Annotated in this window: 45 protein-coding genes and 1 riboswitch (1 of these 46 running past the window's edge); of the genes, 17 read left to right on the top strand and 28 right to left on the bottom strand. The window is 48.4% G+C overall.

From position 1 onward, the window contains the following. Positions 1 to 205: 205 nt before the first annotated feature. Together Q7V32_RS07275 and Q7V32_RS07280 are read left to right on the top strand one after the other, a co-directional pair. Complete coding sequence (locus tag Q7V32_RS07275) at positions 206 to 1,009, top strand: spermine synthase (protein WP_304896315.1); 804 nt, start codon at positions 206 to 208, stop codon at positions 1,007 to 1,009. After that, positions 1,006 to 3,153 (top strand): YgiQ family radical SAM protein, encoded by a 2,148-nt coding sequence (locus Q7V32_RS07280; protein ID WP_304896316.1) that lies wholly within the window; start codon positions 1,006 to 1,008, stop codon positions 3,151 to 3,153. The genes Q7V32_RS07275 and Q7V32_RS07280 overlap by 4 nt, the downstream gene beginning before the upstream one ends. A 192-nt stretch (positions 3,154 to 3,345) precedes the next feature. Here Q7V32_RS07280 and Q7V32_RS07285 read toward each other — a convergent pair whose 3' ends face one another. The 18 genes from Q7V32_RS07285 to Q7V32_RS07370 form a co-directional block, all read right to left on the bottom strand. Next, the gene (locus tag Q7V32_RS07285) at positions 3,346 to 4,671 is read right to left on the bottom strand and encodes an ATP-binding protein (RefSeq protein ID WP_304896317.1); all 1,326 of its coding nucleotides are present in this window, start codon (positions 4,669 to 4,671) and stop codon (positions 3,346 to 3,348) included. Continuing rightward, complete coding sequence (locus tag Q7V32_RS07290) at positions 4,668 to 4,919, bottom strand: hypothetical protein (protein ID WP_304896318.1); 252 nt, start codon at positions 4,917 to 4,919, stop codon at positions 4,668 to 4,670. Before Q7V32_RS07290 ends, Q7V32_RS07285 begins: the two co-directional genes overlap by 4 nt. Positions 4,920 to 4,961: 42 nt before the next feature. Then, positions 4,962 to 8,366, bottom strand: a complete 3,405-nt coding sequence (locus tag Q7V32_RS07295; protein ID WP_304896319.1) for a DUF4157 domain-containing protein — start codon at positions 8,364 to 8,366, stop codon at positions 4,962 to 4,964. Next, the gene (locus Q7V32_RS07300; protein ID WP_304896320.1) at positions 8,363 to 9,766 is read right to left on the bottom strand and encodes a contractile injection system tape measure protein; all 1,404 of its coding nucleotides are present in this window, start codon (positions 9,764 to 9,766) and stop codon (positions 8,363 to 8,365) included. Before Q7V32_RS07300 ends, Q7V32_RS07295 begins: the two co-directional genes overlap by 4 nt. Then, entirely contained in the window at positions 9,763 to 13,392 is a 3,630-nt protein-coding gene (locus tag Q7V32_RS07305; protein WP_304896321.1) for a hypothetical protein, read from the bottom strand. Before Q7V32_RS07305 ends, Q7V32_RS07300 begins: the two co-directional genes overlap by 4 nt. Before the next feature lie 15 nt (positions 13,393 to 13,407). After that, positions 13,408 to 17,106, bottom strand: coding sequence for a hypothetical protein (locus Q7V32_RS07310; RefSeq protein WP_304896322.1), 3,699 nt, complete (start codon positions 17,104 to 17,106; stop codon positions 13,408 to 13,410). Then, on the bottom strand, positions 17,103 to 20,873 hold the full coding sequence (locus tag Q7V32_RS07315; RefSeq protein ID WP_304896323.1) for a baseplate J/gp47 family protein: 3,771 nt from the start codon (positions 20,871 to 20,873) through the stop codon (positions 17,103 to 17,105). The genes Q7V32_RS07310 and Q7V32_RS07315 overlap by 4 nt, the downstream gene beginning before the upstream one ends. 3 nt (positions 20,874 to 20,876) lie before the next feature. Continuing rightward, positions 20,877 to 21,314 (bottom strand): GPW/gp25 family protein, encoded by a 438-nt coding sequence (locus tag Q7V32_RS07320; protein WP_304896324.1) that lies wholly within the window; start codon positions 21,312 to 21,314, stop codon positions 20,877 to 20,879. 2 nt (positions 21,315 to 21,316) lie between these two features. Beyond that, the gene (locus Q7V32_RS07325; protein ID WP_304896325.1) at positions 21,317 to 21,586 is read right to left on the bottom strand and encodes a PAAR domain-containing protein; all 270 of its coding nucleotides are present in this window, start codon (positions 21,584 to 21,586) and stop codon (positions 21,317 to 21,319) included. A 10-nt stretch (positions 21,587 to 21,596) separates the two neighbouring features. Beyond that, positions 21,597 to 23,360: a type VI secretion system tip protein VgrG gene (gene vgrG, locus Q7V32_RS07330; RefSeq protein WP_304896326.1), complete on the bottom strand. Its 1,764-nt coding sequence runs from the start codon at positions 23,358 to 23,360 to the stop codon at positions 21,597 to 21,599. Further along, complete coding sequence (locus Q7V32_RS07335; RefSeq protein ID WP_304896327.1) at positions 23,357 to 24,064, bottom strand: LysM peptidoglycan-binding domain-containing protein; 708 nt, start codon at positions 24,062 to 24,064, stop codon at positions 23,357 to 23,359. The genes vgrG and Q7V32_RS07335 overlap by 4 nt, the downstream gene beginning before the upstream one ends. Then, complete coding sequence (locus Q7V32_RS07340; RefSeq protein ID WP_304896328.1) at positions 24,064 to 24,252, bottom strand: DUF5908 family protein; 189 nt, start codon at positions 24,250 to 24,252, stop codon at positions 24,064 to 24,066. The genes Q7V32_RS07335 and Q7V32_RS07340 overlap by 1 nt, the downstream gene beginning before the upstream one ends. Positions 24,253 to 24,283: 31 nt before the next feature. Then, positions 24,284 to 24,724, bottom strand: coding sequence for a phage tail protein (locus Q7V32_RS07345; RefSeq protein WP_304896329.1), 441 nt, complete (start codon positions 24,722 to 24,724; stop codon positions 24,284 to 24,286). A 5-nt stretch (positions 24,725 to 24,729) separates the two neighbouring features. After that, on the bottom strand, positions 24,730 to 25,167 hold the full coding sequence (locus Q7V32_RS07350; protein WP_159651946.1) for a phage tail protein: 438 nt from the start codon (positions 25,165 to 25,167) through the stop codon (positions 24,730 to 24,732). A 42-nt stretch (positions 25,168 to 25,209) separates the two neighbouring features. After that, positions 25,210 to 27,192 (bottom strand): phage tail sheath C-terminal domain-containing protein, encoded by a 1,983-nt coding sequence (locus Q7V32_RS07355; protein ID WP_304896330.1) that lies wholly within the window; start codon positions 27,190 to 27,192, stop codon positions 25,210 to 25,212. A gap of 25 nt (positions 27,193 to 27,217) precedes the next feature. Further along, on the bottom strand, positions 27,218 to 28,225 hold the full coding sequence (locus tag Q7V32_RS07360) for a hypothetical protein (RefSeq protein ID WP_304896331.1): 1,008 nt from the start codon (positions 28,223 to 28,225) through the stop codon (positions 27,218 to 27,220). Next, positions 28,222 to 28,857: a DUF4255 domain-containing protein gene (locus tag Q7V32_RS07365; RefSeq protein WP_304896332.1), complete on the bottom strand. Its 636-nt coding sequence runs from the start codon at positions 28,855 to 28,857 to the stop codon at positions 28,222 to 28,224. The genes Q7V32_RS07360 and Q7V32_RS07365 overlap by 4 nt, the downstream gene beginning before the upstream one ends. A 478-nt stretch (positions 28,858 to 29,335) precedes the next feature. Next, on the bottom strand, positions 29,336 to 30,661 hold the full coding sequence (locus tag Q7V32_RS07370; protein ID WP_304896333.1) for a sigma 54-interacting transcriptional regulator: 1,326 nt from the start codon (positions 30,659 to 30,661) through the stop codon (positions 29,336 to 29,338). Positions 30,662 to 30,802: 141 nt separating this feature from the next. On the opposite strand from Q7V32_RS07370, the gene Q7V32_RS07375 reads away from it, so the two are divergent. Together Q7V32_RS07375 and Q7V32_RS07380 are read left to right on the top strand one after the other, a co-directional pair. Beyond that, positions 30,803 to 31,069 (top strand): BrnT family toxin, encoded by a 267-nt coding sequence (locus tag Q7V32_RS07375; protein ID WP_304896334.1) that lies wholly within the window; start codon positions 30,803 to 30,805, stop codon positions 31,067 to 31,069. 3 nt (positions 31,070 to 31,072) lie between these two features. Then, the gene (locus tag Q7V32_RS07380) at positions 31,073 to 31,321 is read left to right on the top strand and encodes a BrnA antitoxin family protein (protein WP_304896335.1); all 249 of its coding nucleotides are present in this window, start codon (positions 31,073 to 31,075) and stop codon (positions 31,319 to 31,321) included. A gap of 263 nt (positions 31,322 to 31,584) precedes the next feature. Here the strand turns inward: Q7V32_RS07380 and Q7V32_RS07385 are convergent, their stop codons facing one another. Both Q7V32_RS07385 and Q7V32_RS07390 read right to left on the bottom strand, forming a co-directional pair. Beyond that, a complete protein-coding gene (locus tag Q7V32_RS07385) occupies positions 31,585 to 32,619 on the bottom strand; it encodes a M14 family metallopeptidase (protein WP_304896336.1) in 1,035 nt (344 codons plus the stop codon). Continuing rightward, positions 32,604 to 34,043 carry a glutamate--cysteine ligase gene (locus Q7V32_RS07390; protein ID WP_370691432.1) on the bottom strand — a complete coding sequence of 480 codons (1,440 nt, stop codon included), beginning with the start codon at positions 34,041 to 34,043 and terminating at the stop codon, positions 32,604 to 32,606. Before Q7V32_RS07390 ends, Q7V32_RS07385 begins: the two co-directional genes overlap by 16 nt. An 845-nt stretch (positions 34,044 to 34,888) precedes the next feature. Here Q7V32_RS07390 and Q7V32_RS07395 point away from each other — a divergent pair. Next, positions 34,889 to 35,533 (top strand): PEP-CTERM sorting domain-containing protein, encoded by a 645-nt coding sequence (locus Q7V32_RS07395; protein WP_304896337.1) that lies wholly within the window; start codon positions 34,889 to 34,891, stop codon positions 35,531 to 35,533. A 64-nt stretch (positions 35,534 to 35,597) separates the two neighbouring features. On the opposite strand, the gene Q7V32_RS07400 is transcribed toward Q7V32_RS07395, so the two are convergent. Continuing rightward, on the bottom strand, positions 35,598 to 37,391 hold the full coding sequence (locus tag Q7V32_RS07400) for a S8 family serine peptidase (RefSeq protein ID WP_304896338.1): 1,794 nt from the start codon (positions 37,389 to 37,391) through the stop codon (positions 35,598 to 35,600). A 79-nt stretch (positions 37,392 to 37,470) separates the two neighbouring features. Further along, a riboswitch (cyclic di-GMP riboswitch) is annotated at positions 37,471 to 37,556 on the bottom strand. A gap of 402 nt (positions 37,557 to 37,958) precedes the next feature. Between Q7V32_RS07400 and Q7V32_RS07405 the strand changes: the two genes are divergently transcribed. Next, positions 37,959 to 38,555, top strand: coding sequence for a hypothetical protein (locus Q7V32_RS07405; RefSeq protein ID WP_304896339.1), 597 nt, complete (start codon positions 37,959 to 37,961; stop codon positions 38,553 to 38,555). A gap of 366 nt (positions 38,556 to 38,921) precedes the next feature. Here the strand turns inward: Q7V32_RS07405 and Q7V32_RS07410 are convergent, their stop codons facing one another. After that, entirely contained in the window at positions 38,922 to 39,635 is a 714-nt protein-coding gene (locus Q7V32_RS07410) for a response regulator transcription factor (protein WP_304896340.1), read from the bottom strand. A gap of 131 nt (positions 39,636 to 39,766) precedes the next feature. Next, positions 39,767 to 40,735 (bottom strand): Tim44 domain-containing protein, encoded by a 969-nt coding sequence (locus Q7V32_RS07415; RefSeq protein WP_304896341.1) that lies wholly within the window; start codon positions 40,733 to 40,735, stop codon positions 39,767 to 39,769. A 386-nt stretch (positions 40,736 to 41,121) separates the two neighbouring features. Here Q7V32_RS07415 and Q7V32_RS07420 point away from each other — a divergent pair, with 386 nt between their 5' ends. Next, positions 41,122 to 41,355 carry a hypothetical protein gene (locus Q7V32_RS07420; RefSeq protein ID WP_304896342.1) on the top strand — a complete coding sequence of 78 codons (234 nt, stop codon included), beginning with the start codon at positions 41,122 to 41,124 and terminating at the stop codon, positions 41,353 to 41,355. A 211-nt stretch (positions 41,356 to 41,566) separates the two neighbouring features. Here Q7V32_RS07420 and hxlAB read toward each other — a convergent pair whose 3' ends face one another. The 3 genes from hxlAB to Q7V32_RS07435 form a co-directional block, all read right to left on the bottom strand. Further along, positions 41,567 to 42,742: a bifunctional 3-hexulose-6-phosphate synthase/6-phospho-3-hexuloisomerase gene (gene hxlAB / locus Q7V32_RS07425; protein WP_304896343.1), complete on the bottom strand. Its 1,176-nt coding sequence runs from the start codon at positions 42,740 to 42,742 to the stop codon at positions 41,567 to 41,569. A 269-nt stretch (positions 42,743 to 43,011) separates the two neighbouring features. After that, a complete protein-coding gene (locus tag Q7V32_RS07430) occupies positions 43,012 to 44,700 on the bottom strand; it encodes a hypothetical protein (protein WP_304896344.1) in 1,689 nt (562 codons plus the stop codon). 568 nt (positions 44,701 to 45,268) lie between these two features. Beyond that, positions 45,269 to 45,481, bottom strand: coding sequence for a cold-shock protein (locus tag Q7V32_RS07435; protein WP_304896345.1), 213 nt, complete (start codon positions 45,479 to 45,481; stop codon positions 45,269 to 45,271). A gap of 357 nt (positions 45,482 to 45,838) precedes the next feature. On the opposite strand from Q7V32_RS07435, the gene Q7V32_RS07440 reads away from it, so the two are divergent. Genes Q7V32_RS07440 through Q7V32_RS07465 form a run of 6 tightly spaced genes read left to right on the top strand, consistent with a single transcriptional unit; the run spans position 45,839 to position 51,441 of the window. After that, positions 45,839 to 46,963 (top strand): ABC transporter permease, encoded by a 1,125-nt coding sequence (locus tag Q7V32_RS07440; protein ID WP_304896346.1) that lies wholly within the window; start codon positions 45,839 to 45,841, stop codon positions 46,961 to 46,963. Next, complete coding sequence (locus tag Q7V32_RS07445; RefSeq protein ID WP_304896347.1) at positions 46,960 to 47,727, top strand: ABC transporter ATP-binding protein; 768 nt, start codon at positions 46,960 to 46,962, stop codon at positions 47,725 to 47,727. Before Q7V32_RS07440 ends, Q7V32_RS07445 begins: the two co-directional genes overlap by 4 nt. A gap of 8 nt (positions 47,728 to 47,735) precedes the next feature. Beyond that, complete coding sequence (locus tag Q7V32_RS07450; protein WP_304896348.1) at positions 47,736 to 48,653, top strand: MlaD family protein; 918 nt, start codon at positions 47,736 to 47,738, stop codon at positions 48,651 to 48,653. Then, on the top strand, positions 48,650 to 49,228 hold the full coding sequence (locus Q7V32_RS07455) for a hypothetical protein (protein ID WP_304896349.1): 579 nt from the start codon (positions 48,650 to 48,652) through the stop codon (positions 49,226 to 49,228). The genes Q7V32_RS07450 and Q7V32_RS07455 overlap by 4 nt, the downstream gene beginning before the upstream one ends. Positions 49,229 to 49,240: 12 nt before the next feature. Further along, positions 49,241 to 50,158 (top strand): ABC transporter ATP-binding protein, encoded by a 918-nt coding sequence (locus Q7V32_RS07460; protein ID WP_304896350.1) that lies wholly within the window; start codon positions 49,241 to 49,243, stop codon positions 50,156 to 50,158. Continuing rightward, on the top strand, positions 50,155 to 51,441 hold the full coding sequence (locus Q7V32_RS07465) for an ABC transporter permease (protein WP_304896351.1): 1,287 nt from the start codon (positions 50,155 to 50,157) through the stop codon (positions 51,439 to 51,441). The genes Q7V32_RS07460 and Q7V32_RS07465 overlap by 4 nt, the downstream gene beginning before the upstream one ends. 50 nt (positions 51,442 to 51,491) lie before the next feature. On the opposite strand, the gene Q7V32_RS07470 is transcribed toward Q7V32_RS07465, so the two are convergent. Next, positions 51,492 to 52,820, bottom strand: coding sequence for an MFS transporter (locus Q7V32_RS07470; RefSeq protein WP_304896352.1), 1,329 nt, complete (start codon positions 52,818 to 52,820; stop codon positions 51,492 to 51,494). Positions 52,821 to 52,990: 170 nt separating this feature from the next. Then, entirely contained in the window at positions 52,991 to 54,421 is a 1,431-nt protein-coding gene (gene dbpA / locus Q7V32_RS07475) for an ATP-dependent RNA helicase DbpA (RefSeq protein WP_304896353.1), read from the bottom strand. 578 nt (positions 54,422 to 54,999) lie between these two features. Between dbpA and Q7V32_RS07480 the strand changes: the two genes are divergently transcribed. The 4 genes from Q7V32_RS07480 to Q7V32_RS07495 form a co-directional block, all read left to right on the top strand. After that, complete coding sequence (locus Q7V32_RS07480) at positions 55,000 to 56,076, top strand: ChuX/HutX family heme-like substrate-binding protein (protein ID WP_304896354.1); 1,077 nt, start codon at positions 55,000 to 55,002, stop codon at positions 56,074 to 56,076. 113 nt (positions 56,077 to 56,189) lie between these two features. Next, complete coding sequence (locus tag Q7V32_RS07485; protein ID WP_304896355.1) at positions 56,190 to 56,732, top strand: HugZ family protein; 543 nt, start codon at positions 56,190 to 56,192, stop codon at positions 56,730 to 56,732. A 5-nt stretch (positions 56,733 to 56,737) separates the two neighbouring features. Further along, complete coding sequence (locus Q7V32_RS07490; protein WP_304896356.1) at positions 56,738 to 57,670, top strand: hemin ABC transporter substrate-binding protein; 933 nt, start codon at positions 56,738 to 56,740, stop codon at positions 57,668 to 57,670. Then, positions 57,667 to 57,671, top strand: partial view of an iron ABC transporter permease gene (locus Q7V32_RS07495; protein WP_304896357.1) — the start only. 1,093 nt of this gene lie beyond the right edge of the window; the window shows 5 of its 1,098 coding nt (coding positions 1-5); its start codon is at positions 57,667 to 57,669; its stop codon lies off the right edge, out of view. Before Q7V32_RS07490 ends, Q7V32_RS07495 begins: the two co-directional genes overlap by 4 nt.

A 57,671-nucleotide genomic window follows, 5' to 3' on the forward strand; every position in this document is an offset into this window, starting at 1 on the left:
GTGGTTTTAGCCACTGACAAGCCTATTTTAGGCGGATAAGTGGTAAAATCGGTGCCAGCACGATAGATCTTGGTGCTTCGTATTAATTATAACATATTGTATTATATGGCATATTTTGATTTTCTTTCAGGCACTATTTAATTTTCTTCAAGACATACCGGCTAATTTCAGACAAAATAGCTGGGTTTTTACCGTCATTAACTTTATGTACAAATACGAAGGCCTGCTCGTCTTTCAAAGCCATGACGATGAGGGCATCATTGAAATTGTCGAAACAATGGGAGTCCGTTCACTTCATTTCGGCACCTCGGCCAGACAAAGCAGCATGCTCATTAACAATCCTGATTTTCTGCATTCAATGTATGCCAGAGCGATGATGGGTTGGATGTTGTTTAAAGACGCCCCCGGCGAGGTACTTATGATAGGTCTGGGCGGCGGTTCTCTGGCAAAATATATGCTGCATCAATTTGACGATTGTAAAATCAAAGTGATTGAGTACCGCCGCAGTGTGGTCAAAATTGCCCGAAGCCATTTCGATCTGCCGCTGGATCCTCGCTTAAAAATCATTATTGGTGATGGCGGGCACTTTATCCGTCAACGCAGTCTAACGCACCGAGGTCAGTATGGCCTGCTGATGATCGATGCGTTCGATCACAAAGGCATGGCGGATTCGGTCAGTGGCGAGGCTTTCTTTGACGATTGCAAGGCCTTACTCAAGGAAGACGGCATTTTAGCCATTAACTTATGGGGTACCGATAAACCTTTGTTCCAGCAGGTAAGCTGGCAATTAGGCAAAATTTTTGATTGGCGGGTTCTGTATTTACCGGTACGCGGCCGCGGCAACATCATCGGCTTTGCATTTAATCCCGGCATTGCCAAGATTTCTATAAAAAACTTAAGAGATCGAGCGGACCTTCTGCAACAACGTTTTGAATTGGAATTTCCTTTTTTTGTTCACGATCTTAAACGCAATAACACCAGCCTTTTTTCACGAGTAGTAAAATCATGACGTCTCTCGCTTTATCACCCACTTCACCTTATTTGTTCGGTTATCGCAAATACTGGGCTCACCGTTACGGTATAGCACCCGAATTCCCGATGACACGCGAAGAAATGGATCAACTGGGCTGGGATTCCTGCGATGTGATTCTGGTCACCGGTGACGCCTACATCGATCACCCCAGTTTCGGCATGGCGCTGATCGGACGCTTATTGGAAGCGCAGGGATTTCGTGTGGGCATTATTTCTCAGCCGGACTGGACCCGTGTTGAAGACTTCAGGCGTTTAGGAGCACCCAACCTGTTTTTCGGCGTAACGGGCGGCAACATGGACTCCATGGTCAACCGTTACACCTCGGATAAGAAAATTCGCTCCAACGATGCCTACACGCCAAACGGCGAAGCGGGAAAACGTCCTGACCGGGCCGTTAATGTCTATTCGCACCGCTGCCGGGAAGCTTATAAAAATGTGCCCGTCATCATCGGCGGAATTGAAGCCAGTCTTAGACGTATCGCACATTATGATTACTGGTCGGATAAAGTACGCAAGTCGGTATTGCTGGATTCCAAAGCCGATTTGCTGGTTTACGGTAACGCGGAAAGACAAATCGTCGAGATTGCCCATAGACTCGCTAACGGCGAAGCCATAGCCGATCTGACGTTTATTCGCGGCACCGCCCATTTTGTCAAACTACTGCCCGAAGGCTGGGTGACCAAGGATTCGACACAGGTTGACAAGCCCGGCCCGCTGTCTCCCGCACAAAACCCGTATCAGGAAGAACCGGCTTGTGCCGACAAACCGGATAAAGACAGTTCCGTGATTCGCTTTGAACCGCGCATCACCCGAGAAAACCGCGCTCAGACGGTGATCCGCCTTCCCGCCTACGAAGCGCTCAAGGACGATCCGATTCTTTATGCTCACGCCTCCCGTGTCATGCACGGTGAAACCAATCCGGGCAATGCCCGCGCGTTGATTCAAAAACACGGCGACCGCGAGTTATGGGTTAATCCGCCCCCCATTCCGCTAACGACCAAGGAAATGGACGGCGTCTTTGATCTGCCTTATTCCCGCTTGCCGCATAAGCTTTACGGCAATGCCAATGTACCCGCTTTTGAAATGATCCAGCATTCGGTCAACATCATGCGCGGCTGTTTCGGCGGCTGCACCTTTTGTTCGATTACCGAACATGAAGGCCGCATCATCCAGAGCCGTTCTGAAGATTCTATCATTCGTGAAATTGAAGCCATTCGTGACACCTCACCCAACTTTACCGGCCACATTTCCGATTTGGGCGGCCCCACCGCCAATATGTACCGACTGGCTTGTAAAGACAAAGCAATAGAAGTCGCCTGCCGCAAACCCTCCTGCGTGTATCCCGGCATCTGCCCCAACCTGAATACCGATCATGCACCCTTGATCAAATTGTATCGCCGGGCGCGGACACTGCCCGGCATCAAGAAAATTTTTATCGCGTCAGGCCTGCGTTATGATCTGGCGGTCGAATCGCCGGAATATGTCAAGGAACTGGTAACGCATCATGTCGGGGGCTATCTTAAAATCGCCCCTGAACACACAGAGCAAGGCCCGCTGTCAAAAATGATGAAACCGGGCATGGGCTCTTATGACCGCTTTAAGCAAATGTTCGATCAATATTCCAAGGAAGCGGGAAAAGAACAATATTTGATCCCTTATTTTATCGCCGCCCACCCCGGCACCACCGATGAGGACATGTTGAATCTTGCTGTCTGGCTGAAGCGCAACGGCTTTAGAGCGGATCAGGTCCAGGCATTTCTGCCCTCGCCCATGGCCATTGCAACAGCCATGTATCACTCCGGTAAAGACACGCTGCACAAAGTCAGCAGAAATGCGCCCGATATTTCGATCCCCAAGTCGATCAAACAACGCAGACTGCACAAAGCGTTTCTGCGCTACCATGACCCCAAAAACTGGCCGATGCTCAGAGATGCGCTCAAAGCCATGGGAAGAGCCGATTTAATCGGTAATGGCAAGCAGCATCTGGTGCCGCTATTTCAACCTAAAGGCAGTCTGGATTCAACGCGAACAGAAAAAACGCTGCGCTTTAAAACCAAATACACAGGTTTGGATAATCAGCCGAAAAAAGCAAAAGCTGAGAAACGATCCTACCGAAAATAGCGTGGATCAATGCAGCAATTACTTTTATGTAGCCTTGAGGGGCCGCGTAAGCCTTGCGAAGAACGCCGTTAACCAGCCATGGTGGCTTGACGACAGCGTCCCCCCAAAGCATACGGTGCCCCTTTTTTATCATCATTGGGAATTGCCGGGATCAATGCCTGAATACCGGCAATGCCTCGGCATAAAACAGGCCTAAAAAACCTTGCCTTCCTTGATCAATTCTCGCTGAATCGCCGTTTCCAGCCGGTTTAAATCGATCATTAGCACGTCACCAGCCAGACATTGCAGCGCGCAGTAATGGGTGATGTTTAAAATGTTCGCGCCGGACAGTTCATAGCGGCTCGCCACCTTATCCCAATCCAGATCCTTATGAATCCTGATTTGTGCGGGAAAAGTCTTTCGCCAGATTTCAGCCCGCTCTTCGGGCCCCGGTATAGGAAAATGAACAATGGCCTGAAAGCGCCTGACGAAAGCTTCATCAATATTACCCCGTTGATTGGACGCCAAAATCACCAACCCGTTATAACTCTCAATCCGCTGTAATAGATAGGCAACTTCCTGATTGGCGTATTTATCATGAGCGTCACGAATTTCGGTGCGCTTACCGAACAGCGCGTCCGCCTCGTCGAAAAACAATATCCAGTTTTTGTTTTCCGCTTTATCGAACAGCCTGGACAGATTTTTTTCAGTTTCACCAATGTATTTCGACACGACACGGGACAAATCAATACGGAAGACATCCTTGCCGGTTTGCTTGCCTAGCAGCGTTGCCGTCAAAGTTTTACCGGTACCGGGCGGACCGTAAAACAACGCCCGATAGCCGGGCTTGATTTTTTTCTTCATTCCCCATTCGAATAACAGCGTGTCGTTATGTTTAATCCACTGCTCGATTTCTCGAATCTGTCTTGAGGTATTCGGGTGCAGCACCAAATCATTCCAGTCCATTTGCGTTTCTATATATTCAGCAGGGAAATCCATGCTGAAGCGCGGCTTGCTGACCGCACCCACCGTCAAACATTCGACAACCTCGGCATCCAGCACCAATCGCCCACTCATTACCGGTTCGCCCTCGGGAACGGGCTCCAGCCACAGCATCTTTTGTTGCGCAAACCAGTGATCGCTACCCAGAATACGTTGCACTTCAAGCCGTTTACCGAGATCGTCACCGGCCAGAATAAATTGAGCCGTTTCGCCGGTAGGAAGAAGTCCACGGTGATTAGCGCCTTTAACGCCGCCGAATTCCGGAAAGTCGCCGCCTTCGGGAAGATAGCCGGCAATCAACTTATTCAGCAGATTAGGTTGTAAATGGGCCGCCAGGGCCAGCATCAATAAGGTAAATTCCTGGTAATTGGGTTTTTGTCTCTCTAACAAATCCGCCAGCCAGCCCTCGTTGTCATAAAAACTCAGCGCAGGCACCTCAAATTTTTCGCTGTGCCCGAAATAAACTTTTAGGCAACCGTCCACCATCCGGGTTAGCCAATCCATTGCGGATTGCAGATTGGGTTCATTGCTATTCATATAAAACAGACTGTAACGTATTTTTTATCATTTTTGATTAACTGAATCAGATTCTCGCCGCCTGTATCAGCAATTCCCAGTTTGATATTTTCAGCGTTATTTTGGGTAGGGAAAAGCCTTTTAAGGAACTCCGTAAACCCTTCCATGGGGGCTTTTGACAACAGCATCCCTGCTGCTGACATCCTCAAAAAGCTTCCCCATGCCCTTTTATTGAGAATTACTGCTAAGCGCCCACTGACCATGGCCATGCTCATCAGGCTCATCTTTAAAATCAAATTGGGGTTTCAAAGTCAGGACACTTTGAAAAAATACTTTTTAGTTTCCTCACCAGGTTTCTTTTTGACTTTTTTAAGCCAGTCAATCGTCACGTTTTGCCCATCCAAATTAACCTGCTGCTTGGAAAGCTTGGATCCTGCGCCTCTGTTAACGCTTGCGTCCAAAGGCCATAAGTTCTGCGGAACATCTTTTCCGCCAAATTGAATCTCGACCACATGGTCGGCATCCATGTATTCTTCAGAAGCGCTCCAACCAAAGCGTTCCAGCAAACTGTTCAGAGATCCTCCGCCCGGCGTGCTCACTTCAGACAAGGGACCTATCACCTTACCGGGGGTGATTTGATAAGACGATTTTATACCGATACTCTTTAGCTCTGCAGGAGGAACGGGCGGACCCGCCTTCAGGTTATGGCCCCCGCCGGGATTGTAAGTAGCCACCAGCTTCCCCGCTTTCATTTTGGCCGATAACTTCCACTTCGGTTTATCGGGCTCTCCCTGGTTAAACAAAAACAGCGGGGGATAACCGGTATAAGCCGGCTTTGGCCAAGGGATAGGGATTGGCGTGACTTCAGTACCGCTCTTTGAATCGGCAAGTATCACTCCAAGTTCAGTGCCGATTTTGCCAAAACTGATATCGAGTTTGTCCAGGTGAGGCTTACGCTTGTCATCCGGAGCATCCTTCAATGGACGCAAATCAGCGCGTATTTTCCGCAGTACCGGTATTTCCGAATCGATTTTATCCAGGGCCGCCTTTTTCTTGGGATCCCCGGTCACGTCTGTATTTGCGCGAGACTCGGCCACAAAATTCTCCAGCCGCCTCGGACTGCTGGCTACCATGGGTTCCGCTTGATCCTCTTCACCTTTAAAATATAGGCTGTGCGGCTCTGCGCCCGTATTGATGGCTATTTTTTTCTTCCACCATTGAAAAAGTGATCCGGCCAGCCCTTTTGCAGATGAAACCAGTTTTTTTAAGATACCGCCTAACCAGCCAACAATCTTATCCAGCCCCTTATCAATTGGTGCCCGTATCTTTTTGACGATACCGACGATTTTTTCCGGTATGTTACCGAGACCGGCAAACTTGGCAAGGAAGGCAATGACGACGGTTAAGGTGCGCGCCATCGTGGTTTCCACTTTTTGAGCGGCACCGGCGATTTGTCCGGCAGCGATGGCGGAGATCGAGTCAATAAACGCTGCCGCAGCCTGACCGATTTGTTTGATCTTTTGAACGAAGAAACTCACCGTATTCCAGATCGCCAACACCGCCTGCACGAAAGCTCCGGCCGGATTGAGCATCATGACCAGTTTGGTAATCGCCGCTTTGACGATTTCGGTAGTGATCATCTGGGTGACTTGCGCAATCAACTGGCCTTTTAATTCGGTTAATTCGGCTTTAATCTGATCCCAGGCGACTGCAGGACCTTCTTTAACCAGCGTAACCAAAATACCGGCCGTTTTTTCCAAACCCGCCAGAACAGGGTCGGGAATTATTTTGACCAATTTGCCGCGAATGTTCTGCCAGGTTAAACCCAAGACCGACAGGACCAATTTAACGATCTCCATCAAATCGAACGATTTGGGTATATAGACACCGGCATCGCCCAAGGGCCCGGTAATCCATTTAATCAATGCGGTTTTCAGGTGTTCACCGATACGTGACATAAAGAGCTGAAAGCCCATTTTGCCTGCTTTAACCAGATTACCGACAAAGCCGATAGGATCCTTGATAATTTTTTGGAAACTGGCCTTGGCTTTAGCCACATAAGGCATGACACCGGGAGCCACGACCGAAAAGATGATCTCCAGCAAACTGAGAATGGTGCCGAACGCCCAGGAAGAAAACTGCACGACAAAACTGCCGAATACTTTAAATACCTTGATAAATAAATTGGGCAGAACGATGAAATCCATGACTTCCAGCGATTTCAACATGGCGATGAAGTCTTGCGGAAATTGCACCACCATCGCAAACAGCTCTTGCAGCGCAGTCTCAAACCATTTCCAGGCTTTTTGTACCGCGTTGCCTTTTTTGATATTTTCCCAAACATCTTCCTGACCGATCAGCTTCATGAATCCGCCGATCAAGGTATCGGCGTTTCTGGGTACCGGCTCATTGCTGATCGGATTTTTACCCAAGATGGCGCACAACAGATCGAAACCCGGCTTACCTTGAGCCAGAGCGGCCAGCGGCATCAACACGGCATCGCGAATAAATTGCAGGATATCCTGAAAAATACCCCCGATAAAGTCGATAATGTTATTGACCGGCGTGGTGAACAGGTCTACCGCCTGCTCCCACGTTCGGACCGGGTGCAAAACTATATCCAGAAAATCCAGGTTGTCGACAAACCGGGAAACGGCAGACCCGATGCTCTCGGCCAGCGTTTCAAAGCGTTTGAGCCGATCTTCCACCCAAGTCCCGGCTTTCTCGAAAACGCCGTACTTTGTCAGCGCGTCAGTGATAATCTTGCCGCCCGGCAAAAATTCGACGACCGCGCGAAGAATATTGGCCGCGCTGCGATCCGCATTTGCACCGTTAATCGGGTTGACGCCGATCACAATCGTGAACATGCGGTAACCGGGAATGTTGTAAGCTTTTTCGGCCAGCCAATCGATCACATCCTGCCATGAGGGAATATCGATACCGAGCAGGCGTTGTATAGCAGGCGGACTGGTGGTTGCACTCTGTTGAGGGCTGCGCTGAATGGCCTGGCCTTGCTGAATGGTGTGCGTCAATTCGTGCGCCAGAAGCTGCTTGCCGCCACTGCTTTCCGGTTGGTATTGCCCGTCGGCAAAAAAGACGTGGTTTTGGTAGGTGAAGGCACGGGCGTTCAATTGCTGACTCAGCCCTGCTGCCTCGGCATCCTGATGGATGCGGATATTGCTGAAATCGGCTCCGAACCGCGGTTCCATGTAACCCCGTACATCGCTGGACAGTGCCTGACCGCCGTTGGTTTTACTGTGAATCGCTGATTGTACGCTGCCCCCTACCGAAGGCGTACCGTCGCCACCTTTGCGTTGCAGCTTGTCATCCTGTTTTTTCTGAACCTGCCGCTCCGGCATTGCAGCTTTTTGTATTTTTTTCTCTTCCTGCTTTTGTACTTTTTCTTCTTTGGTTTCCGCTTTTTGAATTTTTGGGTCTTCCTGTTTTTGTACCTTCTCCTCGGGCAGGCCTGCTTTCTGAATTTTTTCCTCAGGTGCGGGCATGCGCATCACCTTGTCCGCCATCTTATCGGCTTCCTGCTCGAACTTGTCACCGGGTTTATTGACCGTCATCTTCATTTGTACTGACGGTATCGACGCTTCATTAGCCGGAGAAAAAAAGCCACCTGAGCCGGATTTGGCAAAAAACGGCTGATTGACAGACGGTGTCGCCGCCTTGGAAGTACTTGCTGCTTTTTTGGTGCTTGCGTTACTCATTGCATCCACTCAACCCAAAGCAAAGGCCGCATCCACGGCAATTTAACGGTTGCCAGCCCCCAGGGCAGGCTATCCAGCAAGATATCGCAGGTTTGATGTTCGACCTGCAGCCGCCAATCCCCGTCTGCTTGTGCCGTCAATTTGCCCGGCCTCAATAAAAACGTCCCTCTTAAACTGTCGATGGACGTATTGCGCAGTGCCCCCCAATGTTTTATCACCGCCCGCAGCAACGCATCAGCCTCCTGTCTTGCGTAGTCAGGTAATACGACTAGCGACGCAATCGGCGCAGACAAAGGCAGTTGACAAAGTAGTTTGGGTAGCACCAGTTCGTATTCCGGAGCCTTGTCCTGACCTGTAGCCAGGTAATGTAAAAGACTCAGCGCAAAATCTGGCCGAATTATCTTTTCACCTCTGACAATTCCCAAAGCTTCAAACAATTGCGGTAAAAAGGGATGAAGTAAAACCAGACCGGCATTGTCTATATAAAGACCTTCAGCGATGTCTGCATCATTGGCATGCTGGTTTAATGTCACCTCAGCCGACGGCTCAAGCTTACGTTGGATGTCTTCACTTTTTCCCGGCCAGCATTCTTCCAGCCATTGCTGCCACGGCAGCCAATCTTCCGGTTTGTGAGCCTGATCAGTGAGCAGAATCCGGCTTTTATTGATCAACGCTGCAACCGAAAGCCTCTGATCCGAAGCGATCATGACCAAAAGACCCTCTAACAACTGCCTGACAAACGCGTTTTTTTGGTCAATCGGACTTTCAAGCAACACCAGACTGTCAATGACTTCATCAAAAACAGCTTTAGCTCTGTCCGATAAAAGGGCCAGCAAGACTTCGCAAAAGGCCAGGGAAAACTGGTTTAGCAAGCGGGTTCTGACATTTTCATTTTTAAGTTCAGCCATCAATTCCCGGATGAAATAGCTTCCTGGATGCCCGGTTGCATCTTCGTCCTGCCAGACTTCCAGCACTCGCTGCTCAAGACTCTGCTCCGGCAATAACTTAAAAGACCAAGGGAGGCGTCCGGAAACTAAAAAAAACAACAGGGCCTGTTCCACCGATTGCCGTTTGCTTTTGTAGTTAGCGATACTGGCATCATCAGTTTCCAGTCTTGCATGCACAGACACCCAGTCCAGTAACGATTTGGCAAGACTCTCGGCAATTTTCTCAGGTAATTCCTGAGCCAGGCGATCATAGTCGATAGTACCCGCATCGATAACCAGGCTATCAAGATATAAATGCGCATCCGGTACCGAACAGCGGTCAAAAGTCTGTTCCAAAACAGGGATAATTTTACTGGCAGTCAACTGCGACAACAGCCGCTGCAAAGTCAAACTTTCGGCTTCGGTGCCAGACATCTCTGCTTCAAGCCGGTATTGCCGTATGCTGTGGTTCATCTTGCCAGCGAACGTTCAACACTGAAAAAACAACCGTCCGCAGTAATGACGGTCAGCTTGACAGGATCTGCGATTTTCTCGAATGATACTTCGGTTTTTACGCCCGTGTATAAAGGCTCCGTTGGAATTGCATTGATAAAATCCCAAACCCAGGCGGCGATATCAGCGCGGGGGTCTCCGTCAATTTCGCCAATTAAAATAAAGCGGCCATCTGCTGCCCGTTCTATCTGAATAACAGGCTTTAATTCAGCGCTTTTGCACAAATCTCTGAAGGCGCTGCCCTTGCATTGATTGCGTTCACGGCAATCAAACGCGGGCACTCTGCTTTCTTTTTCCTGCCTGCGATCAAGGTATATCAGGCCGTTAAATTCGGAACCCTCATCCTGTTTTTCATAGGTGTAGCGAACGTTAATCTCAAAGGAAGGGGCGGGTTTGGCATAAGCGAAATCAAATTCCAGACTGAACGTTTCGCAGACGAAATATTCGATATGGAATACGCTGAAAGGGTAATCCGCTGAAGGTTTATAACCCAGCATTAAGCGGGGTTTGTCCAAAACGCCGAAAGCCTGCACCAAAATCTCATTGATAAATTGATTCAGCCTGTCTATCGCCTCGCTGATCGTTTTATCAAAATCCTGATTTAAGCTGACAGCCGTGACGTCGGAAAAGACTTTTTCCGACGGTATTTCAAAATCCTTATCGTTAAACCGGAACCGGATTATGTCGCTTCCAAGCGAGAAAAACTCGTAAGGCATTTCGCGTTGCGGCGGCTGCACCCATAAGCGATAAGCACAACGGCGTGACACGCCATCACAAGGCAGATTGCACGAGGGCTCGCAACGATGAGTAATGACAGCCGTCTCTGAGCACCCCAGGCTATCGACGGCTTGAATAGTCAGAGGCGTTCCGCTGGCAACAGGCCCTGAAGTAAAGACATCAGCCTCCAGCAATTTGCCGTTAACCGAATAAGGCCGCGTGCCGCCCTGAAGGGCGACTGTGGCAACATAGTTATCACCTTCCACGCAATCAAAATCCGGTTCACCCAGCCTTAAAGGATCGGCGATGAGAAGCGCCAGGGCAGCCGATTCCATACCTTCTGCATCCTTTATTCTGAGACTGTGTTCCCCGGTTGCTAGCAACAAAGGTGCCCCCTCAAATAGAATGTAGTCTTGCTGATCCACCTTAATGCGGTAAGGCGCCAGCCCCCCTTTGGGCGAAACCCTGACCTCCGCGAGTTTGTCGCTGTTCGTGCAACCGATGTCGACACTGATAACCAGCGGCGTTTTAGGCAGAACAAATTGGACCGGCGCACAGTCCGAGCAACACAGATAAGGCAGATAAAAATCGGCAATAACGGCGCCTTCCTGCAATTCCAGCAAAGCCGCTTCCATCAATTTTCCGAATTTAGACTGTTTACGGGGCGCAGAACCTAAGCTCTTTTTTACAGCCCGGGTCTCGTAATACACCAAAATAAAGGTCCCACCCGGCGTCACCCCTGCTTTATGCCTGATACCGGGATGTTGCTTGAGAAAATGACTCAACCCTCTTTTTTTGCGAACTTCGTTAATACGGCGCTTGATTTCATTTTTAATCAGTTCCAGCGCTTCCAGCTTGCATTCGCTGCTCAAGTTCAGCAAGGCCGATTCCAATTGCGCCCAATCTAGTTCACCTTGGGCGTCACCTGACTCTTTTTGTCCTGCAATTTCAGCCGTCCAGGTTTTAACGCGCTCAATGTGCCTGACCGCCGCCTCGATATTCAGAGCGGCAGGATCATCGGGTAAAACGGCTTCGAATTCATCCAGTAAAGTCATGGAATAAATCGCCGCATTCAATAAAGCCGGTTGACGTAAACCGGCAACCCGGTCCATGTCCGGTTTTTCGATTCTGTTCTTATAAAGCTCGCCCAGAGTTCCGAGGGTCTCATCGGCATTTGCTGCAGTAACGGCAGTGTTTCCAGCCACCCGGACCGCTTCATTGATCTTTATTTTCTTGCCGCCCAACACCGATTTTGCTTTTTTGGCCGCACAGGCAATTTCCAGTTTATAAGCTTGGTACAGAATCAACAAGTCATCGAAATTGCAGGACTCCTCAGCAAAATCAACAGGATCTTGCTCGTCCGGTTCACCTGCTCTCAACGCGATGATTTCAACAGGCAAACGATAGGAATTTTTTTGACTCAACAGTGATTGCAATACCTGTTGATAGGGCTTTCCCAAATGGCCTTCAATACGCAGAAAATTATAGGGTTCCCAATCGTAGCGCAGCGGTTCAGTCACAAATGGCTGGCTCGCATATTCGTCCGAACGGTAACTCAGATTCTGGTCGGCCCGCTTCCGGCGAGTCAATAATGGACTCCATAACTCAAACAACGCCGGATTTCCGTCTTGACGGTAGTAATAAGGGATGGCTTTAGCCGATAAAGCCACATCACCCAATCGGCTGGGCGTAATCCGGATTTGCAGATCGATTTCGCTCTTTTTGACGGCGGCCAAAGGCGGTTCATCGGTGAATTGCTCTATCATCCTGACCAACCGATTAAACAGCCCTTCCAATGAATTGACTTGCTCCGCGCAGTGACTCGCCGCAGGAGACGGTAAAAACCGGTGCCTGTACAAACCGGGTTGCGTAACCGTTTCGGGAAAAACCAGCCCGAGCATTAAATGACGTGGAAACAAACCTTCCGGCGGACTGCACAAACAGAATAAGTCGATGGCTTGCCAGCGAAATTCGTTATAAGCCGCCAGCAAATCATCAAAAAAATCGTAGTAATATTGAAGAAACCGAAGCTGGGTTGCCGTTTGCGGCACCGTATTTAAAAAACCGAATTTGGTATCGAAACCACCAAACGGGTCGCCGCTGTTGTGTTTATCAACAATCGGTTTGAAGGCCTGATAAGCAGCCGATAATGCATCTTGCGTTTGAATGGCAAGTTCATCGCTGAAGACTGCAAAAAATGCAGACAGTACGTCTTCTGCAGACAACGGATCCGTATTCGGCACATCGAAGGCAGGTAAATGTAAATCAGGCAGATTGAGGCGGGCGGCTAAACTGGTTTCCAAATCCGCGTAGAGGCCTTCATTCCCCGGACTGCCCGTCTCCAGCGCCTTGTCCGCATTCTCCTTACTGATTAGTAAACGCCTGAGCGTCAAGGTCACAGCCGACCCTTTATCATCACAATTATTAGGACTGCAGTTGCGTAAACCGGCTTTTTTTAATTCCAGGAACAACAGAACCACTTTATTGTTCAAGAAATTGGCCGGTTGACTGATGGGCGTAGTATTGGGTTCACCCGCCGGAAACAGTTCCCACATCGCAGCGCCGTCGAAAGGGGCATAGCTCACCCCCTCCGGTAAGCTATAGGTCCGGTACGCAACCAACTCGAGATCGTCGGGCTCAGCCAGTAAATACCCTTCCGAACTGATGCCCAGACCTTTGGATAGTTTTATTACAGCAGCCGGCGCGGCCTGATAGGCAACATCAAGGCCGCAAACAATACCGATACCGATGAGATTAGCCCGCGTCAGGCGGTTTTGCTCATCCAAATAGTTGAAAACATCATTCAGATGCCGGTTACTCAACACCTGATTCGCTTCGAAAATGGGGTAATGATCTTGTTTAGCTTGCATGGCGTTTAAACCTAATCAGAGAGTTTCAAAAGGCCGTTGTGCGGAGCTGAGTGCACCTAATGCCGTTTTGTCCAACAGCACCGGATTCTGGTCGCTGCCGTCATCGCAATCGTGCAGCGTCGCTTCGGGGTAGGTATTTTTTAATGCGGCCAATAAATTTAAAACAATACGCAACCGGTAAGAAACTTCCGTATACGCGGCATAACGCTCTTTCAGCATCGCCTCCAGCGCTTCTCCGGTTCCGGCTTTAAAATCAAGATCAGGACATAGACTGACAGGACCGGGGTTAAATGGCGGCAATTCCTCCAGCGCCAAACCGTCAATGATCACGTTATCCAGCCATTGATAAAACAGCGTCCCGTATTCGGCTAAAATCTTGGCGGCGCAACGGCATACAGAGGTTTCGGAACCGTTAATCAAACCGGCCTGCAAAAGCGCCGAAACGCGCTCCTGCAAACGCTCTGAGGTCCAATCAAATGCAGCATTGGCATTCAGCCAACGGCACCATGCTTCCTCAAAACGCTCAAACTGCCAGCCGTAGTGCACAACCTGTATGAAATATTCGATCATCACCTCGGTAATGCCACTCCATAGTTGCGGTGTCAGCTGCAAACTGCAGCTTAGCGACCCTGCATCAACGGTGTTAAATACTTCGCCAAGCCGCGCTTGCAATGCCTCGTCATGAAAATAAACCAGGGTTTTATCGTCGTACCAGATTTTAAAAGCCTGGCTGAACGCCTGGTAAATTGCAGACGCGCAGGCACAGGCAACTTCCTCATCAGGTCTTTCGCCATCGCCGGTGAGCCCTTGTGCCATCAACAAAGCGGCAAGATCGGTCATAACCTGATCGCAAGGATTTTCAATAAAGCCGTTATTGCCGACCCAACAGATTTTGGCCAGCAAATGAGCCGGTGTTTCTTTGCGTATCGTGCGATCGGCAAACTCGCGCAGTTCCAGATTTTCGTTGTAAGGGGCGACCCAGCCCGGCATGACCCAGGTCAAGCGAAACGAATAAGGGTCTTCATCGCCGCACGTATTACAGCCGGTATCCTGACAAACCGGATAAAGCGCATCGCCGGGAAATTTCGGCCTTAACAAGATATGCTCAATCAGCAAGGCCCGTTCGTTAGCGCTCCAAGCCAATAAGTCTTGTTTGGCTAAAGCCGCACTTTCCTCAGATTCAAATAGCCGGGTATGCGCTGCGAAAACATCACCCTCCGAATTGACCAGTTCCAGCCGGTAGTCCGCATTGTCCGGCTTGATTTTGTAAGTTTCCGGATCTATCAAGATGTGCATAAGCGCCCGATAAGCCTGCTGTTCCGGCTTACCCGTGTCATCCATTGATAACGACCCGCTGATTAGCGTTGGCCCCAGGTATTCGCTCAAGGTAAATGCCACATCGACTTTTCCGCCCGCAGGCGCAGATGCAACAAACTCAAACTGCCAGTCCGGATAGCCCAACAGTAAACTGACGCGTTTTTTGAGCACCGGATACTGTCCGGCAAAACAGGTCTTTTCACGGTAATGAAAAGACCGGTAGCGCTCCCGGCTGATCACCGGCAGTGCTTTTAGAAAAGCCAGCTTGGTTTCCAGCAACAGTTCAAGGGCTTTCTGCTGTCCGGCCACATCCGTCAGCAATAAGGTATATTCGGAAAATTGTTCACCAAAGCGGGCCAAAAGATGATCCAGAAAACGGTTTCGCCGCGCTAAAAACTCAGCCGTGGTTTCGATCAAGTCCTCCAGCGATTTTTTGTCCAACCCGTTGAGTAAATCGTCGTAGCCACTAATAAGCTCTTCGTTGAACAGCCTGACAAAATAGGTTCTGTCCATTCCCGATTGCATAGAGAACAATTCTGCCGTGTTAGCCAGTTGGGCCAGCTGATTGCCCAATAGCTGTTCAAATACCATCAGGTAAGCTTTCAGTTGTAAAGCTTGCGCTTTGCGTTGCGGTGAAGCCTGAGGCGACAAGCCTTCAGTGCCCACGCCATAGGTCAACGGCAGACTGTATTGGACAGGGTAATACGCTTCAGGATTTCGAAACTCACCGACGGGGGTAGGCAAATCATTGCCTGCATTTTTGATTTTTGGTCGTTCAGCCTCACCACGCAACTGGGTCAAGGTATCCAGAGCTTCATCCTGTCTTGCTTTAAAAGGGAGGCCGTTTTTATAAAACAGAAAGCGCGATTGTTTGCTGTAAAAACGGGGTTGTTTGCGGTTATCAATGAACAGTATCCACGATGCGCTGATTTTGTCCGGATCAAATAATGGCGCCGGATGACTGAAATCAGGATCGGCTTTGCCCTTGATGACGTGTCCTTGCGTATCGTAGCCGGTCAGCAGCAACTGGGTGACGGACAGCACCCCATCAATGTCCATCAGTCGATTGATGATATCGGATGTTCTTAACTCGGTTTGCAGCTGGGCTTTGGCAAGATCGTCAGCTTTGATGAAGCCATTGGCCAGAGCCGGGCCGTTGAAAATGTCTTCAACGGCAATACCTGCGTTCTGCATGTCCTGCAGACTGTAAAAATAAACGGGTGGATTGAAGTAATGTTCGATCTCAAACCAGATCAAGGCCTGGACACGATCAATATCGGCATCAGGCGCGACTTCCACATCGGCGCAGACCGCAACGTCTTCAATCTCGACGCCTTGTATATGACAATAATCTTCATCCAGATTACGAACCCGGAGTAATAAGTCTTTGGCCTGATCTACCGAGGCTTCGACTGCGGCCAGTTTTCGCCGGTAAAGGCTGACAAATCCCGAAAGGGAAGCATCGGCCAGCTGTTTCTCAAGCGCTGCGGCCGTCGTCAGCCCTCTGGCGCTACTCTCGCCAAACAACCTCAACGCGGCATTGTTTATTGTGACAATGCCTCCGCCTGACGGGAATTCCAGAACAAAATCGACATAAATTACATCCCGCCAATGTTTTTGCAGATAGCCGTCGCGCCCGGCATCATCCAGCAACGGATCCGTCAGTACATCGTAATCCTGGGTCGCACCGAAGCGCACAGAGAGCGTAAATTCGCCCTGCTGCTCCAAAAACAGCAGCCGGTATTTGCGGTCCATTAACTGCAAATCGGGAAAGCGCAGCTCCATTGTCAAAGGGTAGGCTTTACCTTCCGCGTCGAATAAATTGACGGTACGCTCAATTTTCCTATCGTTCAGATCGCCCAATTCGGGATCGGCTTCCAATTCCAGCAAGACATCATAAAGACCCAGTACGTCGACTTTTTTCGGCTCATGCACGCTGTTTTGCGGCTTTTGGTAAGCCAGTGTCACGGTTTCATTCTCGCAAACAGCGTAATAATTGACATCGCAGGCGCATTGTTTACAGAAAATCCAGGCATTGCGTACCGTGTCCAAATCGATCAACGAGCGTCTGAAATCATCCGGTGTAACCGGGTTGACCGTTAAAATGTCCCGGGCAGTGAAAAAAGCCTGGCCCGCAAAAGGCTTTTCCGGATCGGCTTCAGCCGGCGGAGGCATCAATAAATCCTTGATGTCCCAGTTACTGCGATAAGCCAGATCGGTTAGCGCATAGCACAGCGCTTCAAGCAGCGTGATTCCTGGATCGTGCGTGTTGTAATCCGTCCAGAAACGACTGCCCATTTCGGCTATATAACCGATACCCTCACGGCGCAATTCAAAAAAATCCTCTGCCGTTTTTTGCGCCGGTTGCTTGGCTATTGTGACGGATTGCTCGTTCATGATTCGCAGGGACAGGTTTCGCCGGTAGTCTGTAAACCGGCAGGGTTAAGCGCATCGATGCTGTGTTCGGCAGCCGAAACTAAAATGGAAACGGCGGTGTATCCTTCCGCAACATCAGTATTTACATTGCTTTTGACATCACCGATGTCATGAAACATCAAAAAGTCGGTGACGTAATCAACGTAGGCCTGTTCTTCGACGAAATTAATCAACACCGATTTATGGACTTTTCCGCCAAACGAAGGCCTGGCATCACTGAAGAATGCCCAGGGCGATAAAAACCGGACAATCGCCTCATGTAAGGTTTTTTTATAAAACATTTCATCAAAACCCTCATAAAACCGCACTTTAAACGCGCAGCGCACCGCTTCGAATTGGGGATTTCTGACATGCAGCTTCACAAAACACGGCAGCCGCTGACGCAGAAATTTTTCGACGTCGGTCAGTAAGCCCAAGCTGGTAAAAGGCTTGAGCGGATCTTTGAAGGTGTGAAACTGCTGATTCGGAAGGGTTACGACCGTGACATGACCGGGCGCGAGCTCCCGGTAAGTGCCATCGCCACTATCACCGGGCTCGTAGTGTGTATGATTGAGACATTTGGCCCGATAAAGCTCAGGAAACGCATCCAGCACCAGATGCTCATAATCCCATAAAGCAACCGCCCGGTCTTTATGGCGCAGCCGCTCACTGATCCGGGTATAAAAAGCCTCTGCTGCCTCGGCCCCGCGGCCGCCAAAACTTTCAAACGGCTGATCGATTTTTTTAACCGCCGCATGCGGGCGATCCAGTTTTGTTATTGTGCCTGCGGCCAAGACTTTTGCGGAAAATGCAGGATCGTTATCCTTATCAACAAACCTCGCTTTTAGTGCCTGTGCTGCTACTTTCTGTAAACGGCAAACCGCCTCGCTGTCTGAGGAGACCGCAGCGCGCAGCCAGTGCATTGTGCCGGGTAACAAGGTATTACTGGCATCGGCATCCCCAGGCACGATAAAGACAATGATGCCGGATTTGAGTAAACCGTCTGTATCGTCTTGTACCTCGCCAGATTCGAAGGCTTTCCACTCGTTACTGCGCAGATAACTCCATTGAATGTGCTGATCAGGCTTTACCGTCAACGGATCGGCCGTGCCATCGGCCACTTGAAACAACAAAGCCAGATTTTGCGGAGGCTGGAGTCCGGTCAGGCCTATATAAAATTCCGCCGAACTGGGCACAGGGCTTTCTTCCCGTGTAACGACAAACTGAGGAAGCAAATAAACCGGTTTTACGGCAGGCAGCTTGGGATTCTGCAGCGCATGTCCGAACGGCCCGACATGGAAAAACAAGGCTTGCTGATCGTTACTCGCCGCTACCGAGCCAGACAGCGACAACGTCTGTTCGGCGGTATAGTCCATTGTTATGCGCTCGGCAAAAGGCCCGATAATCGGCGCCCCCGGATGGAAGGGCGGTTTAGGATCAATATCAGCCAGAAAATGGGTCAGATCCAGCAAATATTGATTGAAACCCATATCACCTTGAAAAATCAAACGCAGATAACCGTTGACCGCTTTGATAGGGTAAGGATGGTTTCCCTGCATCCCTGAAAAATTGCCGGTGGCTTGCTGCGCTGCACCGGTCAAATTGAATGTGCCGGTATCAAAGTCAAAAGAGCCAGACGGATCACTCCACTCGCCATCTTTTAGATAAGCTACCGCTATGGTGGGTTTATCATTGTCTGCTGCAGCAATAGCGGCACTTTCGTCCTCAACGACTGCGGCCATCTGGCTACCGCCGGGTTGCTGATTAATGGCATTAGCCGCCAACGGCATACTGATCAATAATGGAAAAATGGATGGCGTCCTGTAATACCGGGGTTTATTCTGCCAATCGAATGTCAATGAAGCGGACACCAATTGCTTTTGAAAAACTTCTTGGGAGCCGATAGTAAAACGAGTGCCTTTAACGGGCTGAGCCCCGTAAGGCTGAAACGGCTTGGATAAATCCACCGAACCGAAATCGTTGGATACCGCAAGTGATCGCAGCCCCTTAACACTGACGGTCAGCTTTATCGAGGTGATGATAAATGCTTCCAGCTCAGGGTATATATATGATACGCCGTCGCGATGGCGCAATTTAACCAGCAAGACAGGTAGCGCGGTCGCAAAACCGTAGCCGTGAACTTTATCGGAATAAGCGGTAACAGCGGCATCGGCGCCGCCCAAGATCACGGTTAATGTCAGCTTATTGCCATTACGGACAAAGGATGTGGCGGTTTTTTCTAACCAGCCTTTCTCAGCGCTGAGCCAACAGGTGATGTCGTTTTTTAACTCAGACCCTGAACCGCTATGGCTTCCTGCCAGCATAAGTTCAAGAACAAGGGTCCGAGTCCCTTCTGCCAGCCAAAGATAATGAGAGGCCACCATAAAACCCAGTTCCGCTTTGGGCATGTTGATGGTTTGCAACTTTCCGTTTTTATACTCTTTGTTAAAAAACGGATGCCAAGTGAGGTCTTGCTCCGGCAGTTTTGCGCCTAAGCCATCGGCTGAAGCGGCTTCCGGTGAAGCAAAAAACCGGTTTTGATGAGAGTTCTCGGGCAGGGTAAAACCCAGTTTTTCATCGTCATGCCGGTAAACCGTCTTTAACCCACTCACCTGGGTCCGATTGGCAACAAAATTACTGGCAGCGGCAAAAAAAGCGTCTTTACCCCAATCGTCTTTTCCGGCTTTAAATAAGCTGCCTAGTTCCAGTAAATGGGCTTGCGTCTGCCGGGTCAATTCAACCAAAAGATGAACCTGCGCCGGCTCAGCGGGCTTTTCTTTAAGTTGCAGAATATCCCTGTAATAAAAATCCAGGTGTCTTCCGGTTATCGTGTTGATTTGCGCGCGCGCATGTTCGAATAAACGCAGGAACGCCAGAAACAGCGTGTAATGCGGATCATGACTGTTTAGCCCGGTAAAACTGGTTTCTAATGCGGCTTGCGCATCAACTACCGTGCGTGCATAGGCTTTAAGAAACTGATCGAAAGCCGATGTAAACAGATTATGCGTAGCAAGGTGATTAATACGCTCGAACGCATCACCCGGCGGAAGACCGAAAATGCCGGGATCCCCGTTGATCAAACCAAGATAAGCGGCCCAATCGTTTGCCCCACTTATCCAGTCTTTGGACAAGCCTGCGGCAAGAACCTCGCTGAATTTAACCGCGTTTACGCCCAATACTGAAAGATCAGCCGGGATATCCGCCACCAAAGGATGGGGTAACGCTTGCGCCAAATCCGCTTTGGAATAACTGATCAGCCGCTTAAATGCGGGAGCCAGTTGCGTTTGTATCCGGTTTACCAGTGTGGCTTTCAACGCATTATCCGCAGGCAATCCCTCTTTCAACCTATCCAGTTGACTTGCCAGTGATCCGGCACAGGAAAATAACAGGCCTAAATTATTTTTTAACTTATCGGTTTCATTTTTATGGTCGCGATCATTCAGATAATCGAACCGCTCTTTGACATAGGCGCGGTAACTATCGACAGCCTGTACTGACGCAACCGCCAATTGTAGCGAAACGTCCTTGCTGAAAAAGCGCTGCCAGTCACCCGATACCGTGGTATTGGAGCCGTAATAATTTAAAAATGCCGCATAGTCTTTGGCAAAGACCATGCCGTGTTCCGGCCTATGTTCGTTGACCGGTGCATAGTCCGGCGATAAGGCCTTAAGCAGACGCGCATCCTGGCTGGTCCCTTCATGGATGAGCTTCAATGGATCGCGGTTTTGTTTGCAATCGTCGGTCGCCATGGCTCAGTCACTGTCAGGTAAAAGATTAACCGTTGCAGTCAGGTTGATATCGGTACCCTCCTGCTTGTAAAACGGATAAACAAAATTGAACCGCGAATTGGTCGTTTTCACACGATAGGCTACCGATATCAATACGACTCCCTCCAAAGCCAGACTGTCATCCAAACTCACTTTTTCCAGCTCGATACGCGGTTCATGATACAAAATGGCCGACTCGACTTTATCAGCCATCAGCGTTTTCATACGTGTATCCAGCGTTTCAAACAGTAATTCCTGCAAATTGCAGCCGTATTGAGGCAGCATGACGCGCTCGCCTTGAGCCGTACTCAGCAAAATTTCGAGACTGGCGGCAATGTCGGCTTCCGCTTCGGTCATATCAACCGTGCAGGATGCGAAGCTAAACGAAGGAGGAAATGACCAGCCACGCCCGAGAAAACTCATTGTCAGCCCCCTATCAGCACAGTTACGGCGCCGGGCGGCAAAACGGCACCGCCGCCCGCCGTTGTGTCGGTAATACGGGCTGCCGGCATACCGCCTATCGTCACCGTTGCCGAACCTTTGATGATCGCATCCGCGCCGCAGGTGTCGCCCAATCTGGCAGCAGGCAATCCGGCGATCAAAACAGTCGGTGCGCCTGGCGGCAAAATGGGCAAAGGTGCGCCCTGCGTTGCTGCGCTAATGATCATGTCGGTCACTCTTGCGGCTGGAAGCATGGTTTAACCTCTAATTGATTTGCACGACGCCACCTTTAATGGTGGTACTGGCACTGCCGTTGATCGTCGTACTGGCACCCGATATCTCCGCTGTTGCCGAGCCCTCAGCGTTGAATCCTGTTTGGGCTTTGATTTCGGCATTCATTCCTTCGATTTTGACGTCACCCGTCGCTTTTAAAATAATGTCCTTGGCGGACTCCAAAGTGATGCCATCAGGGTTCAACGTGATTTTGTTACCGTTTTGGTCTTCGACCAAAATTGCCTGTTCATCTTCAGAAAGCGTGATGCGGTTCCCGCCAGGGGTTTCCAACAGGATGACTTTTTTTTCGTCATCAAAGGTAAATGCCATTTTCTCGCGGCTGATATAACCTTTCCGGTGATTGTCATCTTTCGCAGATTCCGGCGCCGGTTTGGCGCTGCTGTGACACATGCCCAGCACCACCGGAAAACGCGGATCGTCACCTAGAAAGCCGACCAATACCTCATCGCCGATTTCAGGCCGGAAAAAAGTGCCTCGCTGATTACCGGCATCCAGTGTCGCCAGCCTCGCCCAGACCCCTTCATCAGAAGCGCTGACCAAAGGCAAACGGATTTTGATCCGGTCTTCGCCGTCAGGATCGTTTTCCAGCACAGTCACTACCCCCATTTGCAAGCCGCTGACCGCAGGCAGCAAACCGGCCGCCGGTAGCGGTCTCAAATGATACGTTTCGGCAAAAAGTTCGGGGCTTATCCCAAACTGCACATCGGTTTCCCAATTACCACCCGCCACGATCTGACGCACGCCCGATACATAAACCTTGCCTTCAAAGCGTTCACCTATGCCGGTCAAGTCAATCACATTCCCGGGCTGCACCTCGGCAAAGCCCTGAAACCTTGCCCGTCCCCTGATTTTGGCAAGCCGCTCTTTCAGTAACCTCGCATCGGCCCAGGCTTTAAGTTCCGGCAACGTCAGCCCCCCGCCATGGCGAATTTCGTTATCATCCTGCATAACTTCAGCCAGATCGGCATGAGCCAGGTTGCCGCTGTTCATTGCAGAAGGCTCGGCAGCCTCGGCCTCTATGACCTCCTGCTCAGCGGCATTCCAGGCGGTGGCTTTGAGGCTTTTGCTTTGCAGGCGGGCATCGATTTCGGCATCCAGTTCCAGCAACGTTGATCCATAACCCACCTGCACTACCGGTTCTTCACCGGTTAACGGTTTGCCTATCCGGATAATGTCGTCTGCGACAACAACGACATACCCATTGGCTTCGGCTCGGCACATCAGAAAGTCCCAATCACTGGCCTCATATTGCACGACTTCTTTTAAATCGGGTTCTGTCGATTCAACATCATTGGCCAATCCATGTAACCCGATCAACGCTTCCATGATGTCGCTGTCTTTTTTATCGGTGTAATAACGGCTGTTGATTCCGCCAGTCATTTTGACGACTTGATGGCGGCATTCCAAAATCAGCAGGCTTTCGTTTTTTCTGATTTTGATACTGTGCTTGACGATGGTGCCTTTAAATACGGTGGTGTTCTGCGAACGATAACCCAGCTGTATTTCAATGGACTTACCAGGAATAAAATAAGCCGTATTGCTGGCCGCAAACGTCGCTTTAGCAGCCTCTCCATCCTTCAGTTGTAAGGTTGCCGAAGGGATTCGGTTGATCTCCCGCGAAACGGCTACCTTTAAAATCTGAAACTGCCCTGAAATTTCCTCGCCGTCTATCAACAGAGCCACCGTGCAGACATCCGGTGTCGCAGGCGTCGGAATAACCGATTCATTGGTCATGACTTAACCGTCTTGGCGATCGGCGGAAAAAAAATTTCGGTACCCGGCTGCAACTGACGAAAATCGTTCAAGCGGTTTTTTTTCGCCACCTCCAGATAGTAGCGAGGATCACCATAAATTTTGTAGCACATCAACGGCAAGGTATCGCCCGCCTTCACTTTGCGGCTATGGGTTAAATCGGGTGAACTTTTATTTTCTTTTGCCGCGCGTTTTTGCTCTTCGATACTGCTTTTGAATTTGACTTTAACCAGCGCCCGAATCGGCGTTCCATCCGGCCTGAACAGCTTATAAGTGATGCCGACCTCGACCACTCTGCCTTTGAAAATCGAATTTTCACCCCAAACCAACTTGAAATGCCGGGGCTCATGCGCATCGCCTTTATAACCGGTCAGCACCTCTTTGAAATGTTTGAGATCATCAGCGATAGAGTCGCGCGGTTTGCCGTCGATGATACCGGTATTGTCGAAAAGAAATTCGAAGGTGATTTCTTCAGGCTCGGTATATTCGAATTTTAATTGTTGCCCGCTCGTGCCATGCCCCTGGCCTGAATCCGAAAACTTGAGTTTGGTATCCAACGTGTAACTTTCCGGATTGATCAACGCCTCGAAAGTCTCATCGGCTTCCAGTATCCCTCCGCCTTCCGCTTTCTCAGAATCGGAAAACGCCAGGATCAGCATTTTTTCAAGCTTTCCGTTATCGGCCATTAGCGCTCCCTTTTGTTATTGAGTATCTGCAATACCTGCTCCACACATTCGGCGACGACAGCCTCTTTGTCTATTGCGCTGTTTGACGCTTGCCCGGCAGATACCGGTGTCCGCCCTTTCTGAGCTTTAACGTCCTGCGGAGGATTAACCGTCACTTTGATATGCAGCTCTTTGATCTCTATGGGCATTTTTTTCCTTTTTGCACCGCGTTAAGTCCGCTTACGATTGCACCGTAAAATACCGGTAAGTCAGTTCCATCGTCTCGATAACGACAGCACTTTCATTGGCATTGAAATCGCTGACTTGCCATTTTTTGGGTATCGCATGAGCGACTTTCCAGGTTCTTAACGGTTCGCCTTTTTCATTCATCAAAATCACATTCACTGAAGCGGGTTCGAAAATACGGTCACGAAAAGCATCGAGAAACCACTTGATAACGCTGGAATCGGTCAACATGCCGCGTTTGAGAACCAGATCGGCATATTTGGTCCGCACCGGCAATTTGTGTTCAAAACGGTTTTCCCCGCCTTCCTTGAAGCTTTCGTAATCGTATTCAACCGCCAGCCCTGAAACGGTCTGAAAACGCACATCATTGCTCATCTGACTGATGCCGAATTCCACTTTGTAATAAAAGCCCAACGGCGGATAGTAAGCGACCATGCGGGTTACACTTTCATCAACTTCAGCCCTTCATGCGCCACTTCTATGCTTTCGATGGCAATTTCGTTGGCATCGGATTTTAGATCGGGCGCGGTCACTTTTACCGGAAAACAACGGGTGGCCGCCCAGGCCGCAACCGGTTCATGTTTTTCATTCATTAACCGAATCACAACATCGCGACGACCATTGATACGGTCATTGGCAATTTCATCCATCCAGTTGTTGTAATCGAAGTCGCCTTCGAACTTGCCGCGCTTCATCGTCAAATTGCTCAATTTGATTAAACCGGGCATGCTGATTTTGCTGAAATCCTTGCTGTCGCTGTGCCGGTATTCGATTTTCTCGCGCTCCATCACCAGACCGGTCACTTCGGTAAAACTCAATTTTGCACCGCCCCAGTCCACTTGAAAGTGAAATCGCGGTAGTGGATATTCTTGCGCCATGATTTTTCCCTCGTATTATGTAATGAATGTCAGCCGCTGAAATCAGGATTCAGGCATTTTGTGCGAGAACCTGAGGATGATGAATTCGGCCGGACGCACCGCCGCCATGCCGATTTCGATAATCATCCTGCCTTCCAAAATGTCCAGCGGCGTCATGGTTTTACCTAAACCCACGGCCACATAAAATGCATGTTCCGGCTTGATCCCCTGCAAGGCGCCCTGCCGCCAAAGAACGGTCAGAAAGTTTTCGATCATCGCTTGAACGCGCACCCAGGTATTGGCGTCGTTGGGCTCGAAGACGAAAGGCTCGGTCGCCTTTTTGACCGATTCTTCAACAAAATTGAAAAAACGCCGCACACTGACATAGCGCCATTCATTGTCATTACCGGCCAGCGTTCTAGCTCCCCAAACCAGCGTTCCTTTTCCGGTAAATGACCGGATGATGTTGACCGATTTGCCGCCGTTGACATCGACATTAAACTCGCCTTGCTGCTCATGAGAGACAGTCACTGCCGGAGCAGTTACAGCATTCAAACTGACATTGGCAGGCGCTTTCCAGACCCCCCTATCCCTGTCGACGGCAGCATAAACTCCCGCAATCGCTCCGGAAGGGGGTAATAAATTAAGCGCCTCAGCCGCTTTGGATACCAGATTTTTATAAAGTCCGAATCCTGCCAGCAAGGTTTCATTCAAGGTTTTTTCATAACTGAGCTGGGTCGCTTCTAAAAAGTGGAAAAATGCGATGGCTTCGCTGACACCGGACAGCACAACACTGATTGCGACATCGGCGCGTTGTTTGACGGTGGTCAATCCGTTGTAGCTGCCCGAAACATTCGCAGAAGCGGCACCTAACAAAGTCGCGCTATCAGTAAATCCCAAAAACCCGGCGACTTCATCAAGATCGGCTCCGGCCGTCAATAGCGGCATAGCATTCGGATCTGCTAAAGCGGCCAAGTGAATATGGTGATCAGCAAGCGCTCTAAAGGCTGATTTAATCTGGCCGCTCTCGATATATTTTTCGATTTCGGTGCGTAACTTAAACCGTTCGGAAGCCGTTGGCGCTAAATCATACCGCTCATCGATCGCGTTGATGATATCGACCATGTAGTCGGTTACGACTTTAATCGCCGCTTTAATGTCGGCAACCAGCGTAGCGGCATTGTAATTATCTGTCAGTTCCTTGCTGTGATCTTCAAGCGTTATGGCAGGGTCTCCGCTCAACGCGTCTTTGACCGCTTTGGCTTCAGTGACGAAACCCTCCACGATCAGTAAATCCGCGATGATTGCCTGGGTATCTACATCGTTGGTCAGGTTGGCCAGTTGAATCGCCGTATTGACGCCCTCACGCAATAAAGTGATATTTCTGCGTAACAGCGTTCGCGGCAGGTTGGCTCTGATCCAGGGTCCATAAGCCGCACCGTATTTGAGATAATTGATGCCGATGCTGTTTCTGAACGTGGTAACTGATGCATTGAACGCGGTATTGGTGACGCTTTGGGTCAAATCACAAATCACAAACCGGTCCTGAAGTTTGTTGCATTGAACCAACGCCTGTTTCTGAAATTCAAACGGGCCATTCGTATCCGAAACCACATCCGGGGCCAATATCAATGTCGGTTCATCTTCTTGTTCAAGCAGCAATAGCGCTGACTCCAGCGTTGCCGAAGAGACGCTTACCGGAAACGGTCCTACCGAGACGATGTAGCACTTGCCTCCTCCATTGGCGTAGAACAGCCTCAGACTGTCATACAGATACAGTTTTGCAAACGCTTCCGACCGCACGAACTGATTGTTGGTGTCTAAAAATAAAGTGACATTCTGGGATGGCGAGCCACCGTAATACAGTTCATATTCCGCAATGGATTCTATGCGTATCGGTTTGTTGATTAAGGTTTCGCCATCCCTTACCGCCTTTTCGGTATAGCCGATAAAAGCAGGAATAGCTGTCTCTACGGCAGCAATGGAAGGCGGGAATTTCGGTATTTCCTCGATGTAAACGCCGGGTGTCTTATACGCTTGTGCCATAGTAGTTACCGATTAGTGTTGAGGATTAGACAAATATCTCCGAAACCAGCTTGATGACTTTTGAATTGCTGGTAACTGGTTTTACCAAAGTTTCGGACGTTTTTCGTTTGCTTCCGGAATTACCGAAAAAAGTTAACGGTAAAGGTTCTGATTCTTCAAACTCCAGCGAACGCGAGTTTTTGTTGATGTATTGCCGGATGGTCGAGCGGTTTTTAAAACGAATTTCAAAAACCGGCGGATTCGTTTTGGCGTGGCCCTGATTATCGATCAGGCTAAATGCGGTGTCGCCAGGCCGCTGTGCGTGAATGTGTATCAACGCATAAACGTTGCCTGGAATTCCGTCCTGCAAACCGATGCCTCGCCGAGTTTGAACTGAATCACCGGGCAGTGTCAGCGCCGGTATGTCGCCTTGATGAACGTACACCGGATTTTTTTTGGCTTGAGTCGTCAATGTATGCGCTGTTGCGCCGGGCTGATCGCCAGACAATTGCTTCAGCGTATTTCCGGACAATATCAGGTACTCCGCTAAATCATTAGCCGATGCCGCAGGAATTTCTCTGGATAAAAAGAGAACCCGGCTGTTTCCTGTTCCTCGCGAAACGCCGGTCAGATTCGATAACACAGGAACATTTTCTTTATAGCGACGGACTTTTTGCTCATCGCCTGATTGAATTTCGATAAGCCGCTGCGCTTTCAAGGTCAATGCCGTGTAATTGCAAAAGGCCTGATCTCGGACCGTGACAATAAATTCGAACATCGTATTGCCGGAAATGACCGCTTGTTCGGGCACTGCGGTAATAAATCCTAACGCCGTTTTGCAAAAAACAGCACGATGGGCTTTTAACAGTTTTACGGTTGCCGGAGACGGCATAATCTCAAGCAATGAGCGCACATCGTAATCCTGCAGCCGCTGCTCTTTTTTGCGAGGCACCGAGATCAGATCAAACGCGGTCGCACCTTGATCCAGCCAGTAATGATGCAAGATTCTGACTTCAAAAAGACGCCGGTAAGAAAGCGTGATGTGCTCGCTCATAGAGAATCGCCCGTCCCGGTTTTATGACGAAAATCGTGATCAATTTCAGTAATAAGACCGCTTTCGCTTTGTACTGCACGAAATCTTAAATCCAGCATCCGCAGCATATACATCACAAAGGGATATTGCTTGCCGCCTAAGGTTCCCCAAAGATGATTGACTTCCTCCATCGTCGGCGAATACAAATCGAAAATAAGCTTGAACGATTCCAGTTGATCAAGCGCATTGCCGGGCGCATTGGCCGTGATGGAAGCGGGCTCAACAGTATCCTGCGTAAACACGTTTTGAGCCTGAAAAAAGCGGATCGCCCGCGACAGCATCAATAATGCATTGGTGTAATTGCTGTGCGAGGCAACGACTAAAATCTGGAAATTAAGAAAGGTGGGCGGGTTTTCGTATAAAGCCCGCAACGTAATGTCGTTGCGTGTGTAATGCGGCAGATTCTTTAGCGTTTTTTCTTCCTTGATATTGACCAGTGATAAATACAGAACATCGCGAGGATTGATGCCTCCGCTTCCAAATCCCTCGGCCAAATTACCCAGGCGGCCAGCATTCATCGCATCGGCGCCATAGTTATCGGTCAAATGCCGGTTCAACTCATTCAGCACAATGGTCAGCGCATGAGAAATCATTTACTGCTTCTCAAAATCTCGATGAACGCATGCGGGCTTTGCCGCAATAGTTGACGATTCAACTTGCTTCAGTTCCATCTTGATACTCCTTTTTGATTATTTATTAACGAAATTACCGTTAGCGAATCAGCATTAAGTGTATCAATACACAGCAAAAGCAGTGCCATTTAAGACCCGGCGCAGGCAGTCTTAAGCTACTGAAAAATAGGGATAAATAACAAGCTAAGAAAAGGAACAGCCGGACCTGTAACAACACGCTGTTACACACTGGGGGTGAAAAATCTGCAATGAATCGATTGACGGCATCGTAGGAGCGGGCCATGCTCGCGACCTGAGATGGTTCAATCGCGGGCATAGCCCGCTCCTACAAAATACGCGTTACTGAAATGTGGGCCCACTGGAAAGCGTAACAAGCCCTGTTACACTTTGTACCAAATTAAGCCTTGGCTGTTACAAGCCGGTTCTGACTTTAGCCAGGTTAATTATCGCTGATCTGGTATTTCTCCATTTTCCGGTACAGCGTCATTCTGGACCAGTTTAACTGCTCGGCAGCCCTGCTCTTGTTCCATTTGACAGCGCTTAACGTTTCGAGCACCCGTTCTCGCTCGTTTTTTTCAGTAAAGTCCTCCAGCACCATGGCTTCACCGATAGGCTCAGGCAGGTCGCTGAGCGTAATCCGCTCAACCGGGCAGTTGATGAAAATGGATTCCAGTACATTTTTCAACTCGCGCACATTACCCGGCCATTGATAATGAAGAAATGCCGCCAGAGCCTCAACGCTGAAGCCGAGAAGATTTTGGCCGAACTGCTTATTGAAGTATTTAAGATAATAATTAAGCAGATCAGGAATGTCCTCCTTGCGCTCTCTAAGCGACGGCAAACGAACCCGTGCCACATTTAGACGGAAGTAAAGATCATCCCGGAATTCTTTAGTCAACACCATTTTTTCCAGATTCCGGTTAGTCGCGGCAATAATCCTGATATCAAGCGGCACGCTCTTTTTTCCTCCCAACGGATATATTTCCCTGGTTTCCAGTAAGCGCAAAATTTTGGCCTGAGCCAGGCAACTCATGTCGCCAATCTCGTCAAAAAAAACAGTCCCTCCGTGCGCCATTTTCAATTTTCCCATGTGATCTGATTGCGCACCGGTAAACGCGCCTTTTTCATAACCGAACAGTTCACTTTCCAGCAAGCTGTCCGGCATTGCGGCACAATTGATGGCAACGAAGGGTTGATTTGCCCGCTTGCTTTGACGGTGTATGAATTGCGCGGTCAATTCCTTTCCGGTTCCGGTATCGCCGGTGATCAGCACATGGCTGTCTACGCCCGCGGCTTTTGGTAAATACGCTTTAAGATTCGCCATAGCCCGGCTGGAACCGATCAACGGCTGCATGCCCGAAAGACAAGCCGCTTCCGCACTGCAAGACAACCTCCGGCGAATCTCCAGGCAACGTGTTACCGCCTGAACCAGTTCGCAGGTTGGGAAGGGAAATTCGAAATAATCCTTAAGACCTAATCTTAATGCGGAAATTGCCAGCTTTTTTGAGCCGGAAGAAGTTACAAGGATGATGGGGAATCGCCGGTCACGACTGCGAGCATGCTCAGCAAGCTTGAGCGTGTCCGCGCCATCGGCCCAAGGGGATTCCAAAATCAATAGCTGAAATTTGAGTATGTCGTAATGCTGTAAAACATCGCGGTAACAGGCGGCTTCAATAACCTGTGCAAGCTGATTTTGCAGGTGGGTATGGATGATCTGTTTAAGATCAGGATGCTGAACAACAGTTAGAATGGCCGGTTTATTCATCGGAATTCCCTGTACTTATAGTTTAATAACAGAACCACTCATCTCGGAAAGAGCAGCTTAATCTTCGCGGGCTTCAAGCCCAATGGTCGCGGTGACACAAAAATGATTGAAAATACATACATTATATGTACAATAAAACTGATGATCATTACCAACGACCCTATCAAAAACCTAATAAATATCCAAAAACATCAGATTAATTTGGCTGATATTGAAGGTATTTTTTACGATGACCGGGCCATAACCGTTGAAGACCGCGACCATGACGAAGAACGCTTTGTGACACTGGGCATGGACGGCCTCGGCCGTCTGCTGGTAGTGACCTATCATTACCGGGGTGAGGATGAAATCCGGGTTATTTCTGCGCGTTCCGCTGAACCTCACGAGCGGCGCACTTACGAGGTCTAAACCATGAAAGACGAGTACGATTTTTCCAATGGCACACGCGGCGCAGTAGTTGAATCACCAAGCAAAACCCGCATCACTATTTTTCTGGATGATGATATTCTCGCTGCCTTCCGCGAGCGCGCTACGCAAACCGGCAAAGGCTATCAAACTCTGATTAACGAAACCCTCCGCACCAGCCTGTCCCCAGAATCCGCCCCCCTTACAGCTGAGGTTTTGCGGAAGATCTTGCATGAAGAGTTGCGGACAGCATAACAGCCGCACAGTTACCAACGTCTCAACTGATTTGGGGTTCCTGTCGTTAACCTCAACAAGAACCACGCCCTTGTGTTGGGTTGCCGAAGCCGTTAGACCGCGTTAGCGAATCCAGGTCACAAGTATGCGAAAGTCCAACGCCATCCATGGCTTCTGGACCCCGGCATTCCGTGCCGGGGCGACACCAACTATAGTAGCCTTTTCAAATAACGACACTGTACGGGTTGGATTTATTGGGCCATGTTAACCATGCGCATCCTCTATCATGAAAAGTGTTGCAGTCTTTCCATCAGATAGCACAAACAATCCTGCCTGATCACGCGCTCATCCAATGTCAGCATCGACGGCATTGTTTTACGAATAAGCGACAATTCACCGCCCTGAATTTCGAAAAATCGAGTGCTGATATCGTGCCCCCGATCGTCCAAAGCAATCAGCGGCATTGATACTGAGTCGCTGACTTTACCCAAAACAGTACCGGCTGAAATTTCATTAAAATTCATTCGCTCAATATCCTTGTCCAGCAGCAGATCTGATTCAGGTTCCTGGAAGCTGAATTTAACGGAATCGGCCACCTTGACCTGAGCTACCGTATGATAAACATCGATATCCTGTTCATGAACAGGGTGCTCGGGTAGCCCGGATAAATTAAGACAACTGTTCAAAAATTCGAACGCATGCTCGACGCCATGCAACTGCCCCGGTTTGCCACATTCCAGCGTGACTGACGGACACAACTCGGCAAACGCAGCCGATTGCACGCCTTTTGGCCGGGTAAAATAAACAACCAGACGCCCGAAAAGAGACGCCAACTGCAAGAAGCGGTGATCCAATTTATTGATACAGGCGTAATGGGGATTTAGCCCGGTATTGTTGTGAATATCAATACTGGCGAATACCTTTCTGGCCCGCATCACATCGACTATGTCCTGCGCCATTCGGGTTTCCGGGGAATCGGGCAATTCCGTTCCGGGCCAGATTCGATTGTAATCCGGTTGTCCGTTAAGCCTTCTTAGTCCTGCGGCTGCGGCCTGAGCATTACCGAAAAAAATCGACATCGAACGCGGCAAACTGCGGTTCTCGTATTTTTTTAATAAGGCCTGCACGGCCAGCAAGCCGGTTGGCTCATTGCCATGCAGCATCACTGAAACAAATAAAGGCGCAGCCTGTTTTCCGGTTAAATGAATCAGCGCCGGTTGCGGCAAGTAGTTGATTAATGATTGCGGTGTAGCGTCCAAAATGCCTTCAGGCAGAAAGTCATATTGCTTCAATTCCACATTATTCAAGTTAACATCCATTCGCTTACGGGATTACCCTTGTTTTGGTTTTCAAGATAGCGCCGGGTCATGGCAGTGAATTCGTCCGGATTATTTTTGATGAAATCACGCTGCCACTGCGAGCCGGTCTGACGATTAGCGATGCGCTGCTGAATAATAGCCAAAAAATCTTCGATATCGCACCGGGAAATTCCAAAAGACTTTAACCCGAGTATCGCCCTGGGCAGCAATTCCGTTTTTAACAATTGCCTGATGGGATGTTCGTTGCCGTCAAACCAGACTATCTTGCTATCCAGACCAAAACGTGCGGCCTGATAAAAATTATCCTTGGCCTGACTAAAGCTCATGGGCAACCCCTTCTCAACCAGCTCATCGCATAAACTTTTGGCTAATCCGAAAAAAAATGCCGCATTGGCAATCGCGTCGACAACGGTGGGGCCTGCTGCGGGCGTGCGGTGCTCGATACGCACATGCGGCGTTCCGTCTTCGTCGAAACCGATCAGCGGCCGATTCCATCGCCAGATGGTCCCGTTGTGCAGTTTTAAATGCTGAAAACTCTCCGTTGCGCCACCTAAATCTTCAGGCAACAGCACCGGATAATGGTCCAGATTTTCCTGAAAACATTCCAGAATGGATTTTCTTGCAAAGCCGGTACCGAAGCCAACCCGCCTCACAGGACCTTGTGCGGCAGCGGCATAACCTCCGGCTTGTATGGCTTGTTCAAAAACTGGAATTCTGGATTCATGCCAGAGGTTTTTACCAAACAAAAACGGAGCATTTGCACAAACTGCCACCATGGGAGCAGAGACAATCATCGAGGCATTGTAAAAATGATGCGCAATGGCCAAAGGCACTTGCGTGTGAATCTGAAAAGAAGTCGTCGCCGCTTCCAGCATGACATCATGATGATCCAGCTTAAGATGCTGAATTCCGGCAATATCCAGATGCACCGGTTGTCCGCGAGTCAACTGGATTTGCTCATTAAGCGCATGGTAACGGTTAAGATCGGACATGTTACCCAAATGGAGGTCGGCTTGCGCCAGTGTGGGCAAAGTGCCGATCATGATGATTCGGCTGCTCAAACTTTCAACATGCCGGACCGCTTTATTCCAGGTCGATTGCAACTGATTTTTAAGACGGCTGCAGACATTACCTGCCAATGGCGTCGGCATGCTGTTGAGCTCTATATTGAATTTTGCCAATTCGGCGCAGGCCAGAGGATCATTCAATCCGGCCAGGAAATGATCATTGATCGGCGCAGGCCGCATGTCTTCATCAACCAGCCAGGCCTCAATTTCAAAACCGGCGACCGGATGCCGGGTCGAAAACCCCTGTTGTTCGATTAACTGGCCGAGCAGCACCGTTTCTTCATGCAGCTTTTGATAAAAAAGGTCGAAGTCGCCCAAGTCATAATGTGAAACCGAAATTTCCTGACCCATACGCATGCCCCAGTTTCTTTTTGGTCATGGTAATTTCAATGGCGCCAAGGGTCAACTGAATAGTTTTAACTGGATGAATGCGCAACGGCTTTAACATTCTTGCCAAGCGGATAATAAATATGCTCATCGACAAACAATCTCATAATCAGGTCTCACGTAAAAAGGAAGGGTCTAGATGAGCTGCATACATCAAAGCAACCCAATATCGGACTCCAAGGTTTGCGGGACGTGCAGAACAAAGTGAAACCCATCGATCGTGGTTAAATCGACGCCATCTCTTGGCGAGAGCTCAGTCAATAGGCGCAATGGCGGATTTCTATATTACAGACGGCGCTTCCCATTCACTTGCAACGCGAAGCCAATATCAGTGTCGAAAATTTTTACACACTGCTGTTGTTTTTATTTATTGCCATTTCTGAACAAAAGACTTTAACTCATTGTTTAAATAATAGAATTATTTATCTTAACGTTCTTCCGGTGAATTACGCACAGTACCCATAGACTAAAATTTAAAATTGTGTGTATTTTGATGTCAATTTTTTTAAAAATGCGAACCATTTCACAAGATCCCCATTGATGAATCGCAAATGTCGGATAAATAAAGGCTTTTCAATCAGTCTGTTACTTTTGCCACACAAAAATCGATAAATTCGCCATTGAATCATGTCAATTATTTTTACAACACACTTCTTGAAAAATTAATTACATTGAAAATACACAAATATCTCTTTGAATTAAAACAAATTATCATAAATGGCACATTCAGTGCTCATTATTAATAAAGTCTGATACTAGGAATTTAGATTTACTTTCGGAAAAACATTTTTCATTCTCTCCATGGAGTTCAAGTCATGATTACAAAAAAATTAACGGGGGTACTTTTTGCATCTACCCTCATATTAGGACTGGTATTTTCCAACTCTGCTAGTGCTGCTTTTGAACCTTGCACAGGCACGGGTTTCGACATATCAGACAATGTAACACCAAATAAAGGCTGTACTGTTTTATCTCCTTACAACGGAAATAAAAATGACAGCTTGGCTTTGGTCAATACTGCTGGCTTTTTTGGAATAACCGATTGGTTGTTCGATGGCAAGTATGAAATCATTAATTCTACATCTGGAACTGATGGGTCATCATTATTCAATTTTACTGGCGGCTCACAAAGCGGTACTTTTACAAAAGCTTTTGATGCAATATTAAGCGATGTAATGCTGATTTTTAAAGACGGTGGAGATACAAATTTGGTAGGGTATCTAATTGATACCTTAAAACCAATTGGAGGTGTCTATACATCACCTTTTGAAGAACCTCCATTTAATTTTCCTGGGACTGGTCCAAGAGATATATCCCATATCAGCGTTTATTATCGCAGAGGTCAGAACGGCGGTGGCGGTGGCGGCGGTTCAGTTCCAGAACCAGGCATGATAGCTTTATTGGGCACTGGCTTATTGGGATTTGGCCTGACTCACCTGCGCAAAAGAAAAAAAGCATAATCTAAATATGTTAGACAAAAAAAACGCCGGCTAATGCCGGCGTTTTTTTTGCTTGAAATTTTTATTATTTATAAACTGTAATGGTTTGCTTGGCGGTTTTATTGGATGTGTCCGTTGCGAGTGCTTCTATGGTATGTGCGCCAGCCTTAACCTTATTAGTATTCCAGCTATAGGACAGCGAACTGCCATTGACTGAGCTGACTAACTTACCATCAATGTAAAGCTTAACGTTCGCAACACTGACATCATCTTTTGCTGAAACACTAATGGCCACTGACTTAGCTATCTTGCTACCGTTCGCAGGATTAGAGATGGTTACTGTAGGAGCTTGCTGGTCAACAACCACATTGTTTTTAACAGCAACCACTACTTTAGCTGAACTACCTTGATTGCCGATAGCATCAACAGCCACTGCGGTTAGCGTTACATTGCCATCAGCCACTTGCTTTGAATCCCAGGAAAATTGATAAGGCGAAGTGCCATCAGTACCCACCAATAGCCCGTTAGCGTATAAAGAAACTTCCGATACACCGACGTTATCAGTCGCATTAACTTCAGCTTGAACCAAACCACTCACAGTACTTCCTCCAGTAGGGGAGAAAATAGTAACACTGGGTGCTTGTGTATCTGTTTCCAACTTGACGATACTGGTAGCCATCGAAACAGCTGTCGCCGCATTAACCCGGCCGTGCCCATAGTAAGGATGTATATCACCCGCAATTTTGTCAGATGACGCTTTTAATACATTTTCAACTTCATCTACAGTCAGTGATGGGTTAGCTCCCATGATTAATGCCACAACGCCTGCAGTTACAGGAGCGGCAAAAGAAGTGCCATTCCAATTTGCATACCCGCCACCCCGCGTAGTGGTTTGAATTGAAGCACCTGGGGCGGCAACATCGATTAATGCGCCGAAATTAGACCAAGATGCTTTTTCATCCGTACTTGTCGTTGCCGAAACGGTGATCATTTGTGTATTATTGGCAAACCCAGGGTCCGCACCATCATTTCCAGCTGCAACCACAACCAATCCGCCCTTACTGCGCATATATTGAGCCGCTGTAGTTACCGTTGAGCTATTAGTGACCATGTAGCTGATATTGGCAACATCTGCTCCTTGATTGGCAGCCCAATTTAAGCCTTTGGCTATATCGCTCCAATAGGCATAACTGTCGGTACTGTTGGAAATACGAACCGGTAAAATCTGCGCATTCCAAGCTACTGAAGCCACACCTAGCGCATTGTTGCTTGCCGCTGCGGCGGTCCCGGCAACAGCCGTACCATGACCATTAATATCGGACGTGTCATTACTTCCATCAACAGCATTCCAACCTGGCAATAATTTTCCTGAAAAATCAGGATGCGCGCCATCAATTCCTGTATCCAGGACAGCAATGATAATACCGTCTGCCTTAGTTTTATCCCATGCGGTGGGGGCTTGAATTTTTGGTAGATGCCAACTGCCACTGTACCTTGGATCATTAGGAATTGCGCTGGCCTCAACCGCCATATCCAGTTCGGCAAATTCAACATGGGGATTTCTGGACAATGCTTTAACCACCGCTGCTTCGGCTTGAGCCGGCACATTAATAATATGCACCCCCAAACGGCCGATAGCGCCTTTTGATTGACCTTTGTTTTTTTTCAGAATGCTATCAAACTCAACTTCTGATAAACCGGCTTTAGGTTTGACTAAAATTTGCCCGGATTTCCAGAGCTGTGCAGGTGCGGCATTGACGACCGCAAGTCCTGAGGCGCCATAGACACCCAACATGAGGACTGCTGTTAGCGTTGGTTTTATTACGTTTGTGTGTTTGGTTTGGTTTTTGTCACTGCTTCGGCTTTTAGATGAGTACATGACTCTTCTCCTTTATTTAATGCCCGAAGGAGTTCCATGAATGTGAATTAAAATGGCTAAATCATTGTCTTTTCGCCATTTTAGCAATCCCACTATCATAGGAGTAACTCCGTTAGACTGGAAACTTTGCGTCACCACCTTTCGATGGTTTTGCCCTATTTTGAATCTTTAATTATTCGGATCTTGGTTAACGGATTTCTATCTTTTTTTGATCCGCTGGTGAAAGAGTTTAATAAAATCGGTTGAGTTTGATGTGATGAGGTATGCAAAAAATCAGAAGTAGGTTTCATTTGATAAGTTTAGAGTCCATTAATTGAATCAACGCACACTTTTGAGCCTGCCCAGGAAGATAATGAGTAAAACTCAATATCAACTGTATTAATTTTTTTCCCATTTTGACTTAAAACTTTGATTTCAAATCTATGTACAAATTGTCAAGCATGTGTGTAGGCAAAATCTTACAAAATTAAACTTATAAAATGCTTAATCGGGTTTACTTGGGCTTTAAGAAAATACATGGAATACTGATAATCTGTTTATAACCACCTTTCTTAAAAAAATACGCTCATGACATTACTCAAACTTTTTACGCTATTAACCATGCTTTTACTCATATCGGCCTGTACAACTGAAGCGGTTAAACCGCTACCGACTGAAGAGGCAAAGATTGCCGCCCCGGTGCCGGAGGAAAAAGCGCAAAGCATTCCTCAATCCGAGGAGATGCCTCCTCTCAGCGTGCTTGTTGAAGGAAAAGAATTGCGGCTAATCAATATGATGGATGGAGGCGTTTGCAAGAATGATAGGCAAGGTGTTCAAGGGGTTTTTCTTACCTATGCAGCAATGGGCGATATTGACAGGATCAAAAAGGCAGAGGGCGCGGAAGTTTTCAATGGTTTTGCAAAACAGATTGAGTCGATGGCCTTAAAAGCCATGAAGCAGGCTGTCGATAAAACCGAGTTCGATTTTGATCCCTTTGCACTCAGTGAAATGGAAGCCCAACTTAAAATTACCGAAGAATGGATCAAGCATTTTGATCAGGCCGTGGCCGCTGATGTTAAGGCGTTCACGAACAGCACGTCCTTAACTATTGCCATTACGCCTTTTATTAAATCACTGATTTTTCATGGGCAAGGCTGCGAAATTGTAGCGCCCAAAGAGCAATAGAATAGCCAGGGCGGTTAAATGCGTAGGATGTGCTGAGGCACGAAGCGCATCAATAGCGTAGGATGCGCTTCATGCTGTTCCGCAGATGCTGCTTAGGATTCCGTCATAAATAACTTTCCGGAATTCTGATTATGTCGAACGGTTCGATTATCCCCCTCTTTGAAAACGAGAGGCAGGGTGAGAGTTTTTAATAAATCCCTCGCGATCCCCCTTTTTCAAAGGGGGGAAGTTATTTGTAGCGATATCCTTATCTTTCATTTTCTGAGGTGATGCGGTTGCTTGATGATCTTTAGGTAGTGTGTGGGCGAAATGAATTCGCCCCACAGGTACTCAAGTCATTTCGTGCTCTTTCCTACGCTTTTCGGCTCAAATCGATTCAGGCACAATCAATCTGAAACCCAAGCCTTGCTGAGTTTCCAATAAAGGCAGATCGAAAGGCTTGTCGATCGCTTTACGTAGCTTGTATAAATGACTGCGTAAAGTATCGCTGTCCGGCGTCAACTCACCCCAAAGCTCTTGTTCCAATTGCTCACGGGTGACAAGATTGGGTGACTCGCGCATTAATATCCGTAAAATACGCAAGCAGGTCGGTGACAAATGAATCATCTGCCCGTTTCGCATGACCTGCATGGTGCGTGTATCAAAACTCAAATCATGGATCTTATAGACGGCCTCATCCATCTCCCCCCGTTCACGCCGAATCAAAGCCACAATGCGGGCTTCCAGTTCGGGCATATCGAAGGGTTTGATTAGATAATCATCTGCGCCGTGCTGAAAACCGGCCAGTTTGTCTTGCAATTGATCCCTGGCGGTTAGCATAAGAATAGGCGTTGACAAATGCGCATCCTGGCGCAGACGCAGGCATATGGTCAAACCGTCAATTCCGGGTAAAGAGATATCAAGGATAATGGCGTCGTAGCGCTGAGTGGTCGCCAAATGCAAAGCACACAGACCATCATGGGCATAATCCATGATAAATCCGGCACTCTCAAGATAAGCGCCAACAGCCTGTGCGAGAGGCTTGTGGTCTTCTACCAGAAGAATTTTGGCGTTTTTGTGAATTTTTAGCGTGGTGTACATCGTTTCGAATGCCAGGATGTGGGTCAAACATGAATGACTTTATCTGGATAGAGCCGGTTTTCGAAGTGACAGATGAGTTATCTGCCACTCGATAAACCAGGAGAATAACTACAATTTAGCTCGTTTTTAAATCAGTCTTCCAACTGCTGAATACCATCCAAATACCATTTTGGCTGAATGCTGTTCTTTGTTTTGGTGAAATGCCAGATCTCCCTGACTTGATTAGCTTGACTGTCATTGTCTTCACGCATGATCGCATCGAACAGCACGACAGCTTCCAAATCTTGTCCGATTTCTCTGACTTCAAGCAACTCGGCATTCAATTTTAATATTTCCGTATGATTTTCATCGCTGCTGGCTTTCAATTGATCTTGAATCTCGCCAAATACTTTGTCGGTCGTTAGGCTGCGAATTTCAGCCAAGTCTCTTTGATCCCAAGCGAATTGCAAACTTTTATAGGCATTTTTAGCGCCTGAAAGAAAATCCGCCTCATTAAATCCGGCGGGAACAATCGGGCTGTTAAAATCCGCATCCTGCTGAAAATTCATAACCGGATTAGCTGTTTCTGCAGGCTTGTCTTTTTTGAATAAAAGATCGGTATTAAATGCAGAAGAGCCGCTGGTTGTCTGAGGCTGAGCATTAATTGCTGCATTGTCCGAACCGGACTCATCATAGCCGGATCTTTCGTAACTGTAAGCAGGCTTTCTGGCCGAACCCGCTTTGGCTGCAAAGAGCTTGTAAAGTACAAAGGCGATACCTGCAAACAACAGGATATCGACAAAATTAATGCCTTCAAATGCACCGCCAAACAGCATTGCGCCCAGTAAACCACCCAAAGCCAGACCGCCCAGCATCCCCATTAATCCGCCGCGTTTGGCCAATTGTTGTTTAGCTGTTTGATTTTGGTTAGTGGCTTGCTGTTGCGAAGGGGATTTTGCAGGCTGCGCTGCAGAACGTTTATAAGGCATGCTGAAAGCCGATTTTCCACCAAATGAGCTGCCGCCTCCGAAGCGTTTTGCCTCAGCATCCTGGATGCCGCCCAAGCTTAATGAAAGACCGATTAATACAGTTGCAAATAAGCCGGTATATCTTTTTATCATTGTTCAATCTCTTTTTTCGTTAAGTTAAGGTTATTGCCCAAAGCTTTTTTATTATTTCTTCCAAAGGACAGCAAAGAACGCAATCAGTTCATTCTCCTTGCATTCAATTCCAGTTGCAAGACAACTCACTCGATGCAGTAATTCCCAGTTTGAGCTTTTTAGCGTTAATTAGGGGCAAGTTAAGTCTGGCGAGGCACGCCGTGAACCCATCCATGGGGGCTTGACGATAGCGGTCCTGCTATCGACATCCTCGCCAATCTCACCTTACCCCTTCTTTGGTGTCAAATTGGGAATTGCTGCACTCGATGCAACAATTCTCTGTTTGATCTTTTCGGCGTCATTTTGGGCAGGAAAAAGCCTGTTGAGGACTTTTTTATGGGTGAATATTGTATTTTTCAACTTTGCAGCGGCGCTGTTATTGGTATATCCGCAAGAAAGCGAATATCCGATTTGAGGAAAAATCAGCAACGCCGTCATTCCGGAATGGATTGCCGGAGCCGTTAGATCCCGTCATTTCGGCAGGGATTGCCGAAATCCAGACCTCAAGGATAGCACGAAGCTTACTATCCTTGGCACTGGATGCCCGTTTCCAGACGGGCATGACGGGCTTATTGATTTAGCTGAAACAGTTTGGGGACGAGCATGAAACAACTTCTTCAAAGACTGGAAGGGGGTTCGGAGGCTCGATTGACAGGTGTCGGCGTCAGGGATTGACGCCGTCAAGCCTACACGGACGTATTCACGGCGTCCTGTCAGCCGAGTCACCGAACCCCACAAACAGTGCTGCTTGTGGTAGTTATTTTGTGCTTATTCCTTGCTAATCAGGAAGACTTATTCAAGATTAGCGTGTCTTGATCTCATGATTTCTTCAGGAATGCCTTTCTCATGGATGATATGCGAAATTAACGCCTCCAGGAACCACAGTGTAGACAGCTCGAAAACGGTACCCATCGGCATTCCGACCACTTTTTTGTATTGATCGGCGCGGCCTATTTGGAAAACCGCTGTTGCCAAATCGCCAATGGTTGAATCATCCTTGGCTGAAATCAACGCAATATCGGCGCCCACTTCTTTGGCTTTCTTGGTAAATGCAATCAACTGTTCGGTTTCGCCCGAACCTGAAATAACGATCAACAAGTCGCCCGGACGAATACTGGGTGTAACCACTTCTCCGACTACGCTGACATCATAGCCGCTATGAACCAAGCGCATGGCGAAGAAGCGGCAAACCAATCCGGAGCGGCCCGCACCTGAAATAAAAATGCGTCTGGCGTTATCGAGCATATCGGTCAGTTGCTCGTTATAAGCGTCTTGTGTAGTCGCCAAAACACTGGCAATTTTATCCAGCACAAAATGCCGATGCGTCGCTTTGCCGTCTGCATGTAAACGGATCAAGCGTGCCGCAGATGCCGGGGATGCGGCGCCATAAATAGCTGCGCCCACGACGATGATATCCGCACCGGCATCAGCAACCTGTTTTGCCGTGGTCTGATTGATACCGCCCGCGACTGAAATTCTGACATTCAATCCCAAGCGGGCAATATCCTGTAGATCGGCAAAAGGTGTTTGCCCCGCAGCCTGTGCATCCAATCCAGTATGAACACCAATAATTTGTGCACCTAATTCAGCGGCTTGACGCGCACATTCGACTTTGTTGGGCACGTTGATCAAATCGACCTGCACTTCTGCATGATGGGCTTTTGCTGCTTTTATCACGCCACCGATTGTAGCCATGCCCGAGACACCCAGCACTGTACAAATATCGGCTCCCGCCGCATAGAAAGGCGTTGCTTCATACTCACCGGCATCCATCGTTTTGAGGTCAACGAGAAGCAGCTTGTTTGGGAATTTTGCTTTTAGCGCTTTGACTATTTCTATACCGTTAAATTTAATACACGGTGTTCCGATCTCAAAAATATCAACATAAGGCGCGGCTTGCTCAGCCAGATTGATGGTTTGATCGAAATCCAATGAATCCAATGCTAATTGAATTAAGGGCGATGCCATGCTGCTTACTCCTCTCTCTTATTTATTGTTATGGTGTAACCACTCACCCGTTTGGAATAGAGGGTGTAGGTGATTGATTGAAAAGGCTTCTGCAACAGGGATGTTGCAGAGAGCTACAGGGACGTATTCATGCGTCCTTTGAAATCAAGCGCCTAAACCCAATAAAATGGAAGGGGGTGAGCAGATTCGTTATGGTTTATCGATAATGCACGATTGCAGAACTCTAATTCAGTAGCCGAGCTTATGTCAATCCGGGCAATATTAATTGATCAATTTCCGTCTTTCGCCGACCCGTATTTATCATTTAGAAAATAGCGCCTGGTGATATAAATGGCTAATAAAGGCATGGCCAACCCTAAGAACATGACCGTAAATAGTAACTCGCCTAACTGACTGTAATCGGCAGGAACTTCTATTGCGCCGGACGTTATATCTTTAATTTCACGGGTAATGACAAAGATTTTATTGAGCAGCTTGGTGATGAGTTGAGACAGCGATAGCGCAAGATTAACAAACGCCGCCATGACAGCAAAATAAGTTGCTTTTGTTTTTTCGGGCGCTGAACTGGCGATCCATGCCAGCATTGGAATCATCGACACCTGTCCCAACGGTGACTCCAGCGCCGTATCAAACAAGGCAATGAACCTTGCATCGACAACGCCGCCCGTATGCGCAGCGGTCCATTCGTGTATCCCATAATACAAACCGATATTAGGCAGGTAAAGAATCGTACCCGCTACGGTCAATACGGCAATGATATGCGTAATGGGACGTTCGGCCATAAATCGCCTGAATAAAAACATCCCCAGCAGCGTCAGCGAACTGGTCAATAACGACAATTGCGCCAGAAACTGTTGATCAAATGCCAATTCATCGATCATCCACCAGGTTTCTCCTGCCCCGGTCGTTGGAACGGCACGGAAAACAAAGATCACCAGAGCAGTGCCATAAAGGGTTTTTCGAGCGTTCTCGTCCAGCTCCACGGTCAGATATTTGATCAGAAATAATACGATAGCCAACGAACCCGCGAAGACGATCTCTTCTTTGTAGGGAATATTACTGAGCCCCATCACCATGGCAAACAGAACAAATGTCAAGCTACCGCCCAATATCCAGGGGTTCATCAAGGTGGGCTCTTGGTCATCGCGGCCTAACATACGCTCGATTTGATCTCGCTCAAACCCCTGAGCAGCCAATCGCCATTCCTGCTGAGACCGGAGATAGGTTGCCAGAACAACGCCCAGTACCGACACAACCGGAATCAATAAAGCCCAATGGTAAACCGACAGATAAACGGCTGTTTTCTCAGTTTCACTTAATGATTCAACGCCGCTAAATGCGATTACATTAGCGCCAGCGACCAATAAACTGCCGCCTATAATGGCAACACGCCCCAAAGTCTGCATGGTCGTGTGACCCAGCATCATTTGCAAACCGGAAATGGGCTGACCTTGGTCATCGACTCGCGGTACGGCTTCAACCGTCATGGCATCCGCCACGGTATCCTGAATGACATAGCCGATTGGCGCCAACAATGTCGCCAATACATACCAGGTTTCAGCGGGCATGATATTTGTCATATAGGCTCTATCACCCAGCAGACTCGCCATGATGACCAGACTTGCGGCAATCAGGCCTGCGCCAACATAAATAAAAGCCCCCTTATGGCGCCAATATCTATCGACCAGATGTCCCATGGGCATTTTCAGCGTCCATGGCAACATCACCCAGAAACTGAGGGTCGCCAAAAACTCGGCCGACAAACCCAGATAGTCTTTTACAAAAAAAGTCCCGACTATCCCTGTTAATCCGGAAATACCGGCGGCTAAATAAACCATCAAAGGCGGTACATAGCTCATTCGCATCTGTCTGCCCAAATCATAAACATTACGATCAAGCCAGTTTAGCCATCGGTTATATAGGCTGTTATTTGATGAATCTTGATTTTGTGTTGCCATGAGCTTGCCTTTCAAATGAAGTTTCATAGCCCCTGATGAGGCAGTCTGTAAAATGTAACCTGATTATAAAGATGCTTCAGCAACAACGTCTTTCCGGCAGGGATTGCCGGAATCCAGAGCACAAGGATGTGTTCGGCGCTCGCCATCCATGGCATCCGGATCTCGGCAATCCCTAACGAGATGACGATTTATGACTGAGCTGATTGATATTTATAATCAGGAAATGTAATCCCACAAACGGTGTAATAAAGCAGCGTTAGGATAAGCTTTTTTAGCGTTAAGGTTAAGCTTAATGAATTAAAACACTGGTGCATAATCGGCATCAGTTTCCCGAATTCATCTAGGGTTTTGGGCGCTAAATAACTTCCCGAAACATTATGCCTTGAAGCGGGGGTTCACTTCAGCGATTCCCAGTTTGATATTTTCAGCGTCATTTTGCCTATTCAAAAAACTCACGGACATAAAAAAACCGGCAGTCTGTTAAAACAGTGCCGGTTTATTTACTGAGCAGAAGATGACTAACTTAAATGATTAGTCGACTTTCCAAACCCCAGAAGTTTTTTATAACTTAGATAACGCTGACTTCTTCAGCTTGTGGGCCTTTTACGCCCATGCCAAGCTTGAATTTTACAGCTTGACCTTCATTCAACGATCTGTAACCGCTGGTATCCAAGATATTTTTAAAATGTACGAAAACGTCAGGACCTTGTTTCTGTTCGATAAAGCCAAAGCCTTTATCAGAGTTAAACCATTTGACGGTGCCGGTAGTCATTGTAGACATAATAAGTCCTAAGAAAAATAAATATAAAGCCTAAAAAGGCGGTAGCGCTGGTAAATTTGGAAATTACTGATGGAGAACAGGACGAAAGACTACAGACGAGACATCGAGCGGTAAACAAAGGTAAAGTACATTTTCTAGCTGGTGATCATTGTAGGCTTAATATCCGGCTTGTCAATTTTTATTTAAGAACAGCCGCTTTTCTAACATTGACTACGCTTCACTATTGAAAGATCTCGGGGTTAAATCCAAAGATCTTCACCTCCAGCTTGGCTTGATCTGATGTTCGAAAGTTGCAAATAATCTTCTATCGGCATGACTTAGCGTTAGAATAAACATTTTAAGATAAGGTTAAGCTCAATGGCTGAGAACGTATCCAGGCCAAGTATAGAAATCACACATCAAAAAAATGTCCGTATCATACGTTTGCGCGGTGCCTGGACATTACTTAGCCTGAAAGATCATCCATTCCTTGCCAAAGAGTTAGCTGCTTGCCGGGCGTTACCCACTCCACACTGGCACCTGTCGGACATAGACACACTGGACAGCGCGGGTGCTTTTGTCATTTGGCAAGCCTGGGGCAAAACGATACCCGAACAGACTCAACTCAAACCGGATCATCAGAATCTATTTAAACGCTGGCAAGAATGTCCGCCTATTCAGCGAGTCAAAACGAAAAAAGACCTGACCCACCAATTACTCAGTGTGAGCGAGCAAATAAGAGGCGTACTCAGGCAGATCCACGACGGTGTCATTTTGGTCGGCCAGCTTGTTCTGGATTTTTTGTATTTGCTCAGAAAACCCGGAGAGATACCCTGGGCCGAAATTTCTATGACTATTTTTGATGCCGGGGTTCGTGCATTAGGCATTACCGCATTGGTTGGTTTTTTAATCGGTGTCGTCTTAAGTTATTTATCCGCCTTACAATTGCAAGCCTTCGGAGCGGAAATCTATATTATCGACATTCTGGGCTTGAGCATCTTGCGGGAACTAGGCCCACTGCTGGCGGCTATTCTCGTTGCCGGTCGTTCGGGATCAGCCATGACGGCACAAATCGGTATCATGCGCGTGACTGAAGAGCTGGATGCGCTTTCCGCAATGGGCATTTCGCACTCACTGCGACTGATTTTTCCCAAAGTGATCGCTTTGTTGGTTACGCTGCCTTTGCTGACGATATGGACCGACGTTGCCGCTTTACTCGGCGGCATGTTATCGGCCAATCATCAACTGGATATCAGCATGCAGCAATTTTTTGTGAGACTGCCTAATTCGGTACCTCTGGTAAATATTTTCATCGGACTGTTAAAAGCCTCCGTGTTTGGCGTACTGATTGCGTTGGTTGCCTGCCACTTTGGCTTTATGATAAAACCCAATACCGAGAGCTTAGGCAACGAAACAACGAACTCCGTCGTCGCGGCGATTACCATCGTTATCATGACGGATGCTGTATTTGCTATTCTCTTTATGAAAGTAGGGATGCCATGAAAGTGACACCCGCCATCGTTATTGAAAATGTATGGACACAATTCGGCAAAAAAATCATCCATCGCGACATCAGTTTCACGCTGGAAAGAGGCCAGATTTTAGGACTGGTTGGCGCATCCGGTTGCGGAAAAACGACGTTGCTGCGAGAAATGATAGGCCTTCAAGCTCCCAGCCAAGGGCGATTGTCCATACTGGGCCATGACATCAACTACCGGCAGCCGCATGCCTCAGGACAACTTAAAAACCAATGCGGTGTGTTATTTCAAAAAGGCGCCTTATTCAGTTCACTTGACGTGTTCGAGAACATCGCTTTTCCATTGCGGGAACTTAAACTTAACAATCCTTCACTGATCGAACATCTGGTCAATTTAAAGCTGAGCATGGTCGGCCTTGAACCGCAAGATGCCTGGCTGAAGCCTGCCGAACTTTCAGGCGGGATGATCAAGCGTGTTGCGCTGGCCAGAGCGCTGATCCTTGAACCCAAATTACTGCTCCTGGATGAACCCACCTCGGGACTTGATCCCATTGCCAGCCAGGGCTTTGTCGATTTGCTGGATGCGCTGCACAATGAACTGAATTTTACCGTCGTCATGGTCACTCACGATTTGAATGTATTGAACGACTTGTGTACAAAAGTAGCCGTTCTGGCGGACCAGCAACTTATCGCCTATGGGCCGGTAAGCGCTGTGCTAAACTGCGACCATTCCTTTGTCCGGCAGTTTTTTCATAACAAAAATGCCGAAAAAATATTTTTGCATCAATGAGGTAAAACTTGGGTAGAAATACACACGCGTTTATAACCGGTCTTTTTTTATTGATCTTGCTGACCGGCACCGCTGTAATTATTTACTGGCTCGGCAATTTTGAAAAAGAACGAGAGCTTTATGTAATCTCTACGCGCGGCTCCGTTACAGGCCTGAATCCGGAATCAACCGTATTTTACCGGGGTATTGCTGTCGGCAAGGTAAGGCGCGTCTACTTTGATACCGAAGATCCCTTAACCATACTTATTCCAATAGAGGTTGAGAAAGGCCTAAATTTCACCCGTGGGCTCTATGCCACACTGAGATTGAAAGGCGTCACCGGACTAACTCAAATTGATTTGCAAGACGCAGGCAACAATAAAGCCCTGTTGCCCCCGGGAGGCTTGAGTCCACGCGACTTTATTCCTCTACTGCCTTCATTAACCGACCGGCTCATGGACTCAGGACAGGATATCCTGGCAAAAGCCGAAAAATTAATGGCACGACTCGATCATTTCTTAAGTGAAGAAAATGAAGCGGAAGGCGTAGCCATTCTAAAAAATCTGAATATTGCCAGCAGCAAACTGATCGGTCTCGAAGACCAACTCAGTGACTTATTGACGGATATGCCGGATGTTAAAAATAACGCTCAAAACACGTTCAAAAATATTGACCGGATGACTCATGATGTCAGTGAGGCGGCAACCGGCATCAAAACACTCAGCAAAAGGGCCGACGGACTGATAAAAGGGGGCGATAAAGCCACTGAAATTTTAGTTGACACCACCCTGCCCAAGTTCAATGAAATTATCACTGAACTTCAAGCAACCCTTCAGCAAGTCAGACGCGTGGCATCGCTGGTGCAAGACAATCCTCAGGCATTCATATTAGGTCCGCCGCGCGAAGAGCCGGGACCTGGCGAACCAGGGTATCAGGAGACACCATGACACAGTTATCATTGATCATTCGCACAACACTAATCCTGCTAAGCACCTTAATGATGGGTTGCAACGCGTTTAATAAACCTTTAAGCACTGCGCAACATGACCTGGGGCCGCTAACTGAAATAACGTCCCATGACGACCTCAATGCAGACAGGCGCATGATCATCTCCGCACCTGAGTGGCTGAACGATAACCGCCTCCGCTATCGTCAACTCTACAAAACACCTACGCTGGTAAAAGCCTATTCGCTGGATCGCTGGGTAGCGCCACCCACACAGTTATTACGGCGATACTTTGCATCCCTGCCGCTGCCTCCGGACACCCAATTACGCTTACAGGTGATCGACTTTGAACAGCAGTTTGACAGCGCCCATTCAGCAAAAAGTCTGTTCAGCTTCTCGGCTGAATTATTCGACAAAGACAAAAAAGCTATCGGCACCCGTTTTTTTCGCTTGGAAGAAGCCAATGAATCCGCGGATGCCCAAGGCGCAATAAAGAGTTTTGTCACGCTGACGCGGCAAGCCAAAAACGAACTCATTAGCTGGCTAAGCCAAACAACTTCGGCATCTGCAAACTAAACACCGCTAACGATGATTGATGTCGAAGATCTGATTTTTGAATACCCGGGCCTGCGGGCATTGGATGATGTTTCTTTTCATATACAACGAGGCAGCATAACCGCATTGACCGGGCCAAACGGCGCGGGAAAAACCACGCTGTTACGCTGCATGGCAGCGCTGGATCAGCCGGTCAGCGGAGCCATTAGAATCGCGGGTATTGATGTCCTGGAACAGCCGCGCGATTGCCATCGCATCATCGGTTATTTATCCGACTTTTTCGGACTGTATCAACGACTGACTGTCCGGCAATGCCTGCATTATGTAGCCCGCGCCCAAGGAATAGACGAACAGAATTGCGATGCGGCGATTGCCGATGTATGCCGGCGTCTTCATATTCTGGAGCGACTGGAGATGCGTCCCGGCGAATTGTCACGCGGACTGCGTCAACGCGTCGCCATAGCCCAAGCCATCATCCATCAACCTCAGGTTGTCCTGCTCGATGAACCCGCATCCGGACTGGATCCGGAAGCGCGCCATGAGCTGGCCGAACTCTTTCTGGATTTACAACAACAGGGCATGACGCTACTGGTTTCCTCGCACATCCTCGCAGAACTTGAAGCCTATTGCAGTGACATGCTGGTGCTGCGTCAGGGACGGATTGTCGAACAGGTAGCAATAAAATCTCGCAGTTTCTTCAGTACTCCCTATAAATTGGTACTGGCAACAGCGGTTAACAATCTCAAGGAAATACTCAATCGATTGACCGGCATCAGTGTGTTAAAAATAGAAAGCAATCAACAAGCCTGGCTGACAATTGACGGTGATGCCAAGCAGCAGCACCATGTTTTAAAACAGTTACTGGCACTGGATTTACCGGTATGCGAGTTCGCTCCCGCCCCCGGAAATCTGCAGGACGCTTATCTGGAAACCATCAAACTTCGCCCATGAATATCAATCCTGAGTTTCAGCGGCAACTTTATCTGGAATGTTCGCAAGCAAGGCTGATCGGCATTCCTTTGCTTCTTTGCGCCGTTTTCACATTCAGCTATTTTGTTGATAACCACCAATTGGCAAGCGGCACCGCACAAATTGCCATGACATTGTTTCTGATCATCACGCTGCTATGGGGTGCCCGGCAAACGATGGATAGCGTGGTAGAGGAATACCGCGACCGCACCTGGGATACTCAGCGTTTATCGGCATTAAGCCCATGGCAGATGGCCTGGGGCAAATGGCTGGGCAGCACGATCATGGTCTGGTATGCCGGATTGCTTTGCCTGCTGGTTTATCTAATTGCCAGCGATCAAGGACGCCCTCTGTTTTGGTCGTGTTTTTATGCAACCGCTGGCGCTGTGCTGGTGCAAGGAATCAGTCTTTTATTGGGTCAAATCAGTGCTCGTCAGGGACACACCAAGACCGGTTCAACGCTGTTAATCGTGCTATTAGGCGTGTTCATCATCGCGCCATGGAATCGCTTCGCCAGTTTGGGCTATTTTCAGCAAACGGCAGCGGTAAACTGGTATGACTCGCGCATCATTCAGCAGGATTTTGAACTGATCAGTCTGTTATTGGCATTATTCTGGTGCAGCATGGGTAACTTCCGGTTGATGTCCCAGGAATTGGGAATACGAACAATGCCCTGGTCCTGGCTGGCATTTGCGGGATTTTTGATCATCTATCTGGGCGGTTTCCTGCCCGGCACCTCATATCCGTTTTCACTGATGGCATTTATGGTTTGCATCACGCTCAGCTATATCGGTGTTGTGGTCGAACGTAACGAAGCCATTCGTATCAAACGGTTGTTGACTTACCTGCAGCAACACAATTGGCGGCGAAGCGCGGAAGAATTGCCGATCTGGTGTGTCAGCTTACTGTTAGCTACACCTTTCTCGCTGCTGCTCAGCGTGTCTGAACATCCTATGCGCAATGTGGGCAACAGCTTTCATTTTTATCCGCTGCCGGTTTTATTGCTGTTACTGCGCGATGTGGCTTTGTACCTGTTTTTCAGCTACGGCAAAAATCCGCAACGCGCTTTAAGCTTAACCCTGCTGTGGGGTGTGTTGTTGTATGGCATCCTTCCGGGACTGTTTACTCTGGTCGGGCAAAATTGGCTGGCCGCGTTGTTTTTTCCGCTATGGGCGGATTCGGCAGGTGGCGCTCTGGTTTGTGCATTATTACAAACCGCTGTGTTGTCAGCATTACTCTACAAACGCTGGCAGGAGAGCGTTTGATCCTGACGGTCATAAAGATGTTATGGGAAGTGCTGACGATTAGGCTGCGGTTACTCGGCATCCGCGTGCTCGGCCAAGGCACGGCCTCTTGCTTCATTGACATGACGGCTGAACAAGAACGCTGCGCCGAACAAGACAATACAGAATAAAATTGCGCTTTTCAGACCGACTAGCATCTGCAGCAGCCCAAGACCCAATAAACCCGTCATCCCGGCCAGCTTCATCGACAAGCCCCAAAAACCGAAATACTCGGCTGAACGAGACAACGGCGAAAACAGGCCCACCAGTGTTCGAGTGGATGACTGACAGGAACCCAGGCACAAACCCGCCAGACCGCCTACCAGCAAAAAGACATACTGCGCCTGCCAATCCACGCCAAAGTGTATTCGCAGGGCATCACTTATCGCCGGGGTCAAATAAATCAGCGCGATGGCCAGCATCCATAATACCAATGTCAATCGGTAGGTAAACATGGCTCCGAGGCGATCCTGAACAAAGCCGAAGGCAACCGCGCCAAGTGCTGCGGTAATCTGTACGATTATAAACATCCAGGTTCTGACCTGCTCGTCCCAGCCGATAATCTGCGCACCATAGATAAAGGCATAGGTGATGATGATGTAGATGCCGCACATCGAGAAAAAAATTGACACCAAAAGAACCGCCAGATCGCGGCGATCCTTGATATGCTCAATCGTAGATCGCACTCGGCTGATACCTAGTCGCAAGTAGCCGGTTCCAGGCGGCAAAGGTTTGGACACGCCGCGTTCCCTGACCCACAAAAAAGTAGGAATGGCCGCAACAAGAAAGAAAAAAGCAGCCCAGGGTCCAACCCAGCGAATGCTCTCGAAATTTTCGGCGCTCACCTCACCCAGAACCAATAACACGAAAACAGCCGAAACCATACCGCCTATATACCCTAGCGCCCAACCAAATCCGGAAATCTTTCCCAGGTCTTCGGGAGGCCCGAGCTCGGGCAAAAATGCGGCAATAAAGGCCTCGCCTATCGAATACGCGAAATTGGAAACGATTAACAGCAACACACCCAGCCAGGCATAACCCGGAGCCACAAAATAGAGCGCCCCGGTACTGATGACGGTCAACAGATAACTGGCAAATAAAAAGCGTTTTTTGCTGCCCGTGTAATCCATCACGGCACCGGCAATAGGCGAGAGAATGACCACCCCTAAATAACCTAAAGCCAGCGATAGGCTCCAAAGAAAATTACCGAGGCGATAGTCAGGCGCATCACCCACGATAACCCGGGTGAACAGATCACCAAATACAACCGTTACGATCAATAGGGTATAGGCCTGGTTAGCGAAATCGAACATCGCCCAGCCCACTATTTCTTTATTGGATGCTCTCAGACGCTGAGTCATAAATATCTCCTGCCGGATTAAAACAAGGGATTATTTTACCGGCTTTACGTTTGCCGTTAATTGATACGCATTTTGCAGGAGCGGGCCATGCCCGCGATTGAACCCGCTTAGGTCGCGGGCATGGCCTGCGCCTAAAGTCCTGCCTATCGATTCATTGCGATAGCGTTAACTTAGTCCTTCAATATCCGGACTTTTACTTTTTTGCCTTTGATCTTACCTGTCGACAACTTGCGAACCGCTTCGCGCGCGATATCGCGGGCAACGGCGACAAATGTGGTTTGATCGGTTATCGTGATTTTACCGACTTGCTCGCGGGTAAATCCGGCTTCGCCGGTAAGCGCACCCAGCACATCACCGGGCCGGATTTTTTCTTTGCGTCCGCCCAAAATCAGCAGCGTTACCATGGGCGGCAACAGCGGACTATCGTCTCCGCTTTCCAGTGAAGCAAGACTGTGCCACTCCGGTTCGCTGTGGGTCATTTTTGCGATCGCGTTGACCCGGTGCCATTCTGAAGGACTGCACAGACTCAATGCCCAGCCATTCTCCTCGGCACGACCGGTGCGGCCAATACGATGGATATGAATTTCAGGATCAGGTGTCACATCGACATTGATGACTGCTTCAAGTTGATTAATGTCCAGGCCGCGCGCAGCAACATCGGTCGCCACCAGCACCGAACAACTGCGATTGGCAAACTGGATCAGCACCTGATCGCGCTCACGCTGTTCTAGATCGCCGTTTAAAGTCAGCGCATGAAAGCCCTGTTTATGCAGGACGTCCAGCAAGTCGCGGCATTGTTGTTTGGTGTTACAAAAAGCCAGTGTGCTGACCGGGCGATAATGTCTGAGCAAAATGCCAACGGCTTGCAACCGTTCTTCGTTTTTGATCTCGTAAAAACGCTGGCGAATTTTACTGTCCTCATGCTGTTCCAGTAGCTTCACTTCCTGAGGATTACGCTGAAATTGTTTTGCCAATCGGTCAATTCCCTCGGGATAAGTCGCCGAAAATAACAAGGTTTGACGCCCTGCCGGACAACGCTTGGCTACGTAGGCGATATCGTCGTAAAACCCCATATCAAGCATACGATCGGCCTCATCCAGCACCAGCGTATTAAGCGCTTCCAGATTCAGACTGGCCCGCTGCAGATGATCCATGATCCGGCCCGGAGTACCAACCACGATGTGCGCGCCATGTTCCAGACTCGTCATTTGCGGCCGCATCGTAGTGCCACCGCACAATGACAGAATTTTGATGTTGTCCGCAGACCGGGCCAAGCGCCGAATTTCCTGAGTGACCTGATCGGCCAGTTCTCGCGTCGGGCAAAGAACCATAGCTTGCACCGCAAAACGGCGCGGATTCAGATTGTTCAACAGCGTCAGTGCAAATGCTGCTGTCTTGCCGCTGCCCGTCTTGGCTTGGGCAATCAAATCGTGACCGGCCAGCGTAATCGGCAGACTGGCCGCCTGAATCGGGGTCATGGTCAGATATTCAAGCTGCTGCAGCGTCGCCAGCATCGCTTCCGGCAGTGGTAATTGGTTAAAAGAACATCCTGCAGCGTTAACTGAGGACGAGGAAGAGAGCGTAGGATTAATAGTGTTCATAAGCCATTATCCGTAACTGGCAAGGATGTGTCTGTAAAAATTTTGATAACTTTTTCGAAAATCAGAACGCTTGCAGCGTTTCAGTCAAGCAGAAGCAGGCTCGCTTCATTATTCTTTTTTCTTGCAAACAAGAATGATTCGCATTAATATAAATTCAAATCGTTTCCTGACTCAAGGCTGACGAAAGATTTTTAGCTTGGCAAGGTACAAATCATGTTTAAAGCAGATTTCCAATTATTTTCTAATGTTACACACCCGGTTCAAACACTAAGAAAACCATCATCCCGTCCCAAAAAGGGCAGACTTGCTTTATTTGTCGATAGCATCGGCCAAAGGCTTAATAGACGTTGGAGGCACTACCTATCATTAAAATGGATACAAGAAACCAAGAAAAACATACTGTCCATTCCTGATGAAAAACGGATACAAATCGCTATTAGGCCTGAAAAAGTTCAACAGTTACTGGCAAATCATCACCTCTGCGCCGCAGATTTATACCCTCTGGACCCCGATTCAAAACAGTGTGTCCGGATTATGTGTTTACACAACTGCATTTTCAATAATCAGAGATCACGCTCATGAATTTAAATCCTATCTACACTGATCCATACTCACCTCAGGCTCTCAAACAAGAATGGTCTGAACTTTGTCTTGCCATCCCACGCCTGCGAATCAGGGAAGCCGCGGCAACACTTAATGTGAGCGAAGCGGAGCTACTCGCAACGGAATGCGGCAGCACAGTGACGCGGCTTAACCTGGATTGGCCGCTGATATTTGAGGCATTATCGGCAACAGGCCCCGTCATGGCTCTGACACGAAATGACTTTGCCGTGCATGAAACAACCGGACTTTATACTGTTACCGACCATTCCGACGACGGGTGCCGTGTAGAGAGTAACACCGTTAATTTGCAATTATTGACCCAAGTGATTCATGTTGCTTTTGGCGTTAAAGAGGCGTCCCCCAACGGACCTCGCTTCAGTCTGCAATTTTTTGCTGCAGACGGATCGGCGATTCATAAACTCTATATGACGGAGGACAGTGATCTAAAAATGTATCATGCACTGATCAAGCAACTGACATCAGCTGACCAATCCCAACATCAGGCAATTGAGTCACCGCCTCGCTTTAACCGGTTTAACATTGCCACATTCAACTCCCGGCGTGTTACTCAGACAACAACGCATCTCCATAGAGATACTGAGGATTTTTATTCCGGCTTGATCAAAATGGGTATTGTGTCCCCCTTAGTTGAAACAAGCTCGTCAACCCTGACCTTTCTGAGACCCGATCTATTTCACCCTGTATTAAACAAAGTAGCCGCTCAGGATTTATATATCACCATCTGCGTTAGAAATTACGGATGCATTCAGGTTTATCAGGGTCCCATCCAAAACATCCGGATCACCGGCCCTTGGTTTAATATTTTGGACGAGCATTTTAGCCTGCACCTGAACACAGAGGCAGTGTCCGGCTTTAGAGTGAATACACAAAGCACCGATGGAAAACAGGTGTCGAAGACGCTTGAAATCGTCGATGCCAATCATCAGATCATCGCTTTGATATTACTAAATGCAGGTCAGGAAACAGACAACATGAATCTATGGAATGAGTTGATTGCCGAGGAGACTAGCCGGGGAAACCGCTTAGGATAAGCATCTCATGAATACAGGCTTATTAATGACAGCAAGATTACCCACACTTGCCGGCCACTGCTGAATAATCAGAGATAAATATTCAGCCCCTACTGAGTAACCAGGAAAACCAGATGAATGACAAAACGATTGATATGAACGAAGTTCGCGACGCTTACCAACAACTGCCGGAGCAGTTTAACAGCTTATTGATGGCTACCGTCAGCCCGGCAGGATTCCCTGAAGCCAGCTATGCCGCTTATGTAAAACACGAAGGCAGTTTTTATGTCTATGTCAGCGAACTGGCCGCACATACACGCAATATGGCACATAGCGGACTGGCCGGGGTCCTGTTTATTGAAGATGAAGACAAAGCCGGCAATTTGTTTGCCCGGCAACGAGTGACCTATCAATGCACTGCACTGGAAGTGGCTCGAGACAGTCAAGCCTTCGAAGATATCATGTCGCTATTTGAAGCCAAATTTGGTGAGTTCATCAAATTTCTAAAACAGTTACAGGATTTTCATTTGTACCGTCTGACGCCTCATAAAGGAAATTTTGTTCAGGGTTTTGCGCGTGCCTTCACTATCGACGGCGAAGCGATGGATCAGATTCGCCCTATCAATGATAAAGGCCATAAAACAGCACCAAACCGTTCTTCAAGTCAGCCAAATTGAAAAACATGAATGGATTTCGACGATTATTCCTGTTATCCAGGCGCAGCGTGTTGTCGGTATTGGCAGCTCTCTTTTTGGTTCAACACTTATCAGCGCAAGCTGAGGAGTTATCCCAGCCAACTGGAGACAGCAAGCGCATCAGCTTCCACAGAATCATCTCTGCAGGTGGAGGGATCACCGAAATTATTTATGCCTTGGGCGCTGGTCATCAATTAGTGGGTACAGATACCACCAGCTCATTTCCTGAAGCAGCAAAAAATTTACCCAGCGTAGGTTATCAACGCAATCTCTCAGCTGAAGGCATTTTATCCCTGGCACCGGACTTGCTTTTAATCTCTCCTGCGGCAGGTCCGCCAGCCGTGTTAAAGCAAATCAGTGCAGCAGGGGTTCCCGTTAAAACGATTGAGGAAGACTATACAAAAGAAGGCCTCATCAAAAAAATCCGACAGATCGCGACACTCGTAGACAAGCAGAATCAAAGCGAACAAGTGATTTCCAGACTCAATGCGGACTTCGACGCACTGGCAAATGCTCGCGGACAAACAGACCGGCGTCCACGCATCCTGTTTTTATTGACTGTTTCACAAGGCAACCTGCTGGCGGCGGGCATCGATACGCCTGCCGATGCAATGATTCAGTTGGCCGGAGGCAGCAATGCGATGAACAGCTTTACCGGCTATAAACCTGTCAGCACTGAAGCGTTGATATCAGCGGCACCCGACATCATTTTGTGTACCGATTTAACTCTCAATTCTGTAGGCGGCCTGGAAAAACTCTTAAATAGACCAGGCATTAAACTGACGCCGGCCGGGCATAAAGGCCGGGTCATTGTCATGGATACCCTATTTTTACTCGGTTTCGGTCCTAGAACCGGTCAAGCTGCCTTGGATTTAAACCGCCAAATCCAGAGTTATTCAGATTCTAAATCAACTTTATGAG

It is taken from the genome of Methylicorpusculum sp., from assembly GCF_030651835.1.
In the GTDB taxonomy this organism is placed as follows: domain Bacteria; phylum Pseudomonadota; class Gammaproteobacteria; order Methylococcales; family Methylomonadaceae; genus Methylicorpusculum.

Coding starts and splice junctions, on each gene's coding strand:
- Q7V32_RS07275 (WP_304896315.1), top strand. CDS start 206: ATGTACAAATACGAAGGCCTGCTCGTCTTTCAAAGCCATGACGATGAG.
- Q7V32_RS07280 (WP_304896316.1), top strand. CDS start 1,006: ATGACGTCTCTCGCTTTATCACCCACTTCACCTTATTTGTTCGGTTAT.
- Q7V32_RS07285 (WP_304896317.1), bottom strand. CDS start 4,671: ATGAATAGCAATGAACCCAATCTGCAATCCGCAATGGATTGGCTAACC.
- Q7V32_RS07290 (WP_304896318.1), bottom strand. CDS start 4,919: ATGGCCATGGTCAGTGGGCGCTTAGCAGTAATTCTCAATAAAAGGGCA.
- Q7V32_RS07295 (WP_304896319.1), bottom strand. CDS start 8,366: ATGAGTAACGCAAGCACCAAAAAAGCAGCAAGTACTTCCAAGGCGGCG.
- Q7V32_RS07300 (WP_304896320.1), bottom strand. CDS start 9,766: ATGAACCACAGCATACGGCAATACCGGCTTGAAGCAGAGATGTCTGGC.
- Q7V32_RS07305 (WP_304896321.1), bottom strand. CDS start 13,392: ATGCAAGCTAAACAAGATCATTACCCCATTTTCGAAGCGAATCAGGTG.
- Q7V32_RS07310 (WP_304896322.1), bottom strand. CDS start 17,106: ATGAACGAGCAATCCGTCACAATAGCCAAGCAACCGGCGCAAAAAACG.
- Q7V32_RS07315 (WP_304896323.1), bottom strand. CDS start 20,873: ATGGCGACCGACGATTGCAAACAAAACCGCGATCCATTGAAGCTCATC.
- Q7V32_RS07320 (WP_304896324.1), bottom strand. CDS start 21,314: ATGAGTTTTCTCGGGCGTGGCTGGTCATTTCCTCCTTCGTTTAGCTTC.
- Q7V32_RS07325 (WP_304896325.1), bottom strand. CDS start 21,586: ATGCTTCCAGCCGCAAGAGTGACCGACATGATCATTAGCGCAGCAACG.
- vgrG (WP_304896326.1), bottom strand. CDS start 23,360: ATGACCAATGAATCGGTTATTCCGACGCCTGCGACACCGGATGTCTGC.
- Q7V32_RS07335 (WP_304896327.1), bottom strand. CDS start 24,064: ATGGCCGATAACGGAAAGCTTGAAAAAATGCTGATCCTGGCGTTTTCC.
- Q7V32_RS07340 (WP_304896328.1), bottom strand. CDS start 24,252: ATGCCCATAGAGATCAAAGAGCTGCATATCAAAGTGACGGTTAATCCT.
- Q7V32_RS07345 (WP_304896329.1), bottom strand. CDS start 24,724: ATGGTCGCTTACTATCCGCCGTTGGGCTTTTATTACAAAGTGGAATTC.
- Q7V32_RS07350 (WP_159651946.1), bottom strand. CDS start 25,167: ATGGCGCAAGAATATCCACTACCGCGATTTCACTTTCAAGTGGACTGG.
- Q7V32_RS07355 (WP_304896330.1), bottom strand. CDS start 27,192: ATGGCACAAGCGTATAAGACACCCGGCGTTTACATCGAGGAAATACCG.
- Q7V32_RS07360 (WP_304896331.1), bottom strand. CDS start 28,225: ATGAGCGAGCACATCACGCTTTCTTACCGGCGTCTTTTTGAAGTCAGA.
- Q7V32_RS07365 (WP_304896332.1), bottom strand. CDS start 28,857: ATGATTTCTCATGCGCTGACCATTGTGCTGAATGAGTTGAACCGGCAT.
- Q7V32_RS07370 (WP_304896333.1), bottom strand. CDS start 30,661: ATGAATAAACCGGCCATTCTAACTGTTGTTCAGCATCCTGATCTTAAA.
- Q7V32_RS07375 (WP_304896334.1), top strand. CDS start 30,803: ATGATCATTACCAACGACCCTATCAAAAACCTAATAAATATCCAAAAA.
- Q7V32_RS07380 (WP_304896335.1), top strand. CDS start 31,073: ATGAAAGACGAGTACGATTTTTCCAATGGCACACGCGGCGCAGTAGTT.
- Q7V32_RS07385 (WP_304896336.1), bottom strand. CDS start 32,619: ATGGATGTTAACTTGAATAATGTGGAATTGAAGCAATATGACTTTCTG.
- Q7V32_RS07390 (WP_370691432.1), bottom strand. CDS start 34,043: ATGCGTATGGGTCAGGAAATTTCGGTTTCACATTATGACTTGGGCGAC.
- Q7V32_RS07395 (WP_304896337.1), top strand. CDS start 34,889: ATGATTACAAAAAAATTAACGGGGGTACTTTTTGCATCTACCCTCATA.
- Q7V32_RS07400 (WP_304896338.1), bottom strand. CDS start 37,391: ATGTACTCATCTAAAAGCCGAAGCAGTGACAAAAACCAAACCAAACAC.
- Q7V32_RS07405 (WP_304896339.1), top strand. CDS start 37,959: ATGACATTACTCAAACTTTTTACGCTATTAACCATGCTTTTACTCATA.
- Q7V32_RS07410 (WP_304896340.1), bottom strand. CDS start 39,635: ATGTACACCACGCTAAAAATTCACAAAAACGCCAAAATTCTTCTGGTA.
- Q7V32_RS07415 (WP_304896341.1), bottom strand. CDS start 40,735: ATGATAAAAAGATATACCGGCTTATTTGCAACTGTATTAATCGGTCTT.
- hxlAB (WP_304896343.1), bottom strand. CDS start 42,742: ATGGCATCGCCCTTAATTCAATTAGCATTGGATTCATTGGATTTCGAT.
- Q7V32_RS07430 (WP_304896344.1), bottom strand. CDS start 44,700: ATGGCAACACAAAATCAAGATTCATCAAATAACAGCCTATATAACCGA.
- Q7V32_RS07435 (WP_304896345.1), bottom strand. CDS start 45,481: ATGTCTACAATGACTACCGGCACCGTCAAATGGTTTAACTCTGATAAA.
- Q7V32_RS07440 (WP_304896346.1), top strand. CDS start 45,839: ATGGCTGAGAACGTATCCAGGCCAAGTATAGAAATCACACATCAAAAA.
- Q7V32_RS07445 (WP_304896347.1), top strand. CDS start 46,960: ATGAAAGTGACACCCGCCATCGTTATTGAAAATGTATGGACACAATTC.
- Q7V32_RS07455 (WP_304896349.1), top strand. CDS start 48,650: ATGACACAGTTATCATTGATCATTCGCACAACACTAATCCTGCTAAGC.
- Q7V32_RS07460 (WP_304896350.1), top strand. CDS start 49,241: ATGATTGATGTCGAAGATCTGATTTTTGAATACCCGGGCCTGCGGGCA.
- Q7V32_RS07465 (WP_304896351.1), top strand. CDS start 50,155: ATGAATATCAATCCTGAGTTTCAGCGGCAACTTTATCTGGAATGTTCG.
- Q7V32_RS07470 (WP_304896352.1), bottom strand. CDS start 52,820: ATGACTCAGCGTCTGAGAGCATCCAATAAAGAAATAGTGGGCTGGGCG.
- dbpA (WP_304896353.1), bottom strand. CDS start 54,421: ATGAACACTATTAATCCTACGCTCTCTTCCTCGTCCTCAGTTAACGCT.
- Q7V32_RS07480 (WP_304896354.1), top strand. CDS start 55,000: ATGAATTTAAATCCTATCTACACTGATCCATACTCACCTCAGGCTCTC.
- Q7V32_RS07485 (WP_304896355.1), top strand. CDS start 56,190: ATGAATGACAAAACGATTGATATGAACGAAGTTCGCGACGCTTACCAA.
- Q7V32_RS07490 (WP_304896356.1), top strand. CDS start 56,738: ATGAATGGATTTCGACGATTATTCCTGTTATCCAGGCGCAGCGTGTTG.